This window comes from Stenotrophomonas sp. GD03958 (assembly GCF_029839005.1).
Taxonomy (GTDB): domain Bacteria; phylum Pseudomonadota; class Gammaproteobacteria; order Xanthomonadales; family Xanthomonadaceae; genus Stenotrophomonas; species Stenotrophomonas hibiscicola.
The window spans coordinates 1-57,126 of sequence record NZ_JAOBZT010000019.1; the positions used below are offsets into that span (position 1 = coordinate 1).

At 66.3% G+C, this 57,126-nt stretch carries 51 protein-coding genes and 1 pseudogene (1 of these 52 only partly in view); 19 read left to right on the top strand and 33 right to left on the bottom strand.

Annotated elements, in window-relative coordinates:
* Positions 1-19: 19 nt before the first annotated feature.
* Entirely contained in the window at positions 20-412 is a 393-nt protein-coding gene (locus N5C25_RS08050; protein ID WP_279936767.1) for a hypothetical protein, read from the top strand.
* Between the two features lie 75 nt (positions 413-487).
* On the opposite strand, the pseudogene ligD reads toward N5C25_RS08050, so the two are convergent.
* The 3 genes and pseudogenes from ligD to N5C25_RS08065 all read right to left on the bottom strand — a co-directional run.
* Positions 488-1,435: pseudogene (gene ligD, locus N5C25_RS08055) on the bottom strand (non-homologous end-joining DNA ligase); the annotation flags it as partial.
* A 109-nt stretch (positions 1,436-1,544) separates the two neighbouring features.
* Positions 1,545-2,465 (bottom strand): Ku protein, encoded by a 921-nt coding sequence (locus tag N5C25_RS08060; protein ID WP_058983173.1) that lies wholly within the window; start codon positions 2,463-2,465, stop codon positions 1,545-1,547.
* Between the two features lie 163 nt (positions 2,466-2,628).
* Positions 2,629-3,027 (bottom strand): hypothetical protein, encoded by a 399-nt coding sequence (locus N5C25_RS08065; protein WP_021204615.1) that lies wholly within the window; start codon positions 3,025-3,027, stop codon positions 2,629-2,631.
* Between the two features lie 147 nt (positions 3,028-3,174).
* Here N5C25_RS08065 and N5C25_RS08070 point away from each other — a divergent pair, with 147 nt between their 5' ends.
* Positions 3,175-3,513: a hypothetical protein gene (locus N5C25_RS08070; protein WP_005411772.1), complete on the top strand. Its 339-nt coding sequence runs from the start codon at positions 3,175-3,177 to the stop codon at positions 3,511-3,513.
* Between the two features lie 155 nt (positions 3,514-3,668).
* On the opposite strand, the gene N5C25_RS08075 is transcribed toward N5C25_RS08070, so the two are convergent.
* Positions 3,669-5,759: a TonB-dependent receptor gene (locus tag N5C25_RS08075; RefSeq protein ID WP_279936748.1), complete on the bottom strand. Its 2,091-nt coding sequence runs from the start codon at positions 5,757-5,759 to the stop codon at positions 3,669-3,671.
* A 172-nt stretch (positions 5,760-5,931) separates the two neighbouring features.
* Here N5C25_RS08075 and N5C25_RS08080 point away from each other — a divergent pair, with 172 nt between their 5' ends.
* The 3 genes from N5C25_RS08080 (at position 5,932) to N5C25_RS08090 (ending at position 9,231) form a co-directional block, all read left to right on the top strand.
* Positions 5,932-7,134, top strand: a complete 1,203-nt coding sequence (locus N5C25_RS08080; RefSeq protein WP_058983167.1) for an amino acid aminotransferase — start codon at positions 5,932-5,934, stop codon at positions 7,132-7,134.
* A gap of 261 nt (positions 7,135-7,395) precedes the next feature.
* Entirely contained in the window at positions 7,396-8,412 is a 1,017-nt protein-coding gene (locus N5C25_RS08085; protein WP_134732006.1) for a class 1 fructose-bisphosphatase, read from the top strand.
* Between the two features lie 108 nt (positions 8,413-8,520).
* Positions 8,521-9,231, top strand: coding sequence for a 2OG-Fe(II) oxygenase (locus N5C25_RS08090; protein ID WP_279936749.1), 711 nt, complete (start codon positions 8,521-8,523; stop codon positions 9,229-9,231).
* Between the two features lie 62 nt (positions 9,232-9,293).
* On the opposite strand, the gene N5C25_RS08095 is transcribed toward N5C25_RS08090, so the two are convergent.
* The 17 genes from N5C25_RS08095 to dnaA all read right to left on the bottom strand — a co-directional run bounded on the left by N5C25_RS08095 (position 9,294) and on the right by dnaA (position 27,140).
* Entirely contained in the window at positions 9,294-9,764 is a 471-nt protein-coding gene (locus N5C25_RS08095) for a hypothetical protein (RefSeq protein WP_260833000.1), read from the bottom strand.
* A complete protein-coding gene (locus N5C25_RS08100; RefSeq protein ID WP_058983161.1) occupies positions 9,761-10,051 on the bottom strand; it encodes a hypothetical protein in 291 nt (96 codons plus the stop codon). Before N5C25_RS08100 ends, N5C25_RS08095 begins: the two co-directional genes overlap by 4 nt.
* Positions 10,052-10,192: 141 nt before the next feature.
* A complete protein-coding gene (locus N5C25_RS08105; RefSeq protein ID WP_058983158.1) occupies positions 10,193-11,284 on the bottom strand; it encodes a PA0069 family radical SAM protein in 1,092 nt (363 codons plus the stop codon).
* A 143-nt stretch (positions 11,285-11,427) separates the two neighbouring features.
* A complete protein-coding gene (locus tag N5C25_RS08110) occupies positions 11,428-12,171 on the bottom strand; it encodes a pyridoxine 5'-phosphate synthase (protein ID WP_058983156.1) in 744 nt (247 codons plus the stop codon).
* Positions 12,172-12,180: 9 nt separating this feature from the next.
* Positions 12,181-12,450: a hypothetical protein gene (locus N5C25_RS08115; RefSeq protein WP_019658804.1), complete on the bottom strand. Its 270-nt coding sequence runs from the start codon at positions 12,448-12,450 to the stop codon at positions 12,181-12,183.
* Positions 12,451-12,490: 40 nt separating this feature from the next.
* The gene (gene cls / locus N5C25_RS08120; RefSeq protein ID WP_279936750.1) at positions 12,491-13,951 is read right to left on the bottom strand and encodes a cardiolipin synthase; all 1,461 of its coding nucleotides are present in this window, start codon (positions 13,949-13,951) and stop codon (positions 12,491-12,493) included.
* Positions 13,952-14,087: 136 nt separating this feature from the next.
* Positions 14,088-14,501: a biopolymer transporter ExbD gene (locus N5C25_RS08125; RefSeq protein WP_005411740.1), complete on the bottom strand. Its 414-nt coding sequence runs from the start codon at positions 14,499-14,501 to the stop codon at positions 14,088-14,090.
* Between the two features lie 3 nt (positions 14,502-14,504).
* A complete protein-coding gene (locus N5C25_RS08130) occupies positions 14,505-14,930 on the bottom strand; it encodes a biopolymer transporter ExbD (RefSeq protein ID WP_005411739.1) in 426 nt (141 codons plus the stop codon).
* A 62-nt stretch (positions 14,931-14,992) separates the two neighbouring features.
* Complete coding sequence (gene exbB, locus N5C25_RS08135; RefSeq protein WP_004132614.1) at positions 14,993-15,754, bottom strand: TonB-system energizer ExbB; 762 nt, start codon at positions 15,752-15,754, stop codon at positions 14,993-14,995.
* Between the two features lie 93 nt (positions 15,755-15,847).
* Positions 15,848-16,405: an energy transducer TonB gene (locus N5C25_RS08140; protein ID WP_026346893.1), complete on the bottom strand. Its 558-nt coding sequence runs from the start codon at positions 16,403-16,405 to the stop codon at positions 15,848-15,850.
* Between the two features lie 254 nt (positions 16,406-16,659).
* Complete coding sequence (locus N5C25_RS08145) at positions 16,660-17,847, bottom strand: tetratricopeptide repeat protein (RefSeq protein WP_021204595.1); 1,188 nt, start codon at positions 17,845-17,847, stop codon at positions 16,660-16,662.
* Positions 17,848-17,979: 132 nt separating this feature from the next.
* A complete protein-coding gene (locus tag N5C25_RS08150) occupies positions 17,980-18,786 on the bottom strand; it encodes a M48 family metallopeptidase (RefSeq protein ID WP_279936752.1) in 807 nt (268 codons plus the stop codon).
* 71 nt (positions 18,787-18,857) lie between these two features.
* Positions 18,858-19,703: a CPBP family intramembrane metalloprotease gene (locus N5C25_RS08155; protein ID WP_279936753.1), complete on the bottom strand. Its 846-nt coding sequence runs from the start codon at positions 19,701-19,703 to the stop codon at positions 18,858-18,860.
* Positions 19,704-19,770: 67 nt separating this feature from the next.
* Positions 19,771-22,230 (bottom strand): DNA topoisomerase (ATP-hydrolyzing) subunit B, encoded by a 2,460-nt coding sequence (gene gyrB / locus N5C25_RS08160; protein WP_019658799.1) that lies wholly within the window; start codon positions 22,228-22,230, stop codon positions 19,771-19,773.
* A 112-nt stretch (positions 22,231-22,342) separates the two neighbouring features.
* A complete protein-coding gene (recF, locus tag N5C25_RS08165; RefSeq protein ID WP_099605183.1) occupies positions 22,343-23,437 on the bottom strand; it encodes a DNA replication/repair protein RecF in 1,095 nt (364 codons plus the stop codon).
* Positions 23,438-24,432: 995 nt separating this feature from the next.
* Entirely contained in the window at positions 24,433-25,533 is a 1,101-nt protein-coding gene (dnaN, locus tag N5C25_RS08170; protein ID WP_005411731.1) for a DNA polymerase III subunit beta, read from the bottom strand.
* A gap of 275 nt (positions 25,534-25,808) precedes the next feature.
* Positions 25,809-27,140 (bottom strand): chromosomal replication initiator protein DnaA, encoded by a 1,332-nt coding sequence (gene dnaA / locus N5C25_RS08175; protein ID WP_019658797.1) that lies wholly within the window; start codon positions 27,138-27,140, stop codon positions 25,809-25,811.
* Positions 27,141-27,395: 255 nt separating this feature from the next.
* Between dnaA and rpmH the strand changes: the two genes are divergently transcribed.
* From rpmH to N5C25_RS08205, 6 genes are all read left to right on the top strand, one after another.
* On the top strand, positions 27,396-27,536 hold the full coding sequence (rpmH, locus tag N5C25_RS08180; RefSeq protein ID WP_005411729.1) for a 50S ribosomal protein L34: 141 nt from the start codon (positions 27,396-27,398) through the stop codon (positions 27,534-27,536).
* A gap of 5 nt (positions 27,537-27,541) precedes the next feature.
* Complete coding sequence (gene rnpA / locus N5C25_RS08185; protein WP_279936754.1) at positions 27,542-28,036, top strand: ribonuclease P protein component; 495 nt, start codon at positions 27,542-27,544, stop codon at positions 28,034-28,036.
* Entirely contained in the window at positions 28,036-29,751 is a 1,716-nt protein-coding gene (yidC, locus tag N5C25_RS08190) for a membrane protein insertase YidC (RefSeq protein WP_279936755.1), read from the top strand. The genes rnpA and yidC overlap by 1 nt, the downstream gene beginning before the upstream one ends.
* A gap of 178 nt (positions 29,752-29,929) precedes the next feature.
* Entirely contained in the window at positions 29,930-32,602 is a 2,673-nt protein-coding gene (locus tag N5C25_RS08195) for a polysaccharide deacetylase family protein (protein WP_088435816.1), read from the top strand.
* 3 nt (positions 32,603-32,605) lie between these two features.
* Positions 32,606-33,955, top strand: coding sequence for a tRNA uridine-5-carboxymethylaminomethyl(34) synthesis GTPase MnmE (gene mnmE / locus N5C25_RS08200; RefSeq protein WP_058983141.1), 1,350 nt, complete (start codon positions 32,606-32,608; stop codon positions 33,953-33,955).
* A gap of 137 nt (positions 33,956-34,092) precedes the next feature.
* On the top strand, positions 34,093-35,199 hold the full coding sequence (locus tag N5C25_RS08205) for a glycerophosphodiester phosphodiesterase (RefSeq protein WP_279936756.1): 1,107 nt from the start codon (positions 34,093-34,095) through the stop codon (positions 35,197-35,199).
* Positions 35,200-35,293: 94 nt separating this feature from the next.
* Here N5C25_RS08205 and N5C25_RS08210 read toward each other — a convergent pair whose 3' ends face one another.
* Positions 35,294-36,064: a rhomboid family intramembrane serine protease gene (locus N5C25_RS08210; RefSeq protein ID WP_021203280.1), complete on the bottom strand. Its 771-nt coding sequence runs from the start codon at positions 36,062-36,064 to the stop codon at positions 35,294-35,296.
* 93 nt (positions 36,065-36,157) lie between these two features.
* A complete protein-coding gene (locus N5C25_RS08215) occupies positions 36,158-37,120 on the bottom strand; it encodes a TerC family protein (RefSeq protein ID WP_019658790.1) in 963 nt (320 codons plus the stop codon).
* Between the two features lie 293 nt (positions 37,121-37,413).
* Between N5C25_RS08215 and N5C25_RS08220 the strand changes: the two genes are divergently transcribed.
* A complete protein-coding gene (locus tag N5C25_RS08220) occupies positions 37,414-38,583 on the top strand; it encodes a class I SAM-dependent rRNA methyltransferase (protein ID WP_279936757.1) in 1,170 nt (389 codons plus the stop codon).
* A 135-nt stretch (positions 38,584-38,718) separates the two neighbouring features.
* Positions 38,719-39,960 carry a dipeptidase gene (locus tag N5C25_RS08225; RefSeq protein ID WP_279936758.1) on the top strand — a complete coding sequence of 414 codons (1,242 nt, stop codon included), beginning with the start codon at positions 38,719-38,721 and terminating at the stop codon, positions 39,958-39,960.
* 45 nt (positions 39,961-40,005) lie between these two features.
* Here the strand turns inward: N5C25_RS08225 and N5C25_RS08230 are convergent, their stop codons facing one another.
* From N5C25_RS08230 to N5C25_RS08240, 3 genes are all read right to left on the bottom strand, one after another.
* Positions 40,006-41,433 (bottom strand): amino acid permease, encoded by a 1,428-nt coding sequence (locus N5C25_RS08230; RefSeq protein ID WP_058983133.1) that lies wholly within the window; start codon positions 41,431-41,433, stop codon positions 40,006-40,008.
* 204 nt (positions 41,434-41,637) lie between these two features.
* Entirely contained in the window at positions 41,638-42,267 is a 630-nt protein-coding gene (gene leuE / locus N5C25_RS08235; RefSeq protein WP_005411716.1) for a leucine efflux protein LeuE, read from the bottom strand.
* Positions 42,268-42,281: 14 nt separating this feature from the next.
* Positions 42,282-43,253 (bottom strand): LysR family transcriptional regulator, encoded by a 972-nt coding sequence (locus tag N5C25_RS08240; protein ID WP_058983128.1) that lies wholly within the window; start codon positions 43,251-43,253, stop codon positions 42,282-42,284.
* A 91-nt stretch (positions 43,254-43,344) separates the two neighbouring features.
* Here N5C25_RS08240 and N5C25_RS08245 point away from each other — a divergent pair, with 91 nt between their 5' ends.
* Positions 43,345-44,352 carry a zinc-binding alcohol dehydrogenase family protein gene (locus N5C25_RS08245; protein ID WP_279936759.1) on the top strand — a complete coding sequence of 336 codons (1,008 nt, stop codon included), beginning with the start codon at positions 43,345-43,347 and terminating at the stop codon, positions 44,350-44,352.
* Between the two features lie 153 nt (positions 44,353-44,505).
* Here N5C25_RS08245 and N5C25_RS08250 read toward each other — a convergent pair whose 3' ends face one another.
* Positions 44,506-45,111, bottom strand: coding sequence for a glutathione S-transferase family protein (locus N5C25_RS08250; protein WP_279936760.1), 606 nt, complete (start codon positions 45,109-45,111; stop codon positions 44,506-44,508).
* Between the two features lie 45 nt (positions 45,112-45,156).
* Between N5C25_RS08250 and rmuC the strand changes: the two genes are divergently transcribed.
* The 3 genes from rmuC (at position 45,157) to N5C25_RS08265 (ending at position 47,851) form a co-directional block, all read left to right on the top strand.
* Positions 45,157-46,713: a DNA recombination protein RmuC gene (gene rmuC, locus N5C25_RS08255; protein WP_019658781.1), complete on the top strand. Its 1,557-nt coding sequence runs from the start codon at positions 45,157-45,159 to the stop codon at positions 46,711-46,713.
* A 71-nt stretch (positions 46,714-46,784) separates the two neighbouring features.
* The gene (locus N5C25_RS08260) at positions 46,785-47,180 is read left to right on the top strand and encodes a hypothetical protein (protein WP_019658780.1); all 396 of its coding nucleotides are present in this window, start codon (positions 46,785-46,787) and stop codon (positions 47,178-47,180) included.
* A 125-nt stretch (positions 47,181-47,305) separates the two neighbouring features.
* On the top strand, positions 47,306-47,851 hold the full coding sequence (locus N5C25_RS08265; RefSeq protein WP_251103019.1) for a glutathione peroxidase: 546 nt from the start codon (positions 47,306-47,308) through the stop codon (positions 47,849-47,851).
* 85 nt (positions 47,852-47,936) lie between these two features.
* Here the strand turns inward: N5C25_RS08265 and N5C25_RS08270 are convergent, their stop codons facing one another.
* The 6 genes from N5C25_RS08270 to N5C25_RS08295 are packed head-to-tail and all read right to left on the bottom strand — an operon-like array spanning position 47,937 to position 52,032.
* Complete coding sequence (locus tag N5C25_RS08270) at positions 47,937-48,950, bottom strand: VacJ family lipoprotein (protein ID WP_251103020.1); 1,014 nt, start codon at positions 48,948-48,950, stop codon at positions 47,937-47,939.
* Position 48,951: 1 nt separating this feature from the next.
* A complete protein-coding gene (locus N5C25_RS08275; protein WP_021203287.1) occupies positions 48,952-49,263 on the bottom strand; it encodes an STAS domain-containing protein in 312 nt (103 codons plus the stop codon).
* Positions 49,253-49,915: an ABC transporter substrate-binding protein gene (locus N5C25_RS08280; RefSeq protein WP_021203288.1), complete on the bottom strand. Its 663-nt coding sequence runs from the start codon at positions 49,913-49,915 to the stop codon at positions 49,253-49,255. Before N5C25_RS08280 ends, N5C25_RS08275 begins: the two co-directional genes overlap by 11 nt.
* On the bottom strand, positions 49,912-50,436 hold the full coding sequence (gene mlaD, locus N5C25_RS08285) for an outer membrane lipid asymmetry maintenance protein MlaD (RefSeq protein WP_058983117.1): 525 nt from the start codon (positions 50,434-50,436) through the stop codon (positions 49,912-49,914). The genes N5C25_RS08280 and mlaD overlap by 4 nt, the downstream gene beginning before the upstream one ends.
* Before the next feature lie 58 nt (positions 50,437-50,494).
* Complete coding sequence (locus N5C25_RS08290; RefSeq protein ID WP_005414955.1) at positions 50,495-51,244, bottom strand: MlaE family lipid ABC transporter permease subunit; 750 nt, start codon at positions 51,242-51,244, stop codon at positions 50,495-50,497.
* Positions 51,244-52,032 carry an ATP-binding cassette domain-containing protein gene (locus tag N5C25_RS08295; RefSeq protein ID WP_058983116.1) on the bottom strand — a complete coding sequence of 263 codons (789 nt, stop codon included), beginning with the start codon at positions 52,030-52,032 and terminating at the stop codon, positions 51,244-51,246. Before N5C25_RS08295 ends, N5C25_RS08290 begins: the two co-directional genes overlap by 1 nt.
* A gap of 189 nt (positions 52,033-52,221) precedes the next feature.
* Here N5C25_RS08295 and recC point away from each other — a divergent pair, with 189 nt between their 5' ends.
* On the top strand, positions 52,222-55,569 hold the full coding sequence (recC, locus tag N5C25_RS08300; protein WP_279936761.1) for an exodeoxyribonuclease V subunit gamma: 3,348 nt from the start codon (positions 52,222-52,224) through the stop codon (positions 55,567-55,569).
* Positions 55,566-57,126, top strand: the beginning of a protein-coding gene (recB, locus tag N5C25_RS08305) for an exodeoxyribonuclease V subunit beta (protein WP_279936762.1). 2,120 nt of this gene lie beyond the right edge of the window; the window shows 1,561 of its 3,681 coding nt (coding positions 1-1,561); its start codon is at positions 55,566-55,568; the stop codon falls past the right edge of the window. The genes recC and recB overlap by 4 nt, the downstream gene beginning before the upstream one ends.

The window sequence follows — 57,126 nt, forward strand, 5'->3', positions numbered from 1 at the left end:
GCAGCCGTACAATGCGCGCATGCCCGGCGCGCTCAAGATCCTGTTCCTGTCCATCGTCGCCCTGATCGGCGGCGTGCTGTCGCTTGCGCTGGTGAGCAGCGTCGCCAGCTGGCTGCCGCCGCTGCTGGGCATGCCGCCGGACAACAACAGCGCGCAGCTGGGCTGGGACCTGGCCTTCAGCGTGCTCGGTGGCATCGCGGGTATCGCCTTTGCCACCTACTACGCGCCCTGCTGGCCGCGTTCGCACGGCTTCTCGATATGGTCGCTGGTCGCGCTGGGCTGTGGCTACGCCATGTGGACGGCGGGTGCGGATTTCCCGCTCTGGTTCGTCATTGCGCTGCTGGCGTCGCTGCCGCTGCAATTGCTGGCCGGCTGGTGGTTTGGCCGTCGTCCCTCGCGCGATGCAAGGTGATGCCGCCCCTGTAGAGCCGAGCCTGTGCTCGGCTTTCATGCACATTTACACAGGCAGCCGAGCATAGGCTCGGCTCTACAGGTCCATCCGCGGCAGCGTCTGCTTCAACGCATCGATGCCCTGCCACGGATCCGCTTTCAGCCGCTTCGCGCGCGCCAGCGCCTTGGCCATCGAAAACGCATCCGCCGCACCGACGCGTGCCAGTTCCTCCCAGCGCAGCGGTACCGCCACACCGGCACTTTCACGCGCACGCAGCGACCACGAGCACACGCTGGTGGCGCCCCGCGTATTGCGCAGCCAGTCGATGAAGATGACGCCGCCACGCTTGGCCTTGCTCATGGTCGCCACGTAGTGGTCCGGCGCGCGCTCCGCCATCGCCCGGGCAAATGCCTCGCAGAACACCCTGGCCTGTTCCCAGTCGGCCCTGGGCTTCAGCGGCACCACAACGTGCACGCCCTTGCCACCGGACAACCGCACGAAGCTCTTCAGGCCGGCCTCCTGCAGGCGGTCACGGACGTCACGCGCAGCGGCCTTCACCTGTGCCCAGCTGACGCCTTCTCCAGGGTCGAGATCGAACACCAGCCGATCCGGATGCTCGGGGTCGGCGACGGTTGCACCCCAGGGATGCAACTCCAGGGTGTTCATCTGCACCAGCTGCAGCAGGCCCCGTGCGTCGTCGATGTAAACGTAATCCTCGCGCCCGCTCTTCTGCTGCAGCGGCACCGCATGTACCGCATCGCCCAGGCCGGCACCATGGTGCTTCTGGAAGAAGCAGGCCTTGCCGACGCCGTCCGGGCAGCGCAGTAGTGACAGCGGACGCGCGCTGATTTCCGGCAGGATCCAGCGCGCCATGCGCTGGTAGTAGTCGGCCACGGCGCCCTTGGTCAGCTTCTGCTTTGGAAAAACCACCCGCTCCGGATGAGTAATCTGGACCTCGCCTCCAGCTTCGGTATCTGCGATGTTCATTCCAAGGTCCTCCTTCGGCGTGTCGCTGCGCAGCCGCTTGAAACCAGCCTGGCGCAGGTAGGCCGCCGCGTCGGATCACCCTGCGCGGGCGTGTCGTCAGGCGCCGGCGTCTGCCCTGCGCCGCCGCCAGGTCGGCGCTCTCGCCGGTACTGCTCCAACGACATGCTCAACCTGCCTTGCGGCGTGCAGCGGTCTTCTTTGCAGCTTTCTTCGCAGTCTTCTTGGCTGCCTTCTTTACCGTGGATTTGGTGGCTCCTTTCCGCGTTGCCGTCTTTTTCGCTGGCGTGCGCTTGTTGGCATCCAGGCTCTTCTGCAGCAGCGCCATGAAATCGACCACATTGGTGCTGGCGTCCTCGCGCGGTGCAGGCTCATCGTCGACCCGCGTGGTCCCCCCCTTGGACTTGATGCGCTTGTTCAACACCTGCTGCAGGCGCTCGCGGAATTCATCGTGATACTGCGACGGATCCCAGTCGCCGGCCATCGACTCGATCAGCTGTTCGGCCATCGCCGTTTCCTTGCTGGTGATGCGGTAGTCGGACAGCTTGCCGGTGGGCAGCTTGTACTCCTCCGGATCCACCAGTTCCTGTGGATAGCGCAGGATCATCAGCACCAGTGCGTCCTCATGCGGCATCACCGCGCACAGGTACTCGCGTGTGCGCACGACCACCCGCGCGATACCGACCTTGCCGGTGCTGCGCAGGGTCTCGCGCAGCAGCACATAGCCTTTCTCGGCCTTCTTGCCGGGCACCAGCAGATACGGTTTCTCGTAGTAGCGCGGATCGATCTGCGATGCATCCACGAACGATTCCACTTCTACGGCCTCGTGGCTTTCTGGTGCCGCCGAACGGATATCGCCTTCCTCCAGCACGACATAGCTGCCCTTGTCGTACTCGTAGGCCTTGACGATGTCCTTCCAGGGAACTTCCTCGCCCGTATCGGCGTTGACCCGCTCAAAGCGGATCGGCTTGCGATCGCGGGAGTCGAGCATGCGGAACTGCAGATCGACCTTGCGCTCTCCGGACATCAGTGACACCGGCACATTGAGCAGGCCGAACGAGAGCGTGCCAGTCCAGATCGGGCGGGCCATGGGCGTACCTTTGGCGGAGCAGGGCATCCAGCTTCGGATGGGCGGTGTAAACCACCCGTGTCGATACCGTGCACGCGGGTTCTACGGAAAACGGTAGTGCCGGGCACTGGCCGGCGGAACTCGCGGCCTGAAGTTTCCCGGGGTTGCCGGCCAGCGGCCGGCATTACTGCAGCAACGGCCTCACCGCCGCCGCCGGGATATGGTCCAGCGCGCGCCAGGCGTCCTCCACGACCGGGCGTGCCTGCGACCAGCCCAGCCGCGACTGCCCGCGCATCTGTTCCCAATGCTCGGCCAGTTCCTCGCAGGTATCGGCAGCATCACCGCGTGGCCAATCCGCGGCATGGGTCGTCAGCGCGAAGGCATATACCGGGCACAGATCGCGCCAGTTGCGGTGGCTTTGGCCACGCCTCTCCTCGTAGTCGCTGATCATGTACTGCAGGTAGTCCTGCGCCACCGCCTGCGGATCTTCCTGGCGGCGCGTGCGGCGCTGGGCAGTGCGCTGGCCGAGTGGATCGAGCAGGGCGTTGAACACGGACGGTGCGGGTCGTTCAAGACGGGGCATGGCCGGCTCCTGCAGCGGGGGCGGGTGGGCAGGAATACGCGCGGTGCCGTTACCGGGGGGTGAGCGAGATGTTCATGACGCCAGGTTCGCGACGGCTTTACTTGCGGGGCGGTGTAGTGGAATCCCCCCAAGGGCAGGTACCAGACCATGAGCCGAGAGACCTCGCGAGACCCGCTGCGGGAGAACCACCCGCCCATTCCCGGCGAGCAGCGCGGCAAGCGCGATGCCGACAACGCCGACTACCGCGGCACCGGCGCGCCGTTCTTCGATGCCGAGCACGACCACCTGCCGGTGAAGCACGAGGCTGAACAGGCGGCCCAGGACCGCAAGGATGGCGGTGACCGCCACCGTGGTGGCCAGGAGAGCCCGCTCAAGCGCCGCGAGCGCAAGCAGCGCGCCAGCGACAACCAGGACGAGGCGCTGGAGGAGACGTTCCCGGCCAGCGACCCGACCTCGCCGTTCGTGCCGGCCAAGGCCCCCGACTGACCGGTAGTGCCGGCCGCAGGCCGCCAGCCTCCTGACGCCCTGCGCGGCGCGATGCCGGCCAGGGCCCCCGATTTACGGGTAGTGCCGGCCGCTGGCCGGCAACCTCCTGACGTCGTGCACGGCGCAATGCCGGCCAGCGGCCGGCACTACCCCTTTCAGCGCCACGACCATTGCAGGCCGACGTTGGCTCGCCGTCCCGGTCCCGGCTCGTAGAAGCGACCATTGCCGTCATTGACGATCACCGAGCCGATGTAGGCTTGGTCCAGCACGTTCTCCAGCCGGGCGAAGGCGCGCAGCTCACCGCCCGGCAGCGTCCATCGACGGCCGGCTTCCAGGTGCAGCAGGGCGTAGCCCGGCGCGCGCTCGGTGGCCACGTCATTGACCACAGTATCGCTGCTGGCCGAGGCCTCCAGCGCCCACTGCCACTCAGCGGGGCTCCACTGCAGGCGTGCGAAGGCCTGTTGGCGGGGCACGCCGGGCAGGCGGCTGCCTGCGGCCACCAAGGTGTTCGAGGTCAGGTAGAGCGAGCGCACCTGCGCCTGCAGCCAGGTCCATGCCAGCTGCAGTTCCAGCTGTTCGCCCAGCGGCTGCCGGTACTGCAGTTCCATGCCCTGGCGGCGGGTGCGGCCGATGTTGCGATAGGTGCTGCGCCCGCCGATATTGCTGGCAACTGCCAGCTCATCGTTGGTATCTGCGCGGAATACGCTGACATCGAGCTGGGCTCCGCCTTGCGCGTGCCACTTGCTTCCAATCTCCAGATTGCGGCTGCGGGCGGCCGCCAGATCCAGCGCCAATCCCGCCTGGCCGTCGGCGCGATAGCCCAGTTCGTTGAAGGTAGGCGTTTCGAAGCCACGTCCCACCGCCGCGTGCAGCCGCCACTGCGGGCTCGCTTCGAAGCTGATCCCGGCCGCCGGCGTGGTCGCCTGGTAGCGCCGGTGACCACTGTCATCCGGGTTGCGGGCGGTGATGTAGCGATCGTCCGAGTTGAAACGCACGGTGCTGTGGCGCAGGCCGGCCAGCAACGACCAGCGCGGGCTCCATTGCCACCAGGCCTGGGCGAACTGGTCCACGTTCTGCACGACGTCGATCTGGTCACGACGCAGCCGTCCACGCACGCCCAGGGCGCTGCCGAGGAAGTTCTCATGGCCGGTGCGATGCTGGCGCTGGCGGTCGGCGCTGAGCCCGGCCACCAGGTCCAGCGGCCGGCCGGCAAGGTCACCCTGCCAGCCCCAGCGCGCGTCCAACCCGCCGTAGCCGCCCTCCAGATCGATCACCCCACCGGCATGCAGGGGGTTGGCCTGGGCGGTCGGTGGGATCGGCAGGTACTGGCGTACCGCGCGCTGGCCGGCATAGCCCATCAGCTGCCAGCGCTGCGGCCCGGTTTCACGTGTCCAGCGCAGGCCGGCCTGCTGCTGGCGCACCGATTTGCGGGTGTTGGACTGGTGCGCGACTGCCGTGGCCTGGCGCGGATCAGCCGCCACCTGGGCACGGGTCAGGCCCAGCGGGTCCTGCGCATCCGGTGCATCAAGCGCATTGAGCAACAGCTCCAGCCGCCCGCCGCCCAGCTCGCCCCCGATGCGCGCGTTGAGCGATTCACGGCGTGCTTGGCTGTGATCGCGCCAGCCATCGGTGCGGAAGTGATTGGCGGCGATGTTGTAGTCCAGTACTTGGCCGGCCCCCTTCAGCTGTGCACCGACGCTCAGCGTGTTGTCGGCACCGGCGCTGAGCCGCAACCGCCACGGGTCGCCGGCCTGGCCCTGTTCACTCCAGACCTGCAGCACGCCACCGGAGGAATTGCCGTAGAGCGCGGAAAACGGCCCACGCAGCACCTCGATGCGTTCGGCACCAAGCAGGCTGGCATGTGACAGCTGGCCTTGGCCATCGGGCATGGTTGCAGGGACCCCGTCGATCAACACCCGTACCCCGCGCACCCCGAAGGTCGAACGCGCGCCGAAGCCACGGATCGACAGCTGGGTGTCCTGGGCGAAGTTCTGCCGGTCGCGCGCCAGCAGACCGGGTACCCCAGCCAGCGCTTCGGACAGCTGCGCGCCGGTGCCCGCGCGGCTGGCGTCGATCCAGACCGTGTCCTGGCTGGCCGGCAGCGCGAACGGATCGATGCCCGGCACCCGGGCGGCCTGTACCTGCACCGCAGGCAGGGCGGTGGGCGCAGGCGCGGCCATCACCGCCCAGGGCGACAGCAGCAGGGCGGAAAGCGGCAGGCTACGGCGGCGTGCGGCAGTTTTCATGATTCAGGTTGATGGGTCGGGCGGCAACGCACGCCATGGTACGGGGCCGTGGATGACGATGGCGGCGGCCAGCCCCCGGCAGGCTTTGTTACGATGGGCTGTTTCCGGCCGAAACGCCGCAGACCGCGTAGCGCACTTCCTCCCCCTTTCCGTATACCGAACGAGTACCGCCGTGTCCTTCTTTGCAAACGTGGAACTGGTCCCAGGCGACCCGATCCTGGGCCTGACCGAGGCGTACAACGCCGACAGCCGCCCGACCAAGGTCAACCTGGGTGTGGGCATCTACTACGACGAGAGCGGCCGCATTCCGCTGCTGCGCGCCGTCAAGCAGATCGAGCAGCAGCTCGCCGCTGAAGCCAAACCGCGCGGCTACCTGCCGATCGATGGCCTGCCGGCGTACACGCAGGCCACGCGTGAGCTGGTGTTCGGCAAGGATTCGCCGCTGCTGGCCGCTGGCCGCGTGACCACCGCGCAGACCGTTGGTGGCAGCGGTGCGCTGCGCGTCGGCGCCGACGTGCTGAAGAAGCTGCTGCCGCACGCCACCGTTGCGCTGAGCAACCCGAGCTGGGAAAACCACCGCGCCGTGTTCAGCGCGGCCGGCTTCGAGGTGCTGGATTACACCTACTTCGATCCGACCACCCACGGCGTCAACTTCGACGGCCTGCTGGCGGACCTGAGCAAGCTGGAAGCCGGCACCGTGGTGCTGCTGCACGCCTGCTGCCACAACCCCACCGGTGCCGACCTCACGGTCACCCAGTGGAAGCAGGTCGCACAGCTGCTGAAGGACAAGCAGCTGTTCCCCTTCATCGACATGGCCTACCAGGGCTTCGACAAGGGCATCGAGCAGGACGGCGCAGCAGTGCGCATCATCGCCGAAGCCGGCATCGACAGCTTCATCGTCGCCAACTCGTACTCCAAGTCGTTCTCGCTGTATGGCGAGCGCGTGGGTGCGCTGTCGATGGTGGCGCCGACCGCCGCTGACGCCAAGGCCGTGCAGTCGCAGGTCAAGCGCGTGATCCGCACCATCTACTCCAGCCCATCCACCCACGGTGCTGCGCTGGTGGCCGGCGTGCTGACCAACCCGGAACTGCGCGCGATGTGGGAGCAGGAGCTGACCGAGATGCGCGAGCGCATCCATGCCCTGCGCCAGGGCCTGGTCGAGAAGCTGGCCGCTGCAGGTGCCCCGCAGTTCGGCTTCATCAACGAGCAGGCCGGCATGTTCTCCTACTCCGGCCTGAGCCGTGAGCAGGTCGAGCGCCTGCGCGACGAGTTCGGCATCTACGCCGTCGGCACCGGCCGCATCTGCGTGGCCGCGTTGAACCAGAACAACCTGGAATACGTCGCCAAGGCCGTGGCCACCGTCGCCAAGGGCTGAAGCAAACACTGCACTGGTTTGAGAACAAAGGCGCCGAAAGGGCGCCTTTGTTTTTTGCGCCCTGGTCTCTGTAGAGCCGAGCCTACGCTCGGCTTGTGCGGCATGAAGGACGAAGAGCAGCCGAGCGCGGGCTCGGCTCTACAGAAGGAAGGCGCCACGAGCGCAACGCATCTGGAAACGATTACGCCTTCCCGCGCTCACGCACGCCCCCGCCAGACGGGCGACAATAGGCGTTTTCCCGCTGCCGAGACCTGCCCGCCCATGTCCCGTACTTCGTTGACCCGCTTCCTGATCCAGGAACAGCACGCCGGCCGCATCAATGCCGACCTGCGCCAGCTGATCGCCGTGGTGGCCCGCGCCTGCACCAGCATCTCCATCGCCGTCAGCAAGGGCGCCCTCGGTGGCGTGCTCGGCGATGCCGGTACCGGCAACGTGCAGGGCGAGGCGCAGAAGAAGCTGGACGTCATCAGCAACGAGATCCTGCTTGAAGCCAACGCCTGGGGTGGCCACCTCGCCGCCTGCGCCTCGGAGGAAATGGACCACAGCCAGCCGGTGCCGGACATCTATCCGCGCGGTGATTTCCTGCTGCTGTTCGACCCCCTCGATGGCAGCTCCAACATCGACGTCAACGTCTCCGTCGGCACCATCTTCTCGGTGCTGCGTTGCCCAACCAATGTCGAACTGCCGGGCGATGACGCCTTCCTGCAGCCGGGCAGCAAGCAGATCGCCGCTGGCTACTGCATCTACGGGCCCAGCACCCAGCTGGTGCTGACCGTCGGCCATGGCACCCACGCCTTCACTCTGGACCGCGAGAAGGGCGAGTTCGTGCTGACCACCGAGAACATGCAGATTCCGGCGGCCACCCAGGAATTCGCCATCAACATGTCCAACCAGCGTCACTGGGAAGCGCCGATGCAGGCCTACGTCAGCGACCTGCTGGCGGGCAAGGAAGGCGCGCGCGGCAAGAACTTCAACATGCGCTGGATCGCCAGCATGGTGGCCGACGTGCATCGCATCCTGACCCGCGGCGGCATCTTCATCTACCCGTGGGACAAGAAGGATCCGTCCAAGGCCGGCAAGCTGCGGCTGATGTACGAAGCCAACCCGATGGGCCTGTTGGTCGAACAGGCCGGCGGCGCCGCCTGGACCGGCCGCGAACGCATCCTCGACATCCAGCCCGACCAGCTGCACCAGCGCGTGCCGGTGTTCCTGGGTTCGCGCGAGGAAGTGGCCGAAGCCGTGCGCTACCACCACGCGCACGACGACGCACAGGGCTGACGGCCTATCGCCTGACAGACGTCATGGCAGTTCGATGACATGACCGCAGGGTGACACCGGGGGCGGCAAACGGCACCATCAAGCCGTTGCCGCCGAAGGAATGCATGCATGCACGAGCAGGGCCCGGTCGATTTCATCGAAGTCATCCACAACGCGGTCCCCAGCGAGGTCTGCGCTGCGATCGTCGAGCGGATGCGCGCCGCACAGGGGCTGCGGCCAGGTGCGGTAGGCAGTGGTGTGTTCCCGGAACTCAAGCACAGCAAGGATCTGCGCATCAGCGGCCTGGACGGCTGGCGGGATGTGGACCATCAGCTGCAGCACGCGGTGTTCAACGGCCTGCTGACTTATCTACGCCGTTATCCACAGGCGTTGATCGCGCCGCTGATGTTGCAGATCCAGGACAGCAACGGCCAACCGCGACGCCTGTCTGCCGAGGACTTTCCCGACATGCCGCCGCAGCAGCTGGCCGATCTGGCCCGCACCTGCCTGCGCCCGGGCGCCATCAACCTGCAGTGGTATGCGGCGGGCGAGGGCGGTTATCCGTACTGGCACTGCGAGCTGTACCCGAAGGACCCGCAGGCCGAGACCCTGCACCGGCACGTGTTGTGGACGCTGTACCTCAACGACGAGTTCGAAGAGGGCGAAACCGAGTTCCTGTTCCAGGAGCGGAAGATTGCACCGCGCACCGGCAGCCTGCTGATTGCGCCGACGGCGTTCACCCATACCCATCGGGGCAACAGGCCGCAGGGTGGGGACAAGTTCATCGCCACCAGCTGGATCCTGTTCCAGAGTGCGCAGAAGTTGTTTGGGGGCGGGTGAGGGCATCGCGCCCCTTCCGACTGAAGCCGGTATCCAGGCAAGTTCGTTATGCCGTCGGTGGATTACCGGGCCTCAGGAGAGCAGTAGTAGTCGCCGCTCCTGTCCGAGTCCCAGTAGGTTCCTCCATAGAGCTTCACCGTACTGCCCCTTGTCGTCAGCTCTACCGAGCGCGCCAGGCGATCCTCGCAGAAGACCATCAATCTGTAATCGCGCTGCCGTTTGTCTTTCTGCAGTCGCCACCGCTTCTCTGCGGCTTGTTTGATGAAGAAAGCGGCGATCTGCTCTGGATCAGATTCGAGTTCGGCGTCGAAGACGGCCCCCAGGAACGTGACCTTCGGTAAGAACGTAACGTTCGTGGGATGGACCCCTGAAGGGAGTTCAAAGGTATCGGTGGCAGCGCGCAGTTCTGCTTCTGTTGGCTTTCCGGTCCAATCGCCACGTCCGATGGATCCAAACATTGAAAGATAAGTACCGCTTGTCAGGGCCGCAATGACAGTGCACAGGAGCAGATGGCGCAACGGTACCTTTTTCAAGGCCCATTCTCCGACTGTCGTTGTTCGTCGCAACTTGAATCCCCCAAGGCTTCAGTCGTCTTTGCCCCGTGCACCGGATCATGGATGCTCGACGGAGCGAGGGGCTTGCGAGGACGACGGCGATACAGGATCCCTCCCGCTGCCCCACCAAATATGGCAGTGCCGAGGCCGATCAGCTCTTCGCTGCCTAGCGGATCCGCTGACAGCAATTTGGCCACCGTCAGTAGAAGAAAGTTCCATGGGGGCATCCACAGGAACGCGATGCCCAGCCAGTAGATGAACTTCATTTCATGCGCTCAAGGATCCGGAAGCGTCGACTCGACCCGGTAGGCGGAGCTGTTCTGCATCCATGATGCTGAACTCCCCTCTCCCCAGTCCCCGCCTTTGCTGCGGATTGTTACCGTTGCGTGGCGCTGCGGTCCAGCGTTCTAGAACAGACTGCCCTGCGGTGACTCTTTCTTCGGCGGCAACGGCTTCTGGAACCGGCTGCAATCCAGCTTCGGCCAATGGCTGTTCTGCGCATTGAAGCCCAGCCGCTTGCGTGCCAGCTTGAAGCGGTTGCTCAACAATTCCGCATACACACCCTGGCCACGCATGCGGGTACCGAACTGGCTGTCGTAGTCCTTGCCGCCGCGCAGCTGCTGGATGGTGCTCATCACGTGCGCGGCGCGATCGGGATGGTGCGTGTCCAGCCAGTCGCGGAACAGCGGCGCCACTTCCAGTGGCAGGCGCAGCAGCACGTAGCCTGCGGTGCTCGCACCTGCGTCGCGTGCGGCTTCCAGCACGGCTTCCAGCTCGCTGTCGTTGATCCACGGAATCACCGGCGCCACCATCACCCCGACCGGAATACCGGCTTCATGCAGCCGCTTCATCGCACGCAGCCGTGCGTGCGGTGCCGATGCGCGCGGTTCCAGCTTCGCGGAAAGATGCGGGTCCAGCGAAGTCACCGAGAAATGCACGCTGACCAGGTTCTCCGCGGCCAACGGTGCAAGCAGATCGATATCGCGCTCGACCAGCGCGTTCTTGGTGATCAGCGAGAACGGATGCTTGGTTTCCAGCATCACTTCGATCAGCTGGCGAGTCAGTTTGAACTTGCGCTCGATCGGCTGGTACGCATCGGTGTTGATGCCCAGCGCGATCGGCTGCGGCACGTAACCCGGCTTCGACAGTTCCTTGCGCAGCAATTGTGGTGCATTGGTCTTGGCGAACAGCTTGGTTTCGAAGTCCAGGCCCGGCGACAGGTTCAGATAGGCATGAGAGGGTCGCGCGAAGCAGTAGGAACACCCATGCTCGCAACCGCGGTACGGGTTCACCGATTGGCTGAAACCGACATCCGGCGAGGTGTTGCGGGTGATGATGCTGCGTGCGGTTTCGGCGCGCACTTCGGTGCGCAGGCGCGGCGTGAGGAATTCCTCGCTCTCGTCCACCGCCCAGCCGTCGTCCACCGCCTCGCTGACGGTGCTTTCAAAGCGCCCGGCAAGGTGGGACGTGGAACCTCGGCCCTTGATCGCGATACCCATTGTGGCAGGGTACGCCGGGGCTGTCTCAATGGCTGCGACGCCGTCTGAAGGGTTCAGCGGGATGCTGAGCCGGGCGTGGGCTCGGCTCTACAAGGCACCCGTATCACCGTAGAGCCGAGCCCATGCTCGGCTGCACCCCTCGGTCACAGCAGCGCCAGGTACCCCCGCACCGTGGCGTCCAACCCGTCATACAGCGCCTCGCCGATCAGCGCGTGGCCGATGGACACCTCCAGCACGCCCGGCACATGGGCCAGGAAATCGCGCAGGTTGTCCTGCGACAGGTCGTGGCCGGCGTTGACGCCCAAGCCCACCGCCTGCGCCCGCCGCGCCGCAGTGGCGAACAGTTCCAGCATCGCCGCAGCGTCGCCAGCCGCGTGCGCTTCGGCGTAGGGGCCGGTATACAGCTCGACACGATCTGCACCGACTTCGGCCGCCTGCTCCAGCAGTGGGTTGCCAGCATCGACGAACAGGCTGACCCGGCAGCCCATCGCCTTCAGTTCGGCGATCAGTGGTCGCAGCCGCTCGGCATCCCGCTCGAAGTCGAAGCCATGGTCGGAGGTGATCTGTCCATCGCCATCCGGCACCAGCGTCGCCTGCGCCGGGCAGGTCTGCGCGCACAGCGGCAGCAGGCCTGGGTAGCCCTCGCGCGGCGGCGCGAACGGGTTGCCTTCGATGTTGAATTCCACGCCACGCGCACGGGTCAACGTGGACAGCGCCAGCACGTCCTCGGCGGTGATGTGGCGGCGGTCCGGTCGCGGATGCACGGTGATGCCATGCGCGCCCGCATCCAGGCAGGCCTGGGCGGCACGCACCACGTCCGGTTCGGCACCACCGCGCGAATTGCGCAGGACGGCGATCTTGTTGACGTTGACGCTGAGCTGGGTCATGGAACGGGACTACTTGGAAAGAGGGGATGGATCGTGGTCGATGGGGTCTTCATCACGGCGGGCCTGGGCCTGCTCACGCAGGCGGCGCAGTTCTTCGGCATCGACCAGCGTGGACGGATCGCGCTGCAGATCACCGAAGCGGGCCACGTAGCGGCCACGTACCCAGGCCAGCAGGAAGGCGAGGGCGGCCAGCAGGCACAGGCTCATCAGCCCGGCGCTGGGAGTCTTCAGCGCGAAGGCGAAACAGCCCAGCGCCAGCAGCAGGTACAACCAGTACATAGTCGGGCTCCCCGGGTGATCGGCGCAGTGTAGCGCTGCGTCAGAGCAGCGGCGAGGCCAGCCGGGCGAAGGCTTCCGGCAGGCGGTGCAGCCACAGCGAGCGGCCGGCCTGGTCGTGCACCCGCGTGGAACGGTCGAATTCGCCCTGCAGCAGTTCGGCCAGGGCAGCCACCCGGTCACGGTCGCTGATCATCATCGACAGCTCGAAGTTGAGCCGGAAGCTGCGGTGATCGAAGTTGGCGCTGCCGACGATGCAGACATCATCATCGGCGATGAAGGCCTTGGTATGCAGCATGCGTGGGCCGTACTCGTAGATCTTCACCCCTGCGTGCAACAGTTCATCGAAGTAGGAGCGGGCGGCCTGGGTCACGAACCAGGAATCGCTCATCTTCGGTACCAGCAAGCGCACATCCAAGCCGCCGAGTGCAGCCGAGGTCAGCGCCATCCGCGCCGCTTCACCCGGCACGAAATACGGTGTGACCAGCCACACGCGCTCGTGCGCTTCCTGGATCGCCGCCACATGCAGGCGATGGATCGTTTCCCAGCCCGAGTCCGGGCCGGAGACCAGCACCTGGGCGTTGATCGCACCGTCACCGCGCAGCGGCATGTCGGCTGGCCACAGGCGGGCGATGTCCATGCGCGAGGGATCCTGCCCGCTGGCGTAGAGCCAGTCCTCGGCAAATACCAGCTGCAGGCTGCGCACTACATGGCCGCGGATGCGCATGTGCAGGTCGCGGTAGGCATCCGCCCTGCGGCTTTCATCCTCGTCGTCGGTGATGTTGATGCCACCCGTGAACGCCAGCCGGCCGTCGACGATCACCAGCTTGCGATGGGTACGCAGGTTCAACCAGGGGCGCTTGAACGGCTTCAGCAGCTGCCGTGGGTGGAACCAGATCGCTTCACCACCGGCGTCGAGCAGCGGCTGCAGGAAGCGGCGGGGCAGGGCGGAAGAGCCCACGGCGTCGAGCAGCAGGCGAACCTGCACGCCGGCCTGTGCGCGTTCCACCAGCGCGTCACGCAGGGCGGTGCCGGCATGGTCCGGGTTGAAGATGTAGTACTCCAGATGCACGTGGTCGCGTGCCTGTGCGACGGCCTCAAGCAGCGCCGCGTAGGTCGCCGCGCCGTCCACCAGCCATGTCACTTCGGTGGCGCTGCTCGGCGCAAGCCCGGTCGTGGCCTGGGCGATCTTGGCCAACTCGGTGCAGTCGGCGTCGGGTGGGCAGACGTCGCTGTAGTGCTCCATGCCCGACCGCGCGCGGCCACGGCGCAGACGCTGCCGCTTCACCTTCTGCGGGCCCAGCAGGTAGTAGATGAAGAGGCCCAGGTACGGCAGCAGCGCCAGCGACAGGATCCAGCTCAGCGTCGCGACCGGCTCGCGCTTCTGCAGCATGATCCAGCCGGTCAGCGCGAGCAGGTACAGCAGATAGGCCGCCGCCAGGATGGTACCGAGGTGGGCAATGCCGTCGAGCCAGTGGCGCAGGGAGTCGAAGAGGGCGAGCATCCGCCGATCATAGCGGCGCATGCCACCCGATGGGATCCAACCCCGGCCCGTGTGCCAGGACCAGGACAAAAAAAAACGCCCCTGTCTCCAGGGGCGTCTGCAGTCGCGTCATGACTGTTGTGTTGCGGTGTAGCGATTACTGCTGCACAAAACCGATCTTCTTCATCTGAGCGTTCTTCGCAGCGGCCAGAACCTTGGCCATCACGTCGTACTCGGAATCCGGGCTGGCGTCGATGCGCAGTTCCGGCTGGTTGGTCGGGTCACGCTGGACCTCCTGCTCCATCCGCTGCTGCAGCTCACTGGTATTGATCGGGCTGTTGTTCCACGAGACCTGGTTGCTGGCGTCGATCTTCAGTTCGATCGGCGGCGGCGGTTCGACCAGCTGCGGCGGTGGGTTGAGCACGCGCTGCGGCAGGTCCACGGCGATCGGGTACGTCATGATCGGCGCGGTCACGATGAAGATGATCAGCAGAACCAGCATCACGTCCACGAGGGGCGTGACGTTGATGTCTGCCATGGGGCCCTTGCCACCACCACTACTGAATGCCATGGCTTATTGCCCCTTTTCTTTGGTCGCGACGAAGCCGACGTCAAGCATGCCCTGCTCCTGCGCGACCTTGGTCAGGTCGTTGATGACACGCATCTTGGTGGTGCGGTCACCACGCAGGTTCAGCGGCGGCTGCGGGGTCTGCTGGGCGGCGGTCGCCAAGCGCGACTCGAGAGTCTGCTTGTTGATTTCTTCGTCGTTCCAGTAGATCGAGCCGTCTTCCTTGACTGCCAGGGTGATCGGTCCGGAACGCTTTTCAGCGTCTTCCGGCTTCTGGATCAGGTTGGCTTCCGGCAGATCCACCTTGACCTTGTGGGACATCAGGGGCGCCGTGATGATGAAGATGATCAGCAGCACCAGCATCACGTCCACGAGGGGCGTAACGTTGATGTCGGCCATGGGGCCGCCGCTGTTACCACTACTGAAAGCCATAACGGGCTCCGTCTAGATCTTGGTGACTACTTACGTTCGTCGCTGGGTGACGCGCGCCGCAATCAGCGGACGCGCGAGCCGGTGGCGAAGAAGTCGTGCAGGTCGTGCGCGAAGGTATCGAACTTGCTGATGGTCGCGCTGTTGATCTTGCTGAAGAAGTTGAAGGCGAACACGGCCGGGATCGCGACGAACAGACCGATCGCGGTCATGATCAGCGCTTCACCCACCGGGCCGGCAACGGCGTCGATCGAAGCGGAGCCGGTGGCACCGATCTTGATCAGCGCGCCGTAGATGCCCCACACGGTACCCAGCAGACCGACGAACGGAGCGGTTGCACCGACGGTGGCCAGCAGGGTCATGCCCGACTGCAGCTTGTTGCTTTCGCGGGTCACGGCCTGACGCAGGGCGCGGTCGACGAACTCCGAACGGCTCAGGTTCTCACCCACGCCGCCGGTGGCGCCGCCTTCAGCGCGCTGGTGGTGGGCAGCCGCCTGGGCAGCGTCCAGGGCGATCTTCGAGAACGGCTCGGAAGCCGGCTGTTCTTCCATCGCACGGATGGCGTCCTGCGCGTTCGGGGTGTCCCAGAACAGGCTGACGACGCGATCGGCGGCGCTCTTCAGGCGGGTAGCACGGAAGATGTTGATGACGGTCCAGTACCAGGACATGGCCGACATGACGACCAGGGTCAGCAGCACGACCCAGGAAACCGCGAAATCACCCGGCTTGGTGGTCATTTCGTGGATCAGGTGCTCGAAGCCCATCTGCGACAGGGCGTTGGACGGATTGCCCCCGGCAGCAGCGGCGATGAAAATTTCCTGCAGCATGACGCTTACCTTTGTTGTGTGTGGTGATAAAGGGTGTAGCTAAGCTAAACAATCGAACCGGGAGCGGGGGTGGCCGGCGGCCACCCGGGCGCATCAGTTCAGCGCAAAGTTGACCGGAACGCGAACGCGACCTGCCGTCTTCTTACCGCCTGCTTCAGCGGCGTTGAAGCGCCACTTGCGAGCCGCTTCCATCGCAGCACGGTCCAGGTCGCGGTTACGGCTGGACTTTTCCACCGTGACATTGGTGACGTTGCCGCTGGCATCGACATCAATGATCAGGATCACTTCGCCCTGGATACCCGCGCGGAAGGCTGCCGGCGGGTAGCGCGGCGGATTCATGGCCTTCGACGAGATGTCCACGCTGGCCTCGATCGAGGTCGGCGGTGCCGGCGGTGCCGGCGGCGACGGCGGGGTGACGATGTCGTTCGGGCGCGGCTCCGGCACGTCCACGACCGGCGCCTGCGGCGGCGGCGGGACCGGCGACGGCTTCGGCGGCGACAGATTCTTCACCGGCGGCGGTGGAGTATCCGTCGGCGGCGGCGGCGGCGGCGGCGGGGGCGGCGGCGGCGGTGCGTCGACGATGGTCACCATGACGTTGCGCTCCTTCTCCGCAACGGCCTTGGGAGCCACGGCGGGAATGAGGAGCATCATGAAGGCGGCCAGATGCAGGGCAATTACAAACGCGATGCCGACGATGCGAGGCCAGCTCAGCCCCTTGTCATCGGGTTGTTCGTACCGGTGAACGACTAGTTGTTCCGTCATGCGCCAAGAGCTCAATAGTGGGGCCGGGATGCCGGGGGCGGAATCCCTGATCAGCGGTGCATGACACCGCAGGAACCTCCAAGCTTATACCAATCCTGAGCGCCTGCGCATCAACTGTGCAGGCATTCAGGCGTTATTCCTACTTACTTCAGGTTGATGATTTTCTTGGCATCAGCCTGGTTCTTCACACCCTTCGCCAGCGCCTGCTGGGCGGCCTGCTTGGCCTCCGGGATACGACCTTCGGCATGCAGGACGCGTGCCAGGTTCAGGTAGGTCTCACCGTCCTTGGACAGCGGGGCAGCCTTCTGCCACGCATCGATCGCCTGCGGCACCTGGTCGGAGTAGTAGTAGGACTGGGCCAGCGCCAGGTAGACCTGGTAATCCGGCTTCAGGATGCCCTTCTGCAACCCTTCGTTGATGACCGCGATGACGTCCTTTTCCTTGTGTTCGGTGTTGGCATAGATCGAGTACAGCTGCTTGTACTCGCGCTCTTCGGTGAGCTGGCCGCTGCTGCGCAGCTTGTCCATCACCGCGGCGGCCTTTTCCATCTGGTCGGCCTGCATGTACATGCTGGCCAGATTCAGCTGGGCCTTCTTGTCGTTCGGGTTCTTGGCGGCCAGAGCCTCGGCTTCCTTCACCGCTTCGCCGGACTGGCCGGCTTCGGCGAGGGCCGCCATCAGCAGCTGGTTCCAGTTGTCCTTCGGTTCGGTGGCACCGGCGATGGCCTGCTTCAGCACCGGGATCGCTTCCTGGTAGCGCTCCAGCTGGTACAGCGCCTGGCCCTTGGCGATCAGCTCTTCCGGCTTGGTCGACTTGCTCTCGGCGAAGTACTTGTCCAGGGTCGCCAGGCCTTCGGCGGTCTGATCTTCCTGCAGCTGCAACTGGCCCAGCATCAGCATGGACTGGAAGTGGCCGTTGTTGTCCAGGCCGTTGAACTGCAGGACCTGCTTCAGGTAGGCAATGGCAGCCGGGGTATCGTCGGTCTGGTAGGCAGCCTGCGACGCCAGCTGCGCGGCCAGCGACTTGTCATACTCGTTCGCGGCGCTGTCAGCCAGGATCGCGTCGGCCTGCGTGCGCGTCTCCGGGAACTTTTCCTTGTTGTAGCTGTCAATCATTTTCTGAAGCTTGCTGCCCAGCTTGGCCGATGCCTTGACGGTCGGCTCCTGGCGGGTCGCGTTGGGGTACAGCGCTTCGGCCTTGGCCTGCTTGCCGCCGCGGTTGCCACGCTCGGAGGAACGCGAGGATTGCGCGAAGGCATCAGTGACCACGGCGCCGGTCAGGGCGGTCGCGACGAGGACGGAAAGCACAGCTTTGTGGTTACGGAAAATCATCGTTCACCTCGATCGAACCGCCGGATAGCGGCAAAGTCGGACTGTCAGAAAAATCTGAGCCGCCAAACGTATCAGAAACAGATGGCGTGAGAAATCGTTTTATGTGCTGCAATACAGCATAGAACTGCGCACTCATCCGCACTTTGGCCGCAGCCCGGCGGCCTGCGCCTGCTGGTAGACCGGCGTCAGCCCCGGCGCATCGCGCTGCAGTTCCTGGATGCGGTTGGCCGGATCAGGGTGGGTGGACAGCCACTGCGGGCTGCGGCCACCACTGGCAGCCATCATGTTCTGCCACAAATCGACCGCCTGCGCCGGGTTGAAGCCGGCCTGGGCCATCAGTCGCTGGCCGATTACGTCGGCCTCACTCTCCTGGGTGCGCGAGCCGGGCAGCAGGAAGGCCGCCTGCGCGCCCATTCCGCCAAGCTGGTTGACCGTGCTGGCGGCACCTTCACCGTACGCCGCACCGGCCAACGCACCGAGCACGGCCAGTCCGGTCTGTGCGCCCATCTGGCGGGTGATGCGCTCTTCGTGGTGACGGGCAATGACATGCCCGATTTCATGGCCGATTACGGCAGCCAGCTGATCCTGGTTCTTGGCGACGGTGAAGATGCCGGTGTTCACGCCAACCTTGCCACCGGGCAGGGCAAAGGCGTTGGGCTCCTTGTCGACGAACACGGCCGTCTCCCACCGTACGCCACGGTATTGAGGCGGCAGCTGCGCGACCAGAGCGTTGACCACGCACTGCACATAACCGTTCTGGCGGCCGTCGGTGCTGATCTTTTCCTTCTGCTTGGTTTCGGCGAACGCCTGTGCGCCGAGCTGGTCCAGCTGTGCCTGCGACACACCGCCCACCATCTGCCGGCGGCCGGTAGGGGAGGTCGTGGTCGCGCAGGCGCTGACCAGGGTGGTTATGACAAGGGCCAGCAGCAGTTGTTTCATGGGTCCACCCCCGTGTTCATATGCGCAGTGTGTAGCGTAGCGGCTTAATCTTTCGTCAAGCGGACACGGCGTTACGTTGCCCCGAAAAACACAAGCGCGGCAAGCGCCACGCCGTTGTTCAGGGCGTGCGCGGCGATCGCGGCCCAGAGCGTGCCGGTGCGCTTGTACAACCAGCAGAACGCGGCGCCCATGCCGCCATAGACCAGCCACAGCTGTGCGATTTCGGCCGGGCCGTTTGCACTGGTGCCAGGGATTTCATGGATCAGGGCGAAAGCAAGGCTGCTCAGTACAATACCCAGCCACGGGCGCCCCGCCTTCCACAGGCGTCCAAACAGCACGCGGCGGAACAGCAGTTCCTCGTAGGCCGGTGCCAGTACCACCGCGAACAGCATCAGGAACAACGGGAAGCGCGCGATCGCGCTCTGCATCAGTGCCAGGTTGGTGGGGACCGGTTCGATGCCGAACTGCTTGGCCAGGAAGGCGATACCGTTGCTGCCCAGCACGATCAGGGTCGCCACCAGCAGGGTCCAGCCCCAGGTGGAGGGGCGGCGCAGTGCCTGGCGCGACGCATGACGTTCGGCGGCGTTGGCCGGCCGTCGCCAGAAGTACAGCAGCAGCGCGGCGCCGCCGGTGGCAAACAGCGCCATGAGAATCTGCGCAAGTGCGCCGGGCTGGCCCAATGACGCCGCCACCGAACTGGCGTCGGGTGCGCCAGCGCCGGCCTGCGCGGTCGCGTAACCGACCACCACGCCACGGTACAGGCCCCACAGCACGCCGCTGATCAGGCTCAGGCCGAACAACGTGACAGCGGCGATGCCCAGGTCGATGAAGAACCCCGCCAACGGCGAAACCGCACGCGGCGCGACAGAAGACGGCGGAACCGGGGGCGGAGCGGAAACCGGGGCGGATGCGGACATCAGGTACCTGCGTTCAAGAGTCGAAAGCCGGCGCGCCTCCCCGCGCGCCGGCCGTGTCCGGATTGTGTCAGATATCCAGGTTTGCGACCTTCAGCGCATTGTCTTCGATGAAGTCGCGACGCGGTTCGACGACATCGCCCATCAGCGTGCTGAAGATCTGGTCGGCAGCGACAGCGTCTTCGATGCGCACCTGCAGCAGTCGGCGGGTCTCCGGATTCACCGTGGTGTCCCACAGCTGCTCCGGATTCATTTCACCCAGGCCCTTGAATCGCTGGATCTGGCGGCCGCGCTTGGCCTCCTCGAGCAGCCAGTTCTGTGCCTTGGCAAAGCTGTCCACTTCGATCGACTTGGCGCCGCGGGAAATGGTGGCGCCTTCGCGGATCAGGCCGTGCAGCAGCTTCGAGGCCTGATGGATCGCGCGCAGTTCGCCGCTTTCAAACGCCGACATCGGCAGCACCTGGACGTGCTGTTCGCCCATGTGGCGACGGGTCACCAGCACAGCGGCCGGGCGCTCGTCGTTGGCTTCCTGCAGTTCCAGCGTAAAACGCGGGCTGCCCAGGCTGCCCTGGTTGAGCCGCTTGGCAAGTGCATCCAGCCCTTCGCCTTCACCCGCACTGCGCAGGCTCTCCAGGTCCATCGGCACGAAATCGACCAGCGCTTCAAGCAGGTTGCGGTCGTAACGATGTGCGTTGCGCTCGATCGAATCCAGCGCGGCCGCGTAGGCCAGAAGCAGCTTCTCCAGCGCAAGGCCTTCGATGCCCGGTTCGCCGGTGGCCGGCACCAGCGTGGCGTTTTCCACCGCGCTGCTGGCCAGGTAACTGTCCAGCGCCGGGTCGTCCTTCAGGTACAGCTCCTGCTTGCCCTGCTTGATCTTGTACAGCGGCGGCAGGCCGATGTAGACGTAACCGCGCTCGATCAGTTCCGGCATCTGACGGTAGAAGAACGTCAGCAGCAGGGTGCGGATGTGAGCGCCGTCGACGTCGGCGTCGGTCATGATGATGATCTTGTGGTAACGCAGCTTGTCCGGGTTGTACTCGTCGCGGCCGATGCCGGTGCCCAGCGCGGTGATCAGCGTACCGACCTGGTCGGAGGACAGCATGCGGTCGAAACGCGCGCGTTCCACGTTGAGGATCTTGCCGCGCAGCGGCAGCACTGCCTGGTTCTTGCGGTTGCGGCCCTGCTTGGCCGAACCACCTGCCGAGTCACCCTCGACGATGAACAGTTCGGACAGCGCCGGATCCTTTTCCTGGCAGTCGGCCAGCTTGCCCGGCAGGCCGGCGATATCCAGCGCGCCCTTGCGGCGGGTCAGGTCGCGGGCCTTGCGCGCGGCTTCACGCGCGCGCGCGGCGTCGACGATCTTGCCGGCGATCGCCTTGGCTTCGTTGGGGTTTTCCTGCAGGAACTCTTCCAGGCGCGCACCAAAGGCGTTTTCCACCGCCGGACGCACATCGGAACTGACCAGTTTTTCCTTGGTCTGGCTGGAGAAGCTCGGATCCGGCACCTTCACCGACAGCACCGCGATCATGCCTTCGCGCATGTCGTCGCCGGTCAGGTTGATCTTGGCCTGCTTGGCGATGCCGTTCTGCTCGATGTAATTGTTGAGCACGCGGGTCAACGCACCGCGGAAACCGGCCAGGTGGGTACCACCGTCCTTCTGCGGAATGTTGTTGGTGAAGCAGTACATCGTCTCCTGGTAGGAGTCGGTCCACTGCAGCGCTACCTCCACGACGATGCCGTTGTGCTCGCCGGTGACCGAGATGACGTTCGGATGCAGCGGGGTCTTCAGCTGGGCCAGATGCTCCACGAAGCTGCGGATGCCGCCTTCGTAGTGGAAGTCATCGCGACGGCCGTCACCGCGCTCGTCGGCAAGGACGATCTTGACGCCGGAGTTCAGGAACGACAGCTCGCGCAGGCGACGGGCCAGGATGTCGTAGTGGAATTCCACGTTGTCGTGGAAGGCGACGGTCGACGGCCAGAAGCGCACCGTGGTGCCGCGCTTGGTGGTGGTTTCCAGCTTGGCCAGCGCGGTCACGGCGGCGCCGTTGCTGAACTCCTGCTGGTAGTGGAAGCCGTTCTGGAACACATCCACCACCAGCTTCTGCGACAGCGCGTTGACCACGCTGACGCCGACGCCGTGCAGGCCGCCGGAAACCTTGTAGCTGTTGTCGTCGAACTTGCCGCCTGCGTGCAGGACCGTCATCACCACTTCGGCAGCGGACACTTCGCGACCAAGCTTGGCGCTCATCTGCTCGTGCTTGCCGGTCGGAATGCCGCGGCCGTTGTCGGACACGGAGACCGAGCCATCGGCGTGGATGGTCACTGCAACGTGGTCGGCGTGGCCGGCCAGCGCTTCGTCGATCGAGTTGTCGACGACCTCGAACACCATGTGGTGCAGACCGGTGCCGTCATGCACGTCACCGATGTACATGCCGGGACGCTTGCGGACAGCCTCCAGGCCTTCCAGGGCGGTAATGCTGTTGGCGTCGTAATTGCCGTTGTTTGCCGGGGTGTTCTGTTCGTCGCTCATCGCGCTTGCCGTAGGCTCCGCAGGTCGGCCACCGCTTGGAGCGATGTGCCGAGAATGAAAGGATTCCAACCCGAATTATACCAGCCGGGGTCGAGCGGCCCTGGTGTGCCCACTATGGCACAGCCACGATCTGTGCATGTTCCACGTGGAACCGGGCGATGTGGGTCAGGTCCAGCAGCGCCGCCGGGGTTTCGGTAGCGGTGATGAAGATCTGTGCCGGCCCATTGAGCAGGCGCTCCAGCACCCGCGCCTGATGGGTGCGATCCAGCTCCGAGGCCAGATCGTCCAGAGCGATCACCGGCCATTCGCCGCGCTGTTCCGCATAGTCCTCGGCCTGCGCCAGCAGGCAGGCCAATGCCGTCAGCTTGGCCTGACCACGGGACAACGCATCACGGCCCGGAATGTTGTGGAAATCCACACTCCAGTCTGCCCGGTGTGGGCCGACCGAGGTATAGCCGGCCTGCCGGTCGCGTTCCCGGGCCAGAAGCAGGGCATCGGCCAAGGGAAGCTCATGCCGCCGCCAACCGGGGCTCAGTTCCAGACCCTGGATGCCGAGTTGCGGAGCCAGGCTGGCGGCCAAGGCCACCGTGCGCTGCTGCAGACGCTCCAGGTAGTGCTGACGGCGGCTGGTCAGCGGTTCCCCGGCCTCGGCCAGCTCGTGATCCCAGGTATCGAGCATCCGCGACGGCCCGCCCTGCTTGAGCAGAGCATTGCGCTGCTTCAGCGCCCGGGAATAGCGGCGCCACAGGGAGAGAAAATCCGGTTCCACGTGGAACAAGCCCCAATCGAGGAAGCGACGGCGAGGTTCGCCCCCCCCACTGACCAGTGCATGGCTCCCCGGCTCGAACGTCACCACGGCCAGCGCTGCGCAGAGATTGCCCAGCTGCGCGACATCTTCGCCGTCCAATCGCCCCTTCCAGTCCTGGCCACTGTGGCGCAGCCCGGCCTTTCGGCGGTGCGGCGGGTGATCGGCACGCTGTTCGTCCCATTCCACGAAGATTTCCAGCGCTTCCTGGCCCTGGCGCACCAGACCGTCGCGGACCCGGCCACGGAAGCTGCGCCCGTAGGCCATCAGGTGCAGGGCTTCGAGCACGCTGGTCTTGCCGGCACCGTTGTCGCCGGTCAGCAGGTTCAATCCAGGCTTGGGCGACAGGTCCACCGCGCTGAAGCGACGCAGTTGGTGCAGGGCGAGGCGGCGGATAAGCATGGGGCGCGAAAGACCATCCGCACGAGGCGGTAGTGGGGCAGGGAATCCATCAGCTTACTGCATCGGTCAAGCCAGCCGTGGCGCGCCAGACATCGCCACTGTGCTGAAGCCTCCGCCTGGCAACCCTACGCGTGTTCCACGTGGTGGCGCTCCCTCATCTGCGCTCGCCTGGGTCTGGATATGCCCGGGAATCCTTGAATTCTGAGCGGCGGCGCAGGGTACAGGCCTGCAGATTTCAGCGATTTCAGCCTCATTCCGCGAGCATCGCCAGGTGCCCCCGACGGTGGGTTGCGCGAACACCGCGCGGATTTCTTGAAATCTACGATGCGATGCCGTGGAGGGTTCCACAGATTTCAAAGAATTCAGCCCGTTCGTTTCACGCTGTCCACAGCGGGACTGTATGACTTATACACAAGGTATGGGCAAACTGTGGATAAAAAAGCCCTTTTGCCCGACCTGCGAAACTATCCACAGGTTCCCCCCCAGCCTGAGGGGCCTCTATACAGGGGGTTTCAGCTGCATAAATGTCTTAAAAGTCAATTGGATAATGCATTTTTCCACGAAATCTGGGCCTACCATCACCACCAGGCTTTAGATTTATACCCAGATTTAGAAGCTAGGCCAGCTCTGATCCGGCCCCAACCACGCCTGTGGACAGTGACGTCTGCAGATGAAGCAACCACTGCGATAGCGGATGCGATCCGCTTCATCCATCCGACCAGATTGGGTCACCTGCAATCAGGCTGAAGACCCGGAACTGCGTACTCGATCGAAGTTGGCTGGGCAGCGCCCAGCTCAGCAACCTGGATTCCTACCGCGCAGGGCCGATTGCATCGGAGGGGCAACCAAGAACAATCGGCAAGCAGCAATCTCGAGCAAGACATTCGTCCAGACCTGGAGATTCCGCGAACTCCGATGCTCCACGTGGAACCTGCAAAAAAAAACGCCCGGGGAGATCCCGGGCGTCCTTCGGTTCCACGTGGAACAAGCTGCTGTCAGAGACGCAGCGGCATCACCACGTGACGCGACTTCTCGCTGCTGGATTCACGAACCAGCGCAGAAGAGTTGGAATCGCGCAGCTGGATGATGACCTCCTCATCGCGCAGCGCGGAGAGGGCGTCCAGCAGGTAGTTCACGTTGAAGCCAATGGCCAGATCACTGACCGTGGTGTCGGCTTCGATCTCTTCCTGGGCTTCTTCCTGTTCCGGATTGTGCGCGCTGATCTTCAGGTTGCCCGGCGAGACTTCCACGCGGATGCCGCGGTACTTCTCGTTGGACAGGATCGCGGCGCGCTGCAGCGAGGCACGCAGTGCTTCACGATCAACCTTCACTTCGCGGTCGGCACCGATCGGAATCACCGCTTCGTAATCCGGGAAACGACCATCGATCAGCTTCGAGGTGAAGGTGACATCGTCGCGCTTGACGCGCACGTGGCTGCGGCCGACTTCCAGTTCGATCTCGCGATCGCCGCTCTCCAGCAGGCGCTGCAGTTCGGTCACGCCCTTGCGCGGCACGATGATCTGGCGCTTGGAACCGCTGGGCTTGGCCAGATCGGTTTCACACAGGGCCAGGCGATGGCCGTCGGTGGCGACCGTGCGCAGCGCATCGCCGCGCAGGTCGAACAGCAGGCCGTTGAGGTAGTAGCGCACGTCCTGCTGGGCCATAGCGAACGCAGTGCGCTCGATCAGTTCCTTCAGGGTTGCTTCGCCGATGGCCACGCGCTCGGTGGCTTCCACTTCGTCCACCGACGGGAAGTCGTTGGAGGGCAGGGTGGCCAGGGTGAAGCGGCTGCGGCCGGCCTGCACGGTGATCTTGTCACCGGTCTGCGAGACGGTAATCCGGCTGCCGTCGGGCAGGGCGCGGATGATCTCGAACAGCTTGCGGGCGGGAATGGTGGTTTCGCCGTCCTGGGCATCTTCAACCGCGATCCGCGACACCATCTCCACTTCCAGGTCGGTACCGGTCAGCGACAGCTGGCCGTTCTGCACCTGGACCAGGAAATTGGCCAGAACCGGAAGGGTCTGGCGGCGTTCGACCACGTTGACGACCTGTGCCAACGGCTTGAGAAAGGCTTCGCGCTGCAGTGTGAAACGCATGTGGTTCCGTGCCCCTATGCTTTAAAAAATGTGGAATAAATCAAAAGCTTGGTGGTGCTGGTAGAGACAGAATCGCTGGAAAACAACGCTAAGTCTTTGTAAATAAAAGAGTTTCTGGCCTCGAAACCCTCTGTATTACCGACCCCCAGAGGGTGGGGAAAGCTGTGGATAACTCCAGCGCGATTTCAAACGCCATTTTTATCCACAACGTGTCCCGCGCTTGCTACCGGATTCTGCACCGTTTTGTGCGATGACGCCTCATCGGCATCCGTGCATCATTCGCTCAGCTTCCGGATCAGCTTGTCCCAGTCCTCGCGAAGCTTGCCGTCGGTTTCCATCAGGGTCCGGATCTGGCGGCAGGCATGCAGCACCGTGGTGTGATCGCGACCGGCAAAGGCGTCGCCGATCTCGGGCAGGCTGTGCTCGGTCAGCTCCTTGGTCAGGGCCATGGCGACCTGGCGCGGGCGGGCCAGCGAGCGGGTCCGACGCTTCGACAGCAGATCCTTGATCTGCAGGCCGTAGTAGTCGGCAACGGTTTTCTGGATGTTGGGAATGCTGATCGCCTGCTGCTGGGCGCGCAGCAGGTCGCGCAGGGTTTCCTGGGCGAATTCGGTGGTGATCGCGCGGCCGGTGAAGTTGGCGCGAGCGGTCAGGGTATTGAGCGCACCTTCGAGGTCGCGCACGTTGGAGCGCATCTTCTTGGCGATCAGGAACGCAACATCATCGGGAATCTCAGCGCCACGTTCGCGCGCCTTGGCCAGCACGATCGCGGCGCGGGTCTCGAAGTCGGGCGGTTCGATCGCGACCGACAGGCCCCAGGCAAGCCGCGACTTCAGGCGCGCTTCCAGGCCTTCGACCTCGCGCGGATAGCGGTCGCAGGTCAGGATGATCTGCTGCTTGCCATCGAACAACGCGTTGAAGGTGTGGAAGAACTCTTCCTGGGTGCGGTCCTTGCCGGCGAAGAACTGGATGTCATCGATCAGCAGCGCGTCGACCTGCTGGAACTGGCGCTTGAACTGATCCATGGTCTTTTCCTGCAGGGCCCGGATCATCGCGCTGAAGAACTGTTCCGAACGCAGGTACAGCACCTTCGCGCCCGGATTGGCCTGGCGCATGGCGTTGCCGGCGGCGAACATCAGGTGGGTCTTGCCCAGGCCGGTGCCTCCGTACAGCAGCAGCGGGTTGTGCGCGCGGTCGCCCGGCTTCTGCGCTGCCTGGAAGGCGGCGGCCAGGCCCAGCTGGTTGCTGCGGCCTTCGACGAAGTTGGCGAAGGTGTAGTGATTGTCCAGATTGCCGGCAAACGGCACCTGCGGTTCGCTGGACACAGGCGCCGACGACGTGGAAACCGGCGCGTTCTGCGTCTCCACAGGGCGCGGGCGCGAGCCGATTTCAAGAAAAACGTCGCTGAAACCGGCGAAGTGAGCCAGCAGTTCGCGGATCCGGGCCAGGTACAGCTCGCGGACCTGGTCGACGATGAAGGCATTTGGTGCATACAGCACCAGGCTGTCCACGCGCAGATCGGCCTGCAGCGGCTTCAACCAGGTATGAACGTCTTCCGGCGGGAACTCCGCTTCGAGGCGCTCGAGACTACGGGACCAGGCATCCATCAGCAATAATCGTCCGGTGGCCGGTGCATGGACGCGACAAGGCGCCCAGACACAGGCCGGAAAGGGGGGAAATGGATGGCTCAGACTACCACCGAGCGCCCGCCTTCGGAATGCTTGTCCCCTACTTATTCACAAAAACATCCACAGCTATTGCACAGCCCGGTGAATTCGCGTAGTCCCCAGGGGTTGACGTGAGGGGGGAGACCTCTCTAGAATTTCCGGTTCTTTCCGTCCCATTCATACGAGAGGCCCCCAATGGCCACGAAGCGCACCTACCAGCCCAGCAACCTCAAGCGTAAGCGCGACCACGGCTTCCGTGCCCGTATGAAGACCGCTGACGGCCGCAAGATCCTGTCGCGTCGCCGCGCCAAGGGCCGCAAAGTCCTGAGCGCCTGATTGCCATGCCGCACATCGCGGCAGACGCAATCCCTTCGACAGTGAATACTGCAGACCCGCGCAAGCGATTCCCTCGCTCTGCGCGGGTTCGCACGCGTGCCGAATACTCAACGGTCTTCAACGGCGCCCGCCGTGTGTCCGATCCGCTGATGACCCTGCACTGGCTGCCGGCTGACCGGCCGGCCAGGCTGGGTCTGGCGGTTTCCCGCAAGGTCGATCCGAACGCCGTCGGGCGTAACCGGATCAAGCGCGTCCTGCGCGACATCCTGCGTCAGACACGTACCGAAATCCAGCCAGGCGACTTTGTCGTCGTGGCTCGTAGTGCTGCGCGTTCCGCCAGCAACGACGAGATCCGCCAGGCCTTCCTGCGCCTGCTGCGTCGCCTGCGTGCATTGCCCACGCCGGGCGTGGACGGCACAATGCCGCCGCCTGATGGCATCGCAACTCCTTCTTTGACCGAGCCGGCATCGCGTCCCGGCCCCGCCGAGCCTGTCCGCTGATGAACCAGACCCGCGTATTCCTCATTTTTGCCTGGCTGATGGTGGCCGTGCTGCTGTGGATGGAGTGGAGCCGTGAAAAGGCTGCTCCGACCCCGGCACCAACCACCACGTCGGCCCCGGCCGCCGCACAGAGTGTTCCGGGCGCGAACCCCGGCGCCATCCCCAGCGCCCAGGTGCCGGGCGCCCCCGGCCAGGCCGCCGCACAGGCCCAGGCCAGCGCTACCCCGGCCAGCGAGCGCGTGACGGTCACCACCGACGTGCTGCGCCTGGTGCTCGACGGCGGCCGCGTGCTCGACGCCGAGCTGCTGCAGTTCCCGCAGACCAAGGACGAAGGCAGTCCGCCGGTCCGCCTGCTGACCGAAGACCCCGCCCACCCGTACAGCGCGATCAGTGGCTGGGCCAGCGAAGACAAGAACACCCCGGTTCCCGGCGCCGACGGCTTCAAGCTGGTGGGTGACACCACCGACTTCGTGCTGGCCAAGGGCCAGAACGAACTGCAGATCCCGTTCGTGTGGACCGCCGACAACGGCGTGACCATCAAGCGCACCCTGACCGTCTCGCGCAACGAGTACGCCGTGCGCTTCAAGGACGAAGTCAGCAACGCCGGCACCGCGCCGTGGAACGGCTACGTCTACCGCACCCTGGACCGCACCCCGACCATCCTGTCGCGGAGCATGACCAACCCGGATTCCTTCAGCTTCAACGGTGCCACCTGGTACGACAATGACAAGAAGTACCAGCGTCGTGCGTTCAAGGACTACCTGGAAGACGGCACGCTGAACCAGAACATCACCGGCGGCTGGCTGGCGATGCTGCAGCACCACTTCTTCACCGCCTGGATCCCGCAGAAGGACCAGACCGCACACTACGTGCTCTCGCAGGTGGCCGGTCGTGACCTGATCGAAGCGCGTGGCCCGGCCTTCACCGTGGCGCCGGGCCAGTCGACCAGCACCGAAGCCCGCCTGTGGGTCGGCCCGAAGCTGGTCAACCAGATCGCCAAGGAAGACGTGCCGGGCCTGGACCGCGTGGTCGACTACAGCCGTTTCTCGATGATGGCGGTGATCGGCCAGGGCCTGTTCTGGGTGTTGAACCAGGTGCACAAGCTGGTCGGCAACTGGGGCTGGGCGATCGTCGGGCTGGTGGTGCTGCTGAAGCTGGTGCTGTACCCGCTGTCGGCGACCCAGTACAAGAGCGGTGCGAAGATGCGTCGCTTCCAGCCGCGCATCGCGCAGCTGAAGGAACGCTATGGCGATGACCGCCAGAAGTTCCAGACCGCGATGATGGAGCTGTACAAGAAGGAAAAGATCAATCCGATGGGCGGCTGCCTGCCGATCCTCATCCAGATGCCGATCTTCTTCGCCCTGTACTGGGTGCTGGTGGAATCGGTCGAACTGCGCCAGGCGCCCTGGTTCGGCTGGATCCAGGACCTGACCGCACGCGACCCGTACTTCATCCTGCCGGTCATCAACGTGGCGGTGATGTGGTTCACCCAGAAGCTGACCCCGGCACCGGGCATGGACCCGATGCAGCAGAAGATGATGCAGTTCATGCCGCTGGTGTTCGGCGTCATGATGGCCTTCATGCCGTCCGGCCTGGTCCTGTACTGGGTGGTCAACGGCGGCCTGGGCCTGCTGCAGCAGTGGTGGATGACCAAGCGCCATGGCGGCGAGCCGGTCCCGGCCACCACCGCTCCGGCGCCGGTCAAGAAGAAGTAATCCCGACCGCAGGTCACCTGCTTTGTAGAGTCGACTGTTAGTCGACTGGCGGACGAGCAGTCGACTAACAGTCGACTCTACTACCGCCCCGGTCGATGAGAAGCCCGCCGCAAGGCGGGCTTTTCGCATGCGGCGTTAGAATCGCCGGCACACCGTTCCTCCCACCTTCGAGTCCACCATGCAGCGTGCGTCGTCGTTCCGCCTGTTCCTGCCGTCGCTGTTGTTGACCCTGGTCGTTGCCGGCTGTGGCGACAAGGACGCGAAGGCGCCGGCGACCACCGTCACCCAGCCCAGCGCGCAGGCCGCGGCCGCCGCCGATCCCGCGGCTGCACCGTTGCTGGCCGCGCTGCAGAAGCAGCTCGACGGCTACCGCCGCATCATCGTGCTGCTGGCCGACGAGGAACAGCAGTCGGCCGCCGACCGCGGCACCTCCACGCGCGTGGGCCAGCAGCTGTTCCACGATGGCCTGGAACAGCGCACGGCCATCGCCGCGCAGTTCGACACCCTGCTGCGCGGCTCCAGTCCGCAGCGCTTCGCCACCCTCGGCACCGTGCTGGACTACATCGAGTCGGCGCCGGAACTGTTCGACGCCGACCGCCTGGCCTTCCGCGAAGTGCTGCGTGACCTGCATGAACGGGTCGGCACCGATTCGTCGCTGCCGGCAGTGAAGCTGCACCAGCGCATCGGTGAAGACCTGGAGGCGCTTGATGAGATCGAGCGCAACTACAACCAGGAACTGACCCGCATCTTCAGCCGTTTCGAGCGCACCCGCGCCATCGAACTGAAGCGTGAGAAGTGGGACGACTACATCGCCCACCTGCACAAGGACTACAGCCGCGAAGCGATCCTGCGCGACTATGGCGTGATCGAGCCGTACCCGATGTCGATGAAGGACAGCGACCGCGAGATCTTCGGCCGCGACCTGCCGGCCAAGACCGTTGTGCTCACCTTCGACGATGGCCCGCACAAGGCCTACACCGATGAAGTGGTGGCCATCCTCAAGCGCTACGACGTGCCGGGCGTGTTCTTCGAAGTGGGCCGCAACCTGGGCAAGGTCGAGGCCGACGGCAAGGTCAGCCTCGGCCCGATGGCCAGGATCAGCCGCAACCTGATGGAAGAGGGCTATGCGGTCGGCAACCACAGCCTGACCCACGCCCAGCTGTCGCGCACCACCGGTGACGCGCTGCGCCAGCAGGTGCTGGACACCGACACGCTGCTGAAGGATGTCAACAGCAAGCGCGCGCCGCTGTTCCGCTTCCCCTATGGCGCACGCAATGCCGAAGGCCTGCAGCTGCTCAACGAGGCCGGGCTGAAGTCGATCATGTGGAACATCGACTCGATGGACTGGGCCGACCCGGTGCCGGAATCGATCGTCCAGCGCGTGCTCGACCAGGTGAACAAGGAACAGCGCGGCATCATCCTGTTCCACGACATTCACGATCGTGCGGTGAAGGCGCTGCCGCAGATCCTCGACCGGCTGATCGCCGATGGCTACCAGTTCGCTGGCTGGAACGGCCGCGACTTCACGGTCGCCCGGGCGCGCAAGGGCGATACCGGTGCCGCCACCGTCACCACCGGCTACGAGAAGTCCTGGGCAATCGTGGTCGGCATCGACAACTACGCCAAGTGGCCGAAGCTGGAGTACGCCAGCCACGATGCGCAGGCGGTGGCCGATACCCTGACCGGGCAGTTCGGCTTCCCGTCCTCGCAGGTGATCGTGCTGAAGAACGAGCAGGCCACGCGCAACAACATCCTGGCTGCCTTCCACGACCGCCTGGCCGATGACCGCACTGGCAAGAACGATCGCGTGTTCGTGTTCTTCGCCGGCCATGGCGCGACCCGCCAGCTCGCCTCCGGGCGCGACCTCGGCTACATCATCCCGGTCGATTCGGACCCGAAGGAATTCGCTACCGACGCCATCGCGATGACCGACATCCAGAACATCGCCGAGAGCATGCAGGCCAAGCACGTGATGTTCGTGATGGATGCCTGCTACAGCGGCCTGGGCCTCACCCGTGGCGGTCCATCGTCGTCGTCGTTCCTGCGCGAGAACGCGCGGCGCAGCGCGCGGCAGATGCTGACCGCCGGCGGTGCCGACCAGCAGGTGGCCGACGCCGGTCCGAACGGCCACTCGGTGTTCACCTGGGTGCTGCTGCAGGCATTGGCCGGCAAGGGCGACCTCAACGGCGATGGGCTGATCACCGGTACCGAACTGGCCGCCTACGTGGCGCCGGCCGTCTCAGCCGTTTCACACCAGACCCCGGCCTTCGGCAGCCTGCCCGGTTCGCAGGGCGGCGAGTTCGTGTTCCAGGTGCCGGACAGCCAGGAGTTCCTCAATGCCGATACGCGCCAGTTGACCGCCGATGCGATCGCACTGAACAACAAGGTTGAAGCCGCCAGCGAAGCCAAGGGCAGCCAGGCGCCGGTGACGGTGGCCGACCTGCAGGGCGGCAAGGCCAAGCTGGTGGTGCCCACTGCGGGCCCGGCGTCGGATCGCCAGCGCGCGCAGCAGGCCAATGACCGCGGCCTGCAGCTGTACCGCGAGAAGCAGTACGACGAGGCGGTGGCGCAGTTCACCGAGGCACTGAAGCTGCGTCCGGACTTCGCCCAGGCCGCCAACAACCTCGGCTTCGTCTACTACCGCCAGCAGCGCTATGCCGAAGCGGCGCGCTGGCTGGAGAACACGCTGAAGATCGACCCCTCGCGTGCAGTGGCCTATCTCAACCTGGGTGATGCCTACTTCAACGCCGGCGACAAGGCCAAGGCCAAGCAGGCCTACACCACCTACCTAGCCTTGCAGCCGCAGGGCAGTGGCGCGGCACAGGCGCGCGCACAGCTGGAGAAGCTCTGAGCCATGAACGACGCGATCCGCACCGACACCATCGTCGCCATCGCCAGTGCCCCTGGCGCCGGCGGTGTCGGCCTGCTGCGCCTGTCCGGCCCGCGTGCTGCGGCCATCGCCAATGCACTGGGTGCACCTGCACTGCGTCCGCGCCACGCGCACTACGCGCGCCTGCGTGATGCCGAAGGCGAGGTCATCGACGATGGCATCGTGCTGTGGTTCCCGGCACCGAACAGCTTCACCGGCGAGGAAGTGGTGGAACTGCAGGGCCACGGCAGCCCGGTGCTGCTGCAGCAGCTGGTCGCGCGCTGCATCGCGCTCGGCGCGCGCCAGGCGCGGCCGGGTGAGTTCAGTGAACGGGCATTCCTCAACGGCAAGCTCGACCTGGCCCAGGCCGAGGCCATCGCCGACCTGATCGCCGCGGGCGACAACCGCGCCGCGCGCGCGGCACGTCGCTCGCTGGATGGCGTGTTCTCGCGCCGCATCGACGCCGTGGTCGAGCAGCTGGTGCTGCTGCGCATCCACGTGGAAGCGGCCATCGACTTCGCTGACGAACCGCTGGATACGCTCGGTGGCGCGCAGGTGCGGTGTGGGCTGGAACAGGCGCGCAGCGATCTGGCCCTGCTGCGCCGCGATGCCGAACGCGGCCGTCGCCTGCGCGATGGCCTGCATGCGGTGCTGATCGGTCCGCCGAACGCCGGCAAGAGCTCATTGCTCAACGCGCTGGCCGGCAGCGAACGCGCCATCGTCACCGACATCGCCGGTACCACCCGCGACACCCTGCGCGAGACCATCCGCCTGGACGGCCTGGAGCTGACCCTGGTCGACACCGCCGGCCTGCGCGACGGCGGTGACGCCATCGAACGCGAAGGCATGCGCCGCGCCCACGTGGAAATCGAGCGCACCGACCTGGCGCTGATCGTGCTGGATGCGCGCGATCCGGCGGCCGGCGAAGCGGCGCTGGGCGAGGCCGTGGCGGCGGTGCCGCACAAGGTCTACATCCACAACAAGTCGGACCTGCTGGATGCGCTGCCGATGCTGGACGACCCGGACCGTGTGTTCGTCTCGGCTGCGACCGGTGCCGGCCTGGAGGATCTGCACGCGCGCCTGCGTTTGATCGCTTCGGCCGGGGCAGGGGAGCAGGCGGATGGCGAGTTCTCCGCGCGCACGCGGCATGTGGATGCAATCGAGCGTGCGCAGGAGCACGCGCAGCGCGCCGATGGCGAGCTGGCGCAGGAGCACCTGGAACTGGCCGCCGAAGAGCTGCGGCTGGCGCATGACGCGCTGGGCGAGATCACCGGGCAGATGAGTGCGGATGATCTGCTGGGAAGGATCTTCTCCAGTTTCTGCATCGGCAAGTAACTGTAGAGCCGAGCCCATGCTCGGCTGCTCTACCCGTCAGCCGAGCATGGGCTCGGCTCTACAGGTGCAGGCTTCCCCCACCTGTCACATTGCCGCCGCATACTGACGCCCATCACATACCGCTTGGGGAAGTCGCAGTGAAGTCGTGGGGTTGTGCGTTGCTGTTGTCGCTGGCCGTGGCACCATCGGTGGCCATGAGTGCTGAATCCTCCACCCCGGCCGCGCCCAAGGTGTCGGTCTATGGCCATCGCGGGGCAAGCGCGTTGCTGCCCGAGCACACCCTGGCCGCCTATGCCCAGGCCATCGCCGATGGCGCCGACTACATCGAACCGGACCTGGTCATGACCAGGGATGGAGTGATGGTGGCTCGCCACGAGAACGAGATCAGCGGCACCACTGATGTGGCCTCGCATCCGGAGTTCGCCAGCCGCCGCACCAGCAAGGTCATCGACGGGCAGAAGGTCGACGGCTGGTTCACCGAAGACTTCACCCTGGCCGAGCTGAAGACCCTGTACGCACGCGAGCGCCTGCCGGAGCTGCGCAGCTCCGCCTATGACGGGCAGTTCCGCATCGCCAGCCTGGACGAGATCCTGGCCTTCCTGGTTCAGCAGGCCGGGCGTGCCAACCGTGGCATCGGCCTGGTGCCGGAGATCAAGCACCCGACCTACTTCCAGTCGATCGGCCTGCCGATGGAAGACAAGCTGCTGGCCGCGCTGCGCGGCAACGCCTATACCAACGTCGGCCCGGTCACCATCCAGTCGTTCGAGACCGCCAACCTGCGCTACCTGCGCGGCAAGATCCCGCGCGGCAGCAACATCCGCCTGCTGCAGCTGCTGTGGAAGGGCGACACCCAGCCGGCCGACATCGCCAAGGCCGGTGGCAAGCTTACCTACGCGCAGATGATGGCCCCGGCAGGACTGAAGGACATCGCCAGCTACGCCGACAGCATCGGCCCGGAACTGCGCTCGATCATTCCGCTGGACGCCAACGGCGCGCTGAGCACTCCGACCACGCTGGTACAGGACGCACATGCAGTGGGGCTGATGGTGATTCCGTACACCTTCCGTCCGGAGAACCACTTCCAGGCCAGCAACCTGCGCAAGGGCGCCGACACCGCGCGCAATCCCGAAGGTTCGATTGCCGAGATGCACGCCTATCTGGCGACCGGCATCGATGCGTTCTTCACCGATGATCCGGCGCTGGGCCGGCAGGCGGTGGATGGCATGGGCGCGGCGGGGAACTGATTCTCCCGGTAGTGCCGGCCGCTGGCCGGCAACCTCATGAACCTTCGGTGGGAATTCCCGGGTTGCCGGCCACCGGCCGGCACTACCCCACCTCTCAACCGCGCGGTTCGTCCGGCCGGCGGAACGGAATCACCACGTAGTCCTGGCCCTCGCGCGGCTGCCACAGCACCGGCACGCGCTGTGGCGACGGCGGCTCCAGCTCGTCGTCGGCCAGCGGTTCTGCCTCGTCTTCTTCGTCTTCCCAGCTGTAGCGCGGGCGCGGCGGCAGCGGGTCGGCGTTGCGGAACAGCAGCGCGGCGATGATGCCGGCGAAGGCGCCGCCCATGTGCGACTGCCAGGACACGCCATCGGCGTGTGGCAGGATGGTCATCAGCATGCCGCCGTAGAACAGCATGCCGATCAGGCCGGTGGCGATGGCGGTGCGGTCGCGGCGCAGCAGGCCCAGGCTGGCCAGCAGGAACATCAGGCCGTGGGTCACGCCGCTGGCGCCCAGGTGCACGCTGCCCGGATTGCCCAGCATCCACGCGCCGATGCCCGAGCCCAGCCACAGCAGGGGCAGGGCGCGTACGGTTGCTTTCGGGTAGACACTTCCAGCCAGCGTGCCCAGGATCAGGATCGCGATGCTGTTGGCGGCGATATGCTCGACCGAGGCATGCAGCATCGGCCCACCGATCAGGCCAAGCAGGCCCTTGGCTTCCAGCGGTGCGACCGCCCACGGCCGCCAGTCGAAGGTGCCCTGCAGGGCGAACACGGCCACCAGCACCAGCACAGCGGCAAGGCTGAGATTGAACGCCCGCAGGATGCGCGAGCGGTCATCGCGAGGGGCCGGCACGTCGCCGGCGGGCAGGGGCGCGTTGTTGTCCATACCTCAGCAATGGCGGTGACTGGCGCGAAACCAAGGCCACCGCTGCGGGAGAGTGGGTGCGGCCGGCGGGACAATCCCGCCGGCCGGCCATGATCAGGCGTGGCCGGAGCCTTCCTTCGGCGGGTACTTCAGGCTCAGTACCACGGTGGCGGCGATGATGACCGCGACCACGCCCAGCGACACCGGGGTCGGGATCTTGAACAGGTCGATGATCATCATCTTGATGCCGATGAAGCCCAGCACCAGCGCCAGGCCATACGGCAGCAGGTGGAAGCGGTCGGCCATGCCGGCCAGCAGGAAGAACATCGCGCGCAGGCCCAGCACCGCGAACACGTTGGAGGTGAGCACGATGAACGGGTCGGTGGTGATCGCGAAGATCGCCGGGATGCTGTCCACCGCGAAGATCACGTCGGTGACCGCGATCAGGATCAGCACCGCGAACAGCGGGGTGAACCAGCGCACGCCGTCGCGCTTCACGCTCAGCGCGTTGCCGGCGTAGTCGGGCAGCAGGCGCAGGTGCTTGCGCATCCAGCGCAGGGCCGGGTTGGTCTCCAGGTCCGGCTCCTGGCCGGCGGCAAACCACATCTTCCAACCGGTGAAGAGCAGGAAAGCACCGAATACGTAGAGCAGCCAATGGAACTGGCTGATCAGCACGCTGCCGGCGAAGATCATGATCGTGCGCAGCACGATCGCACCCAGGATGCCGATGATCAGCACCTTCTGGCGCTGCTCATCCGGCACCGCGAAGTAGCTCATGATCATCAGGAACACGAAGATGTTGTCGACCGCGAGCGCCTTCTCGACCAGGTAGCCGGTCAGGAATTCGAGGCCGACCTTGTTCGCTACCACCTGGCCGGCGGTCTCATTCAGGTAGTACCAGAGGCCGGCATTGAACAGCAGGGCCAGCGCGACCCAGCCGATGGACCACCACAGGGCCTCCTTGAAGGTGACCTTGTGCGGTCCACCATGGCGCATCAACACGAGGTCGACCAGCAGGGCGATGACCACCACCGCTGCGAAGCCGCCCCACAACCACACGTTACCGATCGTCTGCATTGGGAATGTCCGTTGGAAAGATGAATGCCAGGCCGGACGGCGAGGATCTGCAACGGAGGATCGGGAGGGGGATCCAGGGACAGAGCTTCGCCAGTACGGCGAAGGTCTCGCTCGCAGTTCCAGTCGGCTGGAACTGCCGTTGCACCGGAGCCTGCGGGCTCGAAATGACGGCGACAACGTCTGGGAGCTACTCCCCTTCTGCTGCCGATTCTGCGGCCTGGCCGGGCCGCCGTCAAATGCCGCGCCGGGCCCTGGATTTCCGGCCCCCGGTGCCCCCCGGCTACAATGACCGGATGAATATCCCCCTTCCTATTGTCCGCCTCAAGAATGCGTGGCGTTCCAGCCACCCGTGGATCTTCCAGAAACTGGTCGAGAAGCCGACCGTCCGGCCCAAGCCCGGTTCCATCGTCGACGTGGTCGGCATCGATGGCGAGTTCATTGGCCGCGGGTTCTACAACGGGCACTCGCGCATTGCCGTGCGCATCCTTGAGACCGACCAGAACGTGCCGGTCGATGCCGGCTGGTTCTCGCGCAAGATCGCCCAGGCGGTGTCGCTGCGCCGTGAGGTGCTGAAGCTCGACGCGGTCTCCGACGCCTGGCGCGTGGTGCACAGCGAAGGCGACGGCCTGTCCGGCCTGGTGGTGGATCGCTACGGCGACCTGGTGGTGGTCGAGTTCTTCGCCGCCGGCATGTTCCGCCACCGCGAATGGATCTACGACGCCCTGCGCGAGCAGTTCCCGGGCTGCCGTTTCCACAGCTTCGCCGACGAACACGTGCAGAAGCAGGAGAGCTTCGACTTCCACGGCAACACCACCACCGAAGCGGCGGTGATCACCGAGTACGGCATCAAGTTCCGCGCCGACCCGGCCGGTGCACACAAGACCGGCTTCTTCGCCGACCAGCGCGAGAACCGCGAGTGGCTGAGCCAGCAGGTGGAAGGCAAGAGCGTTCTGGACCTGTGCTGCAACACCGGTGGCTTCGCCGTGTACGCAGCAGCGCGTGGCGCCTCGGAAGTGGTCGGCATCGATATTGATGAGGACGTCATCCAGATCGCCAAGGGCAATTCGCGCCTGAACAACGTGCGCCCGAAGTTCATCCAGTCCGATATCTTCCCGTGGCTGCGCGACGCCGCCAACCGCGGTGAGCAGTACGACGTGGTGATCCTGGACCCGGCGAAGATGACCCGCGACCGCGACCAGGTCATCACCGCACTGAAGAAGTACCTGGACATGAACAAGCTGGCGCTTGGCGTGGTGAAGCCGGGCGGCCTGTTCGCCACGTTTTCCTGCACCGGCCTGGTGGCCGAGGACCAGTTCCTCGACATGCTGCGCCGCGCGGCCTATTTCTCCGGCCGCACGATCCAGATCCTGAAGGTCGCCGGCGCCGGCCCGGACCATCCGTTCATGGCCCACGTGCAGGAATCGCGTTACCTCAAGGCCGTGTTCTGCCGCGTGGTGGATTGACCGCGTGACTGCCGATCTCTGTAGAGCCGAGCCCACGCTCGGCTGATCTGTCTGGCAGCCGAGCCCATGCCCGGCGCTACAAAACGGCGGGCCACAGCGCTATCGTCGGGCTCTTCCCAACACCGGTGAGAGCCCATGCCATCGTTGCGCCACCTGTCCTTCGTGCTTGCCGTGGCGCTGTGCGCGCCACTGTCCGCCCAGGCCATCGAGTTCAGCACGCAGGAGCTGGCCCGCGCCAAGGCCCTGCAGCAGCGCCTGGTCACCCTCGACAGCCATCTGGATACGCCGGCCAATTTCAGCCGCACCGGCTTCGACATCGAACAGCGCCACGACCGCAACGCACTCTCGCAGGTGGACTACCCGCGCATGGTCGAAGGCGCGCTGGACGGCGGGTTCTGGGCGATCTACACCGACCAGGGCGACCGCAGCCCCGCCGCTCACCTGGCCGAACGTGACCACGGGTTGCAGCGGTTGCTGGAAATACGCGAGATGCTGGCCGCCAACCCCGAGCGGTTCGCGCTGGCACTGACCGCCGACGACGCGGCGCGGATCAAGGCGGCCGGCAAGCGTGTGGTCTACATCAGCATGGAAAACGCCAGCCCGCTGGTGGCCGATCCCAGCCTGCTCTCGTTCTACCACCGCGCCGGCCTGCGCCTGCTCAGCACCGTGCACTTTGCCAACAACGAGTTCGCCGATTCGGCCACCGATCCCAAGGGTGCGGAATGGAAAGGACTTAGCCCGGCCGGCAAGGAGCTGGTGCGGCAGGCGGTGAAGCTGGGCATCGTGATCGACCAGTCACATGCATCGGATGCGGTGTTCGACGATCTGCTGGCAATGATGCCGGTACCATTCGTGCTGTCGCACAGCTCGGCCAAGGCGGTCTACGACCACCCGCGCAATCTCGACGACGCGCGCCTGCGCAAGCTGGCCAAAGCCGGCGGCGTGATCCAGGTGAACGCCTATGGCGGCTACCTGATCGACACCGCGAAGACGCCCGAGCGCAAACAGGCCGAGGAAGCGCTGAGCAAGCAGCTGGGCGGCTGGGAAGGCATGGGCATCGAACAAGGCGTTGCCCTGCTGAAGGCCGAACAGGCACTGGACCACGAGCACCCGGTGCGGCACGCCAGCCTGGACGACTTCTTCGCCCACTTCGACCACATCCTCACGGTGGTCGGCCCTGAGCACGCGGGCATCGGCCTGGACTGGGATGGTGGTGGCGGACTGAGTGACCTGCCCGATGTCAGCCAGCTGCCGAAGATCACCGCGTGGCTGCTGCGCAAGGGCTATACCGAGAAGCAGATCGCCGGCATCTGGGGCGGCAACCTGCTGCGGGTGATGCGCCAGGCGCAGGACTACGCCGCAAAGCAGGGCGGTTGAAACGCCCTGCGGTGGTGCCGGCGGCCGGCACTACCGGTGATCGGTCTATTTCGCGATCAGCGCATTGCGTCGGCTGTACAGCAGGTACAGCACCAGGCCGGCCACGTTCCACAACAGGAAGTACAGCTGGGTGGTGTGCGGCAGGCTGATGAACAGGTAGATGCAACCCAGCGCGGCCAGCGGGCCAACCACGAAGGCCAGCGGCGTGCGGAACGTGCGCGCGCGGTCCGGCTCGCGCAGCCGCAGCACCACCAGGCAGATGCCTACCGCAGTGAACGCGGCCAGGGTACCGGCGTTGGCCAGTGCGGCAATCTCGTCCAGGCGCGCCACGCCGGCCAGCGCGGAAACCACGACCGCAGTGAACAGCGTGGTTGCCACCGGCGTGCCGGTACGTGCGTTCACCTTGGACAGGCGACGCGGCAGCAGGCCGTCGCGGCTCATCACGAAGAAGATGCGGCTCTGGCCGTACAGGAAGGCCAACAGCACGGTCGGCAGGGCGATGATCGCGATCACGCCGATCACCATCGCCGCGGTCGGATGGCCCAGCTGGCGCATGATCAGCGCCAGCGGCTCGGCGCTGTGGCCGAACACCGCGTAGCTCATCGCACCCACGGCGGCCAGCGCCACCAGCACGTAGACGATGGTGCAGCCGATCATCGAACCGATGATGCCGATCGACAGGTCGCGGCCCGGGTTCTTGGTTTCCTCGGCGGCGGTGGAGATCGCATCGAAGCCGTAGAAGGCGAAGAAGATGATCGCCGCTGCCGCCATCACGCCGTGCTCGACGCCGTCGGGGCCCATCGACTTGGCGAAGCCGTACGGCATGAACGGCTGCAGGTTGGCGCTGTCGAACGCGGGCAGGGCCACGGCCACGAAGATGGCCAGCGCGATCAGCTTGAACACCACCAGGATGGCGTTGAGTGTGGCGCTTTCCTTGGTGCCGGCCATCAGCATGCCGGCCACCAGCCAGGTGATGATGATCGCCGGCAGGTTGATCATGCCGCCTTCCACGTGCGGGCCGGCCGCCAGCCAGGCCGGCAGGTGCACGTTCCAGCCGAACTGGGTGTGGACCCATTCGAGGAAGCCGACGAAGTAGCCGGACCAGCCCACCGCCACCGTACTCACCACCAGCGAGTACTCCAGGATCAGGCTCCAGCCCACCACCCAGGCGAACACCTCGCCCAGCGCACTGTAGCTGTAGGTGTAGGCACTGCCGGCGGCGGGCATCATCGTCGACAGCTCGGCGTAGGACAGCGCCGCGCAGGCACAGACCGCACCGGCGATGGCGAAGGAGATCAGCACGGCCGGGCCAGCCAGGTTGGCACCGACGCCGATCAGCGTGTAGATGCCGGTACCGACGATGGCGCCGATGCCCAGCGCGATCAGGTGCGGCCAGCTGAGCGTCGGGATCAGGCGCCTGCCGGCTTCGTGGACGGTGACGGAATCTAGGGACTTGCGCCGGAACAGGGACATGCAGGCCTCGGAAGGGGTGACTTAGAACGACAAGTTCCCGAGTGTGACCGAACGCAGCGCAGCATTACCACTGACGGGGGTCATGATTGCCGGCGCGCGCGCTGCACCGCGACCAGACTGCCGGAATCGGCATAAAGCAGGCCGGGGCGCCAGAGGCGGTGCCGGCGAACAGCAGGGCCAGGCCGAGCAGCGGCAGCCGCCCGTTCATCCGTTCAACCCCAGCCGGATGCCGAACCCCACCAGGAACAGGCCGGCCACGCGGCGCAGCGCATCGCTGATCCGCGGGTGCTGGATCAACCGGCGGCGGGCCAGGTTGCCCACGCCGATCAGCATCGAGCAGTAGGCGATGCTGACCACCAGGATGATGCCGGCCAGGGCCGCGAAGGTCGCGATGCCCTGGTGCGCCTTCGGATCGATGAACAGCGGCAGGAAGGCCATGTAGAACAGGATCGCCTTCGGGTTGAGCAGGCTGACCAGGATCGCCTGCTGGAAGTAGCGGCCCGGCTGCATGCGGATCGGACCAGCATCACCGCCCTCGTGCTTGGGCGTGCGCAGCAGGCTGATGCCCACCCACACCAGGTAGGCCGCACCCAGGTACTGCACGGCGTGGAACACCAGCGGGTTGGCCTTGAGCAGTGCGGCCACGCCGGCCAGCGCCAGCCACATCAGGATCTGGTCGCCGACCAGCAGGCCGGCCAATGCGGTGTAGCCGCCACGCACGCCGCCACGGCCGGTGGCGGTCAGCAGGGTGAAGGTGCCGGGGCCGGGCAGGGCGAGAAACACCAGCACGGCGACCAGAAACGTCCACAGGTCCTGGATGCCCATCCACGGCATGGCGGTGTTCTCTCTTACGCGGGGCCGCCATTGTCGGCCAGCACCACGGCGGAGGACAGGGGGCCGGTGGGGCCAACCGGCATGCCAGACAGCAGCGGTTGCAGGTGCTGGCGCAGCTGCGCGTGCAGCTGCCGCACCGCGGGTGAGAACTGCTTGCGGTGCGGGCACACCAGCTGCAACGGGATGTCGCTGCCGACACCGCCCAGCAGCAGCTGCAGGCGCCCGGCCAGCACGTCCTCGCGCAGGTCCAGCCAGGACTTGTAGGTGATGCCTTCGCCGGCCACGGCCCAGCGCCTTACAACATCGGCGTCGTCGCAGACCAGGGGGCCGCGCACGGCAACCACGGTACGACGCCCATCGACGTCGAAAGACCAGCGATCGTAGGCACGACCGCTGAGCTGGTAGACCAGGCAATCGTGCTCACGCAGTTCGTCCAGGCGCGTGGGCGTGCCCCGTCGCTGCAGGTAATCGGGCGAGGCCGCCAGTACGCGCCGATTGCCTTCCAGCAGGGGCAGGGCGACGTAGTTGGCGTCGTCGAAGTGGCCGATGCGGATGGCCACGTCGACCGGGTCGCGGAACACATCGGCCACTTCATCGGACAGGCGCAGGTGCAGGCGCAGCCGGGGATGGGCCGCGCGGAACGCGCCCAGCCAGGGCAGCAGCAGGTTGCGGCCCAAGTCCGACGGCGCCGACAGCTGCAGGGTGCCGTGCAGTTCGGCGTCCTCGGCCTGCACGCGCGCCTGGCCCTCGCGCAGGGTGGCCAGCACGTCCTGTGCGTAGGGCAGGTACAGCGCGCCCTCGCCGGTCAGGCGCAGGCTGCGGGTGGTGCGCACGAACAGGCGCAGGTCCAGCTCGCGTTCCAGCCGCGCCACTGCCGCGGCGACCTGCCCCGGCAACAGGTCGGCCTCGCGGGCCGCTTGCGAAAAGCTGCCCAGCGCAGCAGTGCGGACGAACAGCTGCAGATCGTCGAAGCGGATCATCTTCATCGCCAGAGTGAAAGTGCTGCCCGATTCTGCGCCTTTCTGCGAGACCGCGTGCGGCGCAACCTGTCGCCTCCTTCCCCACTGGACCGCTGCCATGCGCGCCATTGCCTACACCCACGCCGGCCTGCCGATCGATGATCCCCAGGCCCTGATCGACCTCGAACTGGAGTTGCCGCAGCCCGGCCCGCGCGACCTGCGCGTGGCGGTGCGCGCGGTGGCGGTGAACCCCGTCGACACCAAGGTCCGCCGAGGCGTGGCCACCGACGGCCCGCGCGTGCTGGGCTGGGATGCGGTCGGCATCGTCGATGCGGTGGGCAGCGAGGTGACCCTGTTCCAGCCCGGCGATGCGGTCTACTACGCTGGCGTCATTGATCGCCCGGGCAGCAATGCCCAGTACCAGTTGGTGGACGAACGCAGCGTCGGCCGCAAGCCGGCCAGCCTCGATGACGCCGCTGCCGCCGCACTGCCGCTGACCGCGATCACCGCCTGGGAGCTGCTGTTCGACCGCCTGCGCATTCCCGAGGACGGGGGCGAAGGCCAGACCCTGCTGGTGATCGGCGCTGCCGGTGGTGTCGGCTCGATCCTGGTGCAGTTGGCGCGGAAGCTCACCAGGCTGACCGTGATCGGCACCGCCTCGCGCCCGGAGACCCAGGACTGGGTGTATGCGATGGGCGCCCACCATGTGATCGACCACCGCCTGCCACTGGCCGAGGGCCTGGCGCGGCTGGGCATCAACGAGGTGCAGCACGTGGCCAGCCTGACCCATTCCGACCAGCACTACGCGCAGATCGTGGAGCTGCTGGCGCCACAGGGCCAGTTCGGCCTGATCGATGACCCGGGCCAGGTGGATGTGATGGCGCTCAAGCGCAAGGCGTTGTCACTGCACTGGGAATCGATGTTCACCCGCCCGCTGTACCGGACGGCGGACATGCAGCGCCAGCACGACCTGTTGAACCGGGTGGCCGAGCTGATCGATGCCGGCGTGCTGCAGACCACGCTGGGCGAGCACTTCGGGCGCATCGACGCGGCCAACCTGCGCCGCGCCCACGCGCTGCTGGAAAGCCACCGCGCCAAGGGCAAGATCGTGCTGGAAGGCTGGTAAGGCTCCTGTAGAGCCGAGCCCACGCTCGGCTGCCGTTCGCGCGTGGGCGTCAGCCGAGCATAGGCTCGGCTCTACGGAGCTTCATCCACACATGGCGTGGATCAGCCGTGTCGACCAGGGTCGACACCTACCAACAGCTGCGGGAGCCACCGCTCACGCCACGCCGTTGTCGACGTGTTCGGCGAAACCGGGCTGCTCTCGCAGGCGCTCGAACCATGCGACGAGGTGGGGCAGCGCGGGCTTGCTGCCCGGCGTGCTGCGCCAGCGTTGGGTCGACAGCCCCAGCACGATATCGGCGAGGGTGAAGGTGCTGCCCGCCACGTAGCCATCGGTAGCGGTCAACTGCGCGTCGAGCACGCCCATCAGCCGGTTCCACTGCGCCAGGCTGGCCTCGGCACGGGCATCGTCCGGGTAGTCCGGATGCTGGCGTACGCGCGCCATGAACACGTGCCGCCAGGCGCTGTTGAGGTCGCTGGCCTGCCAGTCCATCCACTGCTCCACCCGCGCGCGGTCCTGCGCCGCACGTGGCAGCAGATCCTCGCGTCCGGCGCGCGCGGCAAGGTAGCGGCAGATGCTGTTGGATTCCCACAGTACGAAGTCGCCATCGCGCAGCACCGGCACCTGCCGGTTGGGGTTCAGCGTGGCCAGCAGATCAGGTGGGGGGACCGGCTCGTGATGCAGGGGCAGATCCAGCCCCGCGCACAGCCACAGTACCTTGCGCACGTTGATGGAAGTGGGCTTTCCGTATAGAGCGGGCATGGTCCTGACGCAGCAGCTGAGACTCGGCCAGCCTACACTTGCCCCATGCAAACCGAATACCTGCTCATTGCCGGCCTTCTATTGGCCGTGCTCATCCTGCAACTGGTCGCCCTGCTGCGCCGTCCGCCGCATGACCGCCTGGAACAGGCCGTGCGCGAGGAGGCCCGCGCCGGGCGCAGCGAACTGCGCGAACAGCTCGATGGCTTCGCCCGCGCGCTGACCGATCTGTCCACCCGCACCGACCAGCGCCTGGACCTGCTGCGCGAAGCGCTGGGCGAAGATGCCCGCAAAGCCCGCGCTGAAGTGGCCGACAGCCAGCAGCGCGGCGCAGCGTTGATGGGGCAGCGGCTGCAGGAACTGCGCGGCCAGCTGGAGACCTTCGGCCAGCAGCAGGAGGCACGCATCCATGCGTTTGGCCAGCAGCTGCAGGAGCTCACTGCGCGTACCGATACCCAGCTCGGGGCGCTGCGCCAGACCCTGGTGGACGATGCACGCAAGGGCCGCGAGGAGGGCGCGCAGTCGCAGCAGCGCCTGACCGACAGTCTGGGCCTGCGCCTGCAGGAACTGACCCAGCGCAACGAGCAGCGCATCGCCGAGATGCGTGCCACGCTGGAGGAACAGCTGCGCGCGCTGCAGAACGACAACGCCCAGAAGCTGGAGCAGATGCGCCACACCGTGGACGAGAAGCTGCAGTCGACGCTGGAAACGCGGCTGGGCAACTCCTTCAAGCTGGTCTCCGAGCGCCTGGAACAGGTGCAGCGTGGCCTCGGCGAGATGCAGCAGCTGGCCACCGGCGTGGGCGACCTCAAGCGCGTGCTGACCAACGTCAAGAACCGCGGCAGCTGGGGCGAAGTGCAGCTGGAGAACATCCTCGAGCAGACACTCACCCAGGAGCAGTACGCGCGTGCGGTGAGGGTGCGCCCGGATAGTGGCGAGATGGTCGATATCGCCGTGCGCCTGCCGGGCCGCAGCAGCGACGACACGCCGGTGTGGCTGCCGATCGACTCCAAGTTCCCGCGCGAGGATTACGAGCGCCTGCTGGACGCACAGGAACAGGGCGATGCCGAGGGCGTGCGCCTGCAGGGCATCCAGCTGGAGCGCGCGGTGCGCGTGCAGGCCAAGTCGATCTGCGACAAGTACATCGTGCCACCGCACACCACGGACTTCGCGGTGATGTTCCTGCCCACCGAAGGCCTGTATGCCGAGGTGATCCGGCGCCCGGGCCTCGTCGACCTGCTGCAGCGCGAGCACCGTGTGGTGGTGGCCGGACCGACCACGGTCACCGCGTTGCTCAACAGCCTGCAGATGGGCTTCCGCACGCTGGCCATTGAAAAGCGATCCAGCGAAGTGTGGGGCCTGCTGGGTGCGGTCAAGAGCGAGTTCGGGAAGTTCGCCGGCATCCTGGAAAAGGCCGAGAAGCAGATCACTACCGTTGGCCGCAGCATCGGGGAGGCCAGCCGCAAGACCCGTACCATCGAACGCCGCCTGCGTGGCGTGGAGTCGCTGGCGTCCGAACAGGCGCAGTCGCTGCTCGGCGACCTGGCCGAGGGTGATGCTGTGGCCGAGGAGGAAGGCAGTGACGGCGAGGGCGACGAGGCCTGAGCCACACTGACACGCCGCCTGCATCGCCGATGGGTATGCTGGCGGCCTGTCCGCTTCGACCAGGTACCACCATGCGCCTGCCCCGCTTCACCAGCCTTGTCCTGACCGCGCTGCTCGCCGCCTGCAGCAGCACGCCAACGACCGTGGACACGACCACGCAGGCCGCCTCCAGCACCCCCGAAGCGGACGAGGCGTACCGCGAAGCGCGCGACGTGGACTGCCAGGCCGCCGGTGGCACCCTGCAGCGGCTCGGCCGGCTGCAGCGCGAGCAGTGCGTGATTCCCTATGCCGACGCCGGCAAGGCCTGCAGCCGCAAGAGCGACTGCAGCGGCCAGTGCCTGGCCACGGGCGACGTGGCCGCCGGCAGTGCCGTCACCGGTACCTGCCAGCGCGACGTGCGCCAGAACTTCGGTTGCCGCCAGCGCATTGATGACGGCAAGGCGCAGGGCACGATCTGCGTGGATTGAATCCTGCCTGTAGAGCCGAGCCCACGCTCGGCTGATGCCACAGCAGCCGAGCGTGGGCTCGGCTCTACAACCGCGCGCACAGCGCTATGCTGGTGGGCCATTTCCCGCTGTTGCCGGAGCCCCACGTGAGCACCCCGATCCAGGACATTTCCCTCACCACCATCGACGGCCAGCCGTCCTCGCTTGCCGACTACCAGGGCAAGGTACTGCTGCTGGTCAACGTCGCCTCCAAGTGCGGCCTGACCCCGCAGTACGAAGGCCTGCAGGCGCTGTATGCGGAAAAGCACGCGCAGGGCCTGGAAGTGCTGGGCTTCCCCGCCAACAACTTCCTCGGCCAGGAGCCGGGCAGCGAGGCGGAAATCCAGCAGTTCTGCCAGCTTACCTACGACGTCAGCTTCCCGATGTTCTCCAAGATCAGCGTGGCCGGTGACGATACCCACCCGCTGTACCAGCAGCTGACCGCCGCCCAGCCGCAGTCGATCGGCGAAGGCCCGCTGCGCGAACGCCTGACCAGCAAGGAGATCCCGGTCCACCCGGCACCGGCGGTGCTGTGGAACTTCGAGAAGTTCCTGGTTGGCCGCGACGGCAAGGTCATCGCCCGCTTCGCCCCGGACGTGGCTGCCGATGACGCGCGCCTGCGCGACGCCATCGAGGCCGCGCTGGCGGCCTGAGGAAAGCGTGCCGACCAGGGTTGGCACCTGCCGGAAAAGAAAAACCCCGCCGAGGCGGGGTTTTTTCATGCACGGGCTGCAGCGATCAGTTGCTCCAGTTCGGCATCGGCATGGCATCGACCGGGATCGGCGAATTGGCATCGTCGTGGCCACGGTCGCGCTTGCTGCGCAGATCGTTCTCGATCTGGTAGTTGCGGCGCTGCATCCACGCATCGCGGACCAGCGAGTACTCGTCCACGGCGGTGTCACGCAGGTCGTCGACCGCCAGCAGCTGCGCGCGGGTATCCACCAGCTGCAGGCCCTGCAGGCCGATGCGGACCTTGTCCTCCTCGATGCGGCGGATCGGCGACAGCGGAATGTCACCGGCCAGGCCGAATACATCGCGTACGGTGCGCGGGCCGAAGAACGGCAGTTCCACGTAGCGCGAACGCCGCCAGCCCCACGCACCCAGGGTCTGGCCGAAGTCTTCATTGCGGCGCGGCACCATCGCCTTGCTGGCCGGATCGAACAGGCCACCGATGCCCAGCGTGCTGTTCATCAGAAAGCGGCCGAGGCTGTCCCAGGCATCGGCACCGCGGCCCTGCAGCAGCTGGTTGGTGATGGTCACCGGTGCCCGCAGGTTGCTGAAGAAGTTGCTGACGCCGGTGCGGGCGAAGCGCGGCACTACGTGGGTGTAGGCCGTGGCCAGCGGACGGGCAATGCCGCGGTCGACCGCGTTGTTGAACTTGTGCACCTTGCGGTTGAACGGTTCCCATGGGTCGTAGGCTGCCGCACTGCCGGTGTTGCCGCTGCCGCCATAGAGGGCATCGAAGTCGTCATCACCACCGGGGGCGGTCGCCGCTGCGGCCCTGGCCGCATCGGTGTCGGCGCCGCGGGCCGGTACGGAGGGTGGCGTGGCCGGTGCAGGGGCGGCAACCACGGCTGCGGCCGGCGCGGCATCAATCGTAGCGGTATCGGCGGTGGGGGCGGAGGCCTCGGCGATGGTGCTGGCCGGGACCACGGTACTGGCTGCCGGTGCATCGCTGCGTGCGGGCTTGCCCGCGCAGGCGGTCAGCGCGGCGGCCAGGACGATCAAGGGGAGAGTGCGTACGACGTTCATGTCAGCTCGCAGCAGAAGTAGCGTTGAAATCCAGATCGGGCGACAGCCGGTAGGCTGCGCTCAGCTCGTTGTAGCCGGCCGGCGCGCCCGAGACGACCAGTGGGTGACCGCTCCTGCGCGCGCGTGCGGCCAGCTCGGCCAGCAGCGCCAGGCCGGCGCTGTCCACGCGGTCCACCTCGCCCAGCTCCAGCCGTGACAGCTTTGCCGGCAGGGCCTGCAGCTGCGGCCACAGCGAGATCACCGCGGCACGGTCGAGCACCCCGCGCAGGCGCAGGGTGTCGCCTTCCAGCAGTGCCAGTGCGTTACTTGCCATTGCCCGCGGGCCCGGCCTGCATGCTGCCGCTGTGCAGTTCGCTGGCCACCTGCTTGATGCCCTTCTGGCGCAGCGGGGTATCGAACTGGTTGCGGAAGGTCTGCACGTAGGAAATGCCTTCAATGTTGACGTCGAAGATCTTCCACTGGCCGTTCACGTTGCGCATCCAGTACTCGACCGGAGTCGGCTCGTTGCCGGCGCGCACCAGTTCGGTGCTGACACGCACGCCACGATTGCCCGGCAGCGGGCTTTCACCCTTCAGGCGGAAGCTTGGCTTGCCCTGGATGTTGAGCAGGGTCGAGCCGTAGCGCTGCATCAGGCTGTCGGCCATCGCATCGGCGAACAGCTTGATGTCGGCGTCGGAAGCGCCGCGGGCGTGCGGGCCCAGCACCAGGCGCGCGGCGTAGTCGCGGTCGAAGGTGCGGGTCAGTTCGCTGTCGATGTAGCTGCGCAGGCTGGCCGGGTTGCTGGTGAACTCGCTCTTGCGCTGCTGCAGCGTGGACAGGATGCGGCTGCTGGCATCGATCACCACCTTGCCGGCCTGGCTCTGCGTTGCGGCAGCGGCAGGTGCGGCGGCCTGGGCCTGGGCCAGGAACGGGGTGGCTGCCAGCAGCGCCGAGGCGAGCAGGGCCGGGATCAGTTTCATTTTCATGGTTGCGGTTCCGTTGCAGGCGCCTGCGCGCCATCGTTGGGCTTCTGAGCAGCGCCGCCACCGGCGCCGCCACTGAACATGTACTTGCCGACCAGCTGGATCAGGTCCACGGCCGGCTGGGTGAAGACGATCTCGTCGCCGGCCTTCAGCACGTCCGGGTCACCGCCCGGCTGCAGACCGATATAGCTCTCGCCGAGCAAACCACTGGTGAAGATGCCGGCCGAGGTGTCCGCCGGCAGGTCCTTGACCTTGCTGTCCATGCGCAGCGTCACGATGGATTCGAACTTCACCGGGTCCAGGTCGATCGAAGCGACCTGGCCGACGGTCACGCCGCCGATCTTCACCGGCGCCTGCTTGCGCAGCTGGCCGACCTGGGAGAAGCGCGCCTTCAGGTCATAGCCCTCACTGCCCCAGCTCCAGCGCTGGTTGGTCGAGGCCACGGCCAGCACCAGCAACGAGGCCAGAGCCAGCAGCAGGAAGGCGCCGACGGAAAATTCGAGTCTGGGACCGCGGATGGCCATGTGGATTACCTGATCGAGTCGTTGTGGCCGCGCGCGCCTGCGCACGGCCGGGGGAGGGTTAGGTGAACAACATTGCCGACAGCACGAAGTTGAACATCAGCACCAGCAGCGAGGCGTTGACCACCGCACGGGTGGTCGCCACTGAAGTGCCTTCAATGGTCGGCTCGGCGTGGAAACCAACATAGGCGGCCACCAGCGCGGCAGTGCCGCCGAAGATCGCCGACTTCAGCATCGCCACGCCGAAGTCGTCCCAGAAATCCACGCTGTTGCGCAGCGCCGACCAGAACACGCCGTTGTCCAGGCCCAGCACGTGCACGGCTTCGAAGTAGCTGGCGCTGATCGCCAGCGAACAGAAGATGCCGGTCAGCAACGGCACGGTCAGCACCGCCGCCCAGAAGCGCGGCGCTACCGCCTTGGCCACCGGGTCGATCGCCATCAGCTCCAGCGCCTTGATCTGGTCGGTGGCACGCATCAGGCCCAGTTCGGCGGCGATCGAGCTGCCGGCGCGGCCGATGAACAGCAGCGCGGTCAGCACCGGTGCCAGCTCGCGGTACAGCGACAGGCCGAGCAGGGTCGACAGCGCGTCGGCCGCACCGAAGGTGGTCAGCGTGCGGTAGCCCTGCAGCGTCAGCACCAGGCCGACAAAGGCACCGCCGACGGCGATGATGGGCAGCGAGCGCGCGCCGATCTTGTAGATCTCGCGGGTCAGCTCGGCAAGGAAATCACGCGTGGGCAGCGAACCGCGCAAAACGGTCAGCGAGAAAAGGCCGGCGCGGCCAAGCGAACGGGTGGCTTGGACGAACGGCATCAGGCAACCCTCGCGCGCGGCGCGGCATCGAACGGGATGGGGCCATCGGGCTGGCCATGCAGGAACTGCCGCAGCAGCGGGTCCTGGCTGGAATGCAGCGCCTCGGGCGTGCCCTGGAATACGATGCCGCCATTGGCAATCGCGATCACCTGGTCGCAGATCGGCAGGGTCTCGTGCACGTGGTGGCTGACGATGATGCTGGTCAGGCCCAGGCTGTGGTTGAGACGTTGGATCAGGCTCATGATCACCCCGGAGGCGATCGGATCCAGCCCGGTCAGCGGCTCGTCGTAGATCATCAGCGGCGGGTCCAGCGCCAGCGCACGGGCCAGCGCCACACGGCGCGCCATGCCGCCGGACAGCTCGCGCGGCCAGGCATCGGCGGCGGCCAGCAGGCCCACCGCATGCAGCTTCATTTCCACCAGGCGGCGCAGCACGGCGGTCGGCAGGCGGGTGTGCGTGCGCAGCGGCAGGGCGACGTTTTCGGCCACAGTGAGGTCGGTCAGCAGGCCATTGCCCTGCAGCAGCACGCCCACGCTCTTGCGCATTTCCAGCAGTGCGCCGCTGTCATGCGGGATCGGCTTGCCGAACAGAGTGACCTCGCCGGCGACCGGGCGCAGTTCGCCGGTCAGTGCCGCCAGCAGGGTCGACTTGCCGCTGCCGGACGGACCGAGCACGGCAGTGATGCTGCCCCTAGGCACCTGCAGCGACACGTCGCGCAGGATCGTGCGCCCGCTCCGGTCGATGCGGACGTTGGATAACTGCACCAGACTGGAGGTGGAAGCCGACATGGGCACCATTAACGTTTTTTAGACATCGAAGGATCGGGCCCGTCGGCTGAACATAAGCAGACTGGACGGTCCAGTATTGTTGCACGGCAAGGCCTCGCGTAGGCCGGGACAATCGGCCGGCGGGCCGGAACAATCCGTACCGCTGGCGGGCCAACCATTGAATACTGCCTGCCGTGCTGCACACTGTGCATGATGAGTGACCCGGGCAGCGATTTCCGCCTCTACCATTCCAATTCCCTGGACGTGCTGGCCGCGCTGCTGGCGCGCAATGTGCGTGTGCCGGTGCAGGGCCAGCCGCTGCTGGCGCCGGAAGTGGTGCTGATCCCGCAGGTGGCGATGCGGCGCTGGCTGCAGGCGACACTGGCCGCGGAATTCGGCGTCGCCGCCAACCTCCAGTTCCTGACCCCCGGCGAGTTCGTGGCGCGGGCGCTGAAGGCCAACGTCAGCGGCGAGCAGGACGATCTGGACGCGGCCGGCCTGCACTGGAAGCTGTATCAGGCACTGCGCGACCCGGCGCTGCTGGCGCAGCCGCCGATGCGCGCGCTGCAGTCCTATCTTGCCGGCGATGACGCATTGAAACCATGGGCGCTGGCCGGCGAGCTGGCCTCGGTGTTCGAGAAGTACCAGGCCTGGCGCCGCGACTGGCTGCTGCGCTGGGCAGCCGGTGCCGATCCGGCCGACCCTCAGGCGATCCTGTGGCGCACCATCACCCGCGGCCGCGACTACCGCGCCCGCCGCATCCAGGAGTACCTGGACCGCTTCGAAGGCGCCGGCCAGCCCCTGCCGCAGGGCCTGCCGCCGCGCATGTCCGCGTTCGCAACGCTCAACATCTCGCCTGACGTGCTGCGGGTGATGGCCACCCAGGCCCGGGTGGGCGAGCTGCACTTCTATCTGCCCACCCCGGTGCAGTCGTACTGGGGAGATCTGCAGACGCTGGCCGAGCGCCTGCGCAGTGGCGCACCGGATCCCTTCGGTGAAGCGGCCGGCGAGAACCGGCTGCTGGAAGCGTGGGGTGCGGCCGGGCGCGACTTCATGGCGGTGCTGGGCAGTTACGAGGTGGTGCATCCGGCCGGCGAAATCGCCGCCTATTCCGATCCGGAGGAGGACACCGGGCCAAGCCTGGACGAAGGTGGCCTGTCCGACAGCCTGCTGCATCGCCTGCAGCGTGACCTGTTCCACCGTCGCGCGCTGCCCTCGGGTGAACTGCGCGACGGCCTGCGCAGCGACGACCCCAGCCTGCAGGTACACGCCTGCCACACCCGCCTGCGTGAGTTGCAGGTACTTCACGACCAGCTGCGCAGCCTGCTGCAGGACCCGCGCTTCGACCCGCCGCTGCAGGCACGTGAGATCGCGGTGCTGGCGCCGGACATCGATCCCTATGTGCCGTATCTGGAAGCGGTGTTCGGCGGTCGCGGCGGCGAGGAGGGACACATTCCATATGCGCTGGCAGACAGCAGCCCGCTGGCGGGCGAGCCGCTGGCCGATGTGTTCGTGCATCTGCTGGGCCTGCCGGTCTCGCGCTTTGGCCTGAACGAAGTGCTGGACCTGTTGGCCAGCGCCCCGCTGGCCGAAGCGGCCGGGCTGGAAGCGGTGGACTTCGACCGCCTGCATGGCTGGCTGCAGCAGGCCGGTGCACGCTGGGGCCTGGATGCGAAACACCGCAACCAGCACAAGGCACCGGCCGACGACGCCTACACCTGGCAGTTCGCGCTGGATCGCCTGGTACTCGGCCATGCCACCGGCAGCGAGGCCGACGTGGCCGGCGTGGCGCCGTGGATCGAACTGGAAGGCGGTGCGCTGGACGCGCTGGACCGGTTGCTGCGCCTGCTGCGCGTGCTGGCGGTCTACCAGCGACGCCTCGGCGAGCTGCTGACACCGGCGCAGTGGCGGCAGCGTCTGCTGTCGCTGCTGGACGCGCTGCTGCCGACCGCGCCCGGTTCACCCAACAGCCAGCGCGCGCTGGAGCGACTGCGCAAGCTGCTCAACCAGTTTGCCGACGATGCCGCCAAGGCCGGCTTCGAGGACGGCGTGCCGCCTGAAGTGGTCCGCGCACATTTCGCCGGCGCATTGGGCGAGGCCGACACGCGCGCACCGCTGCTGACCGGTGGCATCAGCTTCGGCCGCATGGTGCCGATGCGGCTGCTGCCGTTCCGGGTGATCTGCGTGCTCGGCCTCAACGATGGCGATTTCCCGCGCCGGGACCCGGCCGCGGGCCTCAACCAGCTCACCGCCGAGCTGGATACGCCGCGCCGCCGTCCTGGCGACCGCTCCACCCGCGAGGATGATCGCTTCCTGTTCCTGCAGCTGTTCGCCGCCGCGCAGGAGGTGTTCTATCTCAGCTATCTCGGCGCCGATCCGCGCGATGGCAGCGTACGTGAGCCGTCGGTGCTGGTCAGTGAACTGATCGATGCCGCCGCCGCGTATCACCTCGATCCGCCGGCGGCGGTCCGCGATTTCACCGTGCGCCACGCACTGCAGCCGTTCTCACCGGCTGCCTTCGGCGATGGCGATCCACGTCGCTTCAGCTATCGCCGCCAGTGGCATCCGGCCGCCGGGCGCCTCAGCGGCCAGCGGGGCGACCTGCAGCCGTGGTTCGATGCACCATTGCCGCCGCCGCTCGACGATGCGGTGGAAGACGAGGTCGCACTCGATACCCTGCGTCGTTTCCTGTGCGACCCGGCCGGGCAGTTCCTCGCACAGTCGCTGGGGCTTCGCCTGGCCGACGAGGTCGAGGAGGTGGATGACCTGGAACCGCTGGTGCTGTCCGCGCGCGGGCCGGAAAAGCGCAGTGTGCAGGCGGCGGTGGTACGCGCCACGCTCAGCGGCGATGCCGAGCCGTTGTACCCGCGGCTGCGCGCGCGTGGCCTGCTGCCGTCGGGTCCATTGGGCGAGCGCCAGTTCGAGGTGGAGCAGTTGAAGACACGCCCGTATGCCAGTGCGCTGCTGGGCTGGATGCAGGGCGAACCACTGGAAAGCCGTCGCTACGAAGTGGACATCGATGGCGTGCGCCTGCATGGCCGCGTGGCCGATCGGCATCCCGAAGGGCTGGTGCGCCTGCGTGCCGGCACACTCAATGGCAATGCAGTGATCCGCCACGGCCTGGACTGGCTGCTGGCGAACGCTGCGGGCGATGCGTTGCCGCTTGTGCAGTTCCATGACGGCGGCGATGCCGGTCCCGGTCCGCACGTGCTGCCGGCATTGAGCGCTCCCGCTGCACGCGCAGCACTGCGCGCGCTGCTGCAGCTGCGCCAGCGTGGCCTGCGTGAACCGCTGCGCTTTGCCCCGTATACCGGCTGGGTGCTGTACAACGCGCCGGCAGAAAAGCAGCGCAGCGAAGGCTGGAAGCAGTGGCACGGCAGCGACCGCAGCTGGGGTGAATCCAGCAGCGATGCCTGGCAGCTGCTGCTGCGGGGTGCCGACCCGTTCGCCACCGATGCCGGCTACGCTGACCTGCTGCGCAACAGCCAGGTGGTCTTCAGCGCGGTGCGCGAAGGCCGCGCTCTCGGCACCGAAGCACGCCAGGAGGGCAACGCATGAACACCGCCATGGCCGAAGACGGCATCGAATCCCTCAGCCGCGATCCCTATCTGGCGCTGCCGCTGGAGGGCATCCGGCTGATCGAAGCCAGCGCCGGCACCGGCAAGACCTTCACCCTGGCCACGTTGTTCACCCGCCTGGTGGTGGAGCAGGGCCTGCGCATCGGCCAGATCCTGGCGGTGACCTTCACCGACGCCGCCACCCAGGAACTGCGCAAGCGCATCCGCGAGCGCCTGGCGCTGGCCGCGCGCCTGGTCGACCTGGAAGCGGCCGACGGTGAAGCACCGGAGGTGCGATTGACGCGCGACGTGCTGCAGCGCCATCTGCAGGGCGGCACCGAGAGCGCCGCCGCACTGAAACGCCGCCTGCAGGTGGCCGCAGACGAGATCGACCTGGCGTCCATCTTCACCATTCATGGTTTCTGTACGCGCGTGCTGCGCGAGCATGCGCTGGAAAGCGGCCACACCTTTGATCCGCCGGAACTGCTGGCCAGCGACCGTGAACTGCTGGAGGAGCTCGCGGCCGATCTGTGGCGCGTGCATGCCAACGACCCGGCCACGCTGGAGCCGCTGACCTGGCTGTGGTCGAGCCCCGACGCGCTGGCCGCCGATCTGCGCGCGCTGCTGGCTACGCCGCCTCTGCACCCGCTGCCACGGCCGGTGGCGCTGGCCGATCCACACCCAGCATTGCAGGCCACCGCCGCCGAACTGCAGCAGGCGCTGCGCGAGCATGGCGAGCAGTTCTTCATCGACCTGTGCGATGCCGTCGACAACAAGTGGATCAACGGCGTGTCTTACAAGCTGGGTTGGCTGCACCCGCTGGGCCGGCAGCTGCTGGCCTGGGCTGGCCGCGCCGACCCGCGCGAGCTGCTGGCCGGCGATCGCCTGCCGGCACTGCTGCCGGAGGTGCTGGCCAGCAAGACCAACAAGAAATTCGCCGAGCGCACGCCGTCGTCGCCATTGCAGGCACCGTTGGCGCGCTATGTCGTGCTGCTGGCCGAACGCGATGCCTGGTTGCGTGCCACCGCATTGAATTTCCTGCACGCGCTTCGCGCCGACGCCACGCAGCGGCTGCAGGCACTGAAGCGCGTCCGCCGGGTGCAGACCTACGACGATCTGATCGATGGCGTAGCGCTCGCCCTGGAAGGCCCGCAGCGACTGACGCTGGTCAGGCAGTTGCGCGCGCAGTACCGCATCGCGCTCGTTGATGAGTTCCAGGATACCGACGATCGCCAGTGGGGCATCTTCCACACCGTGTTCGGTGATTCGCCGGAGGTGCGCGAGCTGGGCCTGGCACCGGCGTTGTTCCTGATCGGCGACCCCAAGCAGGCGATCTACGGTTTCCGCGGCGGTGATATCCACACTTACCTGAAGGCCAAGCAGGTGGCGCAGCAGGCGCCGGTACTGGACCAGAACTTCCGCTCGCGACCCGCTGTGCTGCGCGCGCTGCAGGCGCTGTACGACAACGCTGGCGAAGACGCCTTCCTCGAACGCGACATCCAGTTCGAGCCGGTGCGGCCCGGTGGCGTGCGCAGCGATGCGGACTACCAGCGCGACG

Bases quoted from the DNA above. Each gene is read 5' to 3' on its own strand.
- N5C25_RS08220 (WP_279936757.1), top strand. From the start codon at position 37,414: ATGAATATCCCCCTTCCTATTGTCCGCCTCAAGAATGCGTGGCGTTCC.
- N5C25_RS08275 (WP_021203287.1), bottom strand. From the start codon at position 49,263: ATGGCAAGTAACGCACTGGCACTGCTGGAAGGCGACACCCTGCGCCTG.
- exbB (WP_004132614.1), bottom strand. From the start codon at position 15,754: ATGCTGCAGGAAATTTTCATCGCCGCTGCTGCCGGGGGCAATCCGTCC.
- N5C25_RS08260 (WP_019658780.1), top strand. From the start codon at position 46,785: ATGCGCCTGCCCCGCTTCACCAGCCTTGTCCTGACCGCGCTGCTCGCC.
- N5C25_RS08195 (WP_088435816.1), top strand. From the start codon at position 29,930: ATGCAGCGTGCGTCGTCGTTCCGCCTGTTCCTGCCGTCGCTGTTGTTG.
- N5C25_RS08225 (WP_279936758.1), top strand. From the start codon at position 38,719: ATGCCATCGTTGCGCCACCTGTCCTTCGTGCTTGCCGTGGCGCTGTGC.
- dnaA (WP_019658797.1), bottom strand. From the start codon at position 27,140: ATGGATGCCTGGTCCCGTAGTCTCGAGCGCCTCGAAGCGGAGTTCCCG.
- N5C25_RS08145 (WP_021204595.1), bottom strand. From the start codon at position 17,847: ATGATTTTCCGTAACCACAAAGCTGTGCTTTCCGTCCTCGTCGCGACC.
- N5C25_RS08240 (WP_058983128.1), bottom strand. From the start codon at position 43,253: ATGAAGATGATCCGCTTCGACGATCTGCAGCTGTTCGTCCGCACTGCT.
- rmuC (WP_019658781.1), top strand. From the start codon at position 45,157: ATGCAAACCGAATACCTGCTCATTGCCGGCCTTCTATTGGCCGTGCTC.
- N5C25_RS08075 (WP_279936748.1), bottom strand. From the start codon at position 5,759: ATGAAAACTGCCGCACGCCGCCGTAGCCTGCCGCTTTCCGCCCTGCTG.
- recF (WP_099605183.1), bottom strand. From the start codon at position 23,437: ATGCTTATCCGCCGCCTCGCCCTGCACCAACTGCGTCGCTTCAGCGCG.
- N5C25_RS08140 (WP_026346893.1), bottom strand. From the start codon at position 16,405: ATGATGCTCCTCATTCCCGCCGTGGCTCCCAAGGCCGTTGCGGAGAAG.
- N5C25_RS08270 (WP_251103020.1), bottom strand. From the start codon at position 48,950: ATGAACGTCGTACGCACTCTCCCCTTGATCGTCCTGGCCGCCGCGCTG.
- N5C25_RS08245 (WP_279936759.1), top strand. From the start codon at position 43,345: ATGCGCGCCATTGCCTACACCCACGCCGGCCTGCCGATCGATGATCCC.
- N5C25_RS08125 (WP_005411740.1), bottom strand. From the start codon at position 14,501: ATGGCATTCAGTAGTGGTGGTGGCAAGGGCCCCATGGCAGACATCAAC.
- yidC (WP_279936755.1), top strand. From the start codon at position 28,036: ATGAACCAGACCCGCGTATTCCTCATTTTTGCCTGGCTGATGGTGGCC.
- gyrB (WP_019658799.1), bottom strand. From the start codon at position 22,230: ATGAGCGACGAACAGAACACCCCGGCAAACAACGGCAATTACGACGCC.
- dnaN (WP_005411731.1), bottom strand. From the start codon at position 25,533: ATGCGTTTCACACTGCAGCGCGAAGCCTTTCTCAAGCCGTTGGCACAG.
- N5C25_RS08085 (WP_134732006.1), top strand. From the start codon at position 7,396: ATGTCCCGTACTTCGTTGACCCGCTTCCTGATCCAGGAACAGCACGCC.
- N5C25_RS08250 (WP_279936760.1), bottom strand. From the start codon at position 45,111: ATGCCCGCTCTATACGGAAAGCCCACTTCCATCAACGTGCGCAAGGTA.
- N5C25_RS08090 (WP_279936749.1), top strand. From the start codon at position 8,521: ATGCACGAGCAGGGCCCGGTCGATTTCATCGAAGTCATCCACAACGCG.
- N5C25_RS08280 (WP_021203288.1), bottom strand. From the start codon at position 49,915: ATGAAAATGAAACTGATCCCGGCCCTGCTCGCCTCGGCGCTGCTGGCA.
- N5C25_RS08155 (WP_279936753.1), bottom strand. From the start codon at position 19,703: ATGTCCGCATCCGCCCCGGTTTCCGCTCCGCCCCCGGTTCCGCCGTCT.
- N5C25_RS08290 (WP_005414955.1), bottom strand. From the start codon at position 51,244: ATGCCGTTCGTCCAAGCCACCCGTTCGCTTGGCCGCGCCGGCCTTTTC.
- N5C25_RS08210 (WP_021203280.1), bottom strand. From the start codon at position 36,064: ATGGACAACAACGCGCCCCTGCCCGCCGGCGACGTGCCGGCCCCTCGC.
- N5C25_RS08115 (WP_019658804.1), bottom strand. From the start codon at position 12,450: ATGTACTGGTTGTACCTGCTGCTGGCGCTGGGCTGTTTCGCCTTCGCG.
- N5C25_RS08070 (WP_005411772.1), top strand. From the start codon at position 3,175: ATGAGCCGAGAGACCTCGCGAGACCCGCTGCGGGAGAACCACCCGCCC.
- N5C25_RS08105 (WP_058983158.1), bottom strand. From the start codon at position 11,284: ATGGGTATCGCGATCAAGGGCCGAGGTTCCACGTCCCACCTTGCCGGG.
- N5C25_RS08130 (WP_005411739.1), bottom strand. From the start codon at position 14,930: ATGGCTTTCAGTAGTGGTAACAGCGGCGGCCCCATGGCCGACATCAAC.
- N5C25_RS08060 (WP_058983173.1), bottom strand. From the start codon at position 2,465: ATGGCCCGCCCGATCTGGACTGGCACGCTCTCGTTCGGCCTGCTCAAT.
- N5C25_RS08295 (WP_058983116.1), bottom strand. From the start codon at position 52,032: ATGTCGGCTTCCACCTCCAGTCTGGTGCAGTTATCCAACGTCCGCATC.
- mlaD (WP_058983117.1), bottom strand. From the start codon at position 50,436: ATGGCCATCCGCGGTCCCAGACTCGAATTTTCCGTCGGCGCCTTCCTG.
- recC (WP_279936761.1), top strand. From the start codon at position 52,222: ATGATGAGTGACCCGGGCAGCGATTTCCGCCTCTACCATTCCAATTCC.
- N5C25_RS08065 (WP_021204615.1), bottom strand. From the start codon at position 3,027: ATGCCCCGTCTTGAACGACCCGCACCGTCCGTGTTCAACGCCCTGCTC.
- leuE (WP_005411716.1), bottom strand. From the start codon at position 42,267: ATGCCGTGGATGGGCATCCAGGACCTGTGGACGTTTCTGGTCGCCGTG.
- N5C25_RS08050 (WP_279936767.1), top strand. From the start codon at position 20: ATGCCCGGCGCGCTCAAGATCCTGTTCCTGTCCATCGTCGCCCTGATC.
- N5C25_RS08110 (WP_058983156.1), bottom strand. From the start codon at position 12,171: ATGACCCAGCTCAGCGTCAACGTCAACAAGATCGCCGTCCTGCGCAAT.
- N5C25_RS08230 (WP_058983133.1), bottom strand. From the start codon at position 41,433: ATGTCCCTGTTCCGGCGCAAGTCCCTAGATTCCGTCACCGTCCACGAA.
- rpmH (WP_005411729.1), top strand. From the start codon at position 27,396: ATGGCCACGAAGCGCACCTACCAGCCCAGCAACCTCAAGCGTAAGCGC.
- N5C25_RS08215 (WP_019658790.1), bottom strand. From the start codon at position 37,120: ATGCAGACGATCGGTAACGTGTGGTTGTGGGGCGGCTTCGCAGCGGTG.
- mnmE (WP_058983141.1), top strand. From the start codon at position 32,606: ATGAACGACGCGATCCGCACCGACACCATCGTCGCCATCGCCAGTGCC.
- N5C25_RS08100 (WP_058983161.1), bottom strand. From the start codon at position 10,051: ATGAAGTTCATCTACTGGCTGGGCATCGCGTTCCTGTGGATGCCCCCA.
- rnpA (WP_279936754.1), top strand. From the start codon at position 27,542: ATGCCGCACATCGCGGCAGACGCAATCCCTTCGACAGTGAATACTGCA.
- N5C25_RS08150 (WP_279936752.1), bottom strand. From the start codon at position 18,786: ATGAAACAACTGCTGCTGGCCCTTGTCATAACCACCCTGGTCAGCGCC.
- cls (WP_279936750.1), bottom strand. From the start codon at position 13,951: ATGCTCGCCCTCTTCGACTCCCTGCGCCACTGGCTCGACGGCATTGCC.